Genomic DNA, 55,871 nt, shown 5'->3' on the forward strand with positions numbered 1-55,871 from the left:
GGGGGGGGGTTATTCGCCCCAAGCGAGACGGTATCGCTGGTGGAGGCTACCCCTCCGTCAGCCTAACGGCTGCCACCTCCCCCTCCGGGGGAGGAATTATCCCGCCCTCACCCCGGAAACGAAACCTCCAGCCGCTTATCCAAAACCTCGGCAATCACTGCCTGCCCCGGCTGCACCGGCCCCACTCCCGCAGGTGTGCCGGTGAAGATCAGATCCCCCGGTGCCAGCCTGACATAGGTCGAAAGCGTTGCGATGATCTCGCTCACGTTCCAGATCATGTCCGAAAGGTCACCGGTCTGGCGCACCGCGCCGTCCACGGAGAGGGTGATCGCGCCTGCGGCCGGCACCGCGCCACGGCGGATCGCGCTCACCGGTGCGGACTGGTCGAAGCCCTTGGCCATGTCCCACGGACGCCCGGCCTTCTTCGCCGCTGCCTGCAAGTCGCGCCGCGTGAAATCGATCCCCACCGCCCAGCCGAACACGGAATCCAGCGCATCGCCTACCGAAATGTCCGCCCCGCCCGCGCCCAGCGCGATCACCAGCTCGACCTCATGGTGCAGATCCTGCGTGCGCGGCGGAAAGGCGAGCACGCTGCCATTCTCGACCACCGCATCGGCGGGCTTGGAGAAGAAGAACGGCGCTTCCCGCTCGGGATTGCTTCCCATCTCGCGGGCATGATCGGCATAATTCTGTCCGACGCAGAAGATCCGCCGCACCGGAAAGCGTTCGTCCGAGCCTTCGATGGCGACACTCGGGATGGTCAGCGTGGGAATCTGCATGCGCGGGCCCTTATAGGTTCGCCCCGGAAATAGCCCGAGCCGCGCCGCTGGCAAGCGCCCACCCCTCCAAAGAAGAACAACACCCCAAAACGAAGAAGGCCGCCGGAACCCATCTGGGCTCCGGCGACCTCCGACATGGTCAGCGGCCGGATTGTTCCAGCCCGGGAGACCAGGCGGACCGCTTTGCTTCAGCTTCCTGCCGTTGTTTGGAGGAGGATACCTCCCGGCACGATTACGGATGGAGGGCTTCCACCCGCGCTTCCGCTCAGCGGTGCGTCTCCCGAACGAACTGAACCGACCCCATTGCTGAACCATGAGACATCGGATCACCTCCTTTCGCTAGTTGAAACGGCGCACCCTTCTGGGCGCGCCAACATACTGAATCAGCGCGAGTCGCAGCACAAGGCTTGTATTAATTTAGTTTGCCGTCAGAATCAGAACTTCGGGCCTGTCGCGCTCAGCGGCAATCTTCCGCCACGCGCAATATCTCGGGCCATGCCGGCACCACCAGATCCGCCGCGCCGCCCCCTTGCACCACGAAGCGCCCGCGGCTGAATCCGATCGAATCCACCAGCGGATCGCGCGGGGCCAGTTCCACTGCGGCATAGGATGGCGTGCCCCCGGTCGGCAGCGCATTCAGCGTCTTGCGATCGGTCGAGGTGCGCACGGTCAGCGCTCCCGGCGCGTCGCTCCGGCGAGAGAGATACAGCCGCCCGCGCGCCTTGTCGCAGCGCAGGGTAAGCTCCGCCTCCGCGCCGGCCTGTCCATATAAGGCGATGCTGCCGCGATCGTCCTGCCGGTAGGCCCAGGTCCCCGGCGTCAGCGGCCAGTCGCGCCAGTCCCCGCTCAGGCTGGGCGTCGGCGAAGGCGTCGGTGCGGGCGCGGGGGCCGGTGCGGGCGTGGGCGCAGGGGCTGGCGGCGCAGGCTGGGGCACCACAGCCGGTTCTGCACAGGAAGCGAGCGCAAGCAGCGCAATCGAAGCGGAAAACAGGCGGCGCATTCCCCGGCTTATGCGGGAAGTCGCCCGCCGCCTCAACCCGCCCGGGTCATTGCGGCCCCATCATTGCAGCCCGCCCCTCACTGCAGTGTAGTCGTCGTCCGGATCGCCTCGACCATGCCCGGCACCCAGGCCCCGCCGTCGCGCAGGCGGAAGGTGTTGGTATAGGCCCAGGCGCAGCTCTGCACCCCGATCGATGCATAGGCCGCGCTAATCGTGCCGTAATATTTGATCCGCTCGGATACCGGCACGCCGCTCACATCGTTCGCGCCATATTCGCCGACGAACACGCTGCGCCCGGTTCGCGTCATGAAATCGCGCACCTTCTGCAGATTGGCGTCGAGCTCGGCATAGTCCGCCGCGCTGCCGAAGGTGCGGCCCAGCGGCGGCGTGGGCGTCACCCAGGTCGCGCCCTGATGGGTGAAGTTGAACGGGTCATAGGTGTGGATCGTCGGCACCACATAGGGGTCGGCGGGGATCGCCAGCGTGGCGAGCGAATTCACCCCGCTCCAATTCTGCCCGCCCACGATCACCGGGCGCGTCGGATTGGTCGCGCGCACATAAGCGAGCGCGGGCGCGAGGATCCCGGCCAGATTGCTGTCGTTCAGCGCGCCGTTCGGCTCGTTCATCAGCTCGAACCACAGGCTCGCCACCGGATAGCCCGCAAATTCCGCCGCGATCTGCTTCCACAATTCGGCAAAGCGCGTCGCATGCGCGGCGGGCGCGGTCGCCATTTCCTCATAATGGTGGAGGTTGAGCATGACGTTGAGGCCCGCCGCCCGCGCCGCGTCCACCACGTGGCGCACCCGCGCCATCCACGCCGCGTCGATCGTATAGGGCGCCACCGCCAGCGCATGCGCCGACCAGCGCACCGGCAGCCGGATCGTGTCGAATCCCGCCGCCTTGATGATCGCAAAGTCGCCATCCACGATCGCGCGGCCCCAATCGCCTTCGTTCGGCGGCTCCAGATGGTTGCCCATGTTCACGCATTTGCCGACGGGGATCGAGATGCCGGTGGTCGGGCGAAACGCGGCGACGGGCGTATAGCTGGGCGTCGGGCTGGCCGTTGCGGAGGGCGAGGGCGAGGGAGACGGCGATGCCGAAGCAGATGGCGCGGGCGTCGGCGAAACCACCGATCCTCCCGCGCTCGCGCCACCGCTGCACGCCACCAGCGCCAGCACCAACAGACTCGAAAATCCCGGATTGCGCATCACGCCCCTCCCCCAAAGCCCGCGCGCCCGGTCCACGCCGCCGCGTCAGTCAACGCTGACTGTTAGCGGTAACCACGGCACAAGGAAAGCCGCGCATTCCTCCCCCGGAAGGGGGGGCCGCGCCCGCAGGGCGTGGTGGAGGGGTAGGGGCGGCGGCTGCTCCTGCCAGAGGAGACGCCCCCACCGTCATCCCCGCGAAAGCGGGGACCCAGGGCTATAAAGCGACACCCCAAGGAGAAATGCGATCACCGCCCAAACCGCGTCCGGCTCTGCTTCCCGAACCGCCCCTTGCGCGTCCCCGGCTTGCCTTCGTTGCTGCGCCCCATCACCGGCGCCTTGTGCTCGCTCGCCGGGAGCCCCAGCTCCTCCGCCTCCAGCGCGCGGATCTCGTCGCGCAGGCGTCCGGCTTCCTCAAACTCCAGGTTCGCCGCGGCATCGCGCATTTTCTTCTCGAGGCTCTCGATATAGGCCCTGAGATTATGCCCCACCATGTGCGGCCGATCCGCGTCGATCTCGACGGTCACCTGATCCTTCGACGCGACATGCGCGATGATGTCGCCGATATTCTTCTTCACCGTCGCCGGGGTGATGCCGTGGAGCGCGTTATACTCCTCCTGCTTCGCCCGGCGGCGGTCGGTCTCGGCAATCGCGCGCTCCATGCTGCCGGTCATCCGGTCGGCATAAAGGATCACCCGCCCCTCCACGTTGCGCGCCGCGCGCCCGATCGTCTGGATGAGCGAGGTCTCGCTCCGCAGAAACCCTTCCTTGTCCGCATCGAGGATCGCGACCAGCCCGCACTCCGGGATATCCAGCCCCTCGCGCAGCAGGTTGATGCCGATCAGCACGTCGTACACGCCCAAACGAAGATCGCGGATCAGCTCGATGCGCTCCAGCGTCTCGGTATCCGAATGCATGTAGCGGCATTTGATCCCCGCCTCGTGCATATATTCGGTCAGGTCCTCGGCCATCCGCTTGGTCAGCGTCGTCACCAGCGTGCGATATCCCATCGCCGTCGTCTTGTTGCACTCCTGGATCAGGTCCTGCACCTGTTCCTCCACCGGGCGGATCTCGACCGGCGGATCGATCAGCCCGGTCGGGCGGATCACCTGCTCGACGAACACGCCGCCGGTCTGCTCCATCTCCCAATCGCCCGGCGTGGCCGAGACATAGGTGGTCTGCGGCCGCATCGCGTCCCATTCGTTGAAGCGAAGCGGGCGGTTGTCGATCGCGGAGGGCAGGCGAAAGCCATATTCGGCCAGCGTGATCTTCCGCTTGTGGTCACCGCGCGACATGCCGTTGATCTGGCCGATCGTCTGGTGGCTCTCATCGACGAAGAGCAGCGCGTTTTCCGGCAGATACTCGAACAAGGTGGGCGGCGGCTCGCCCGGCAGGCGCCCGGTCAGGAAGCGCGAATAATTCTCGATCCCCGCGCAGCTTCCCGTCGCCGCGATCATCTCCAGATCGAAGTTCGTCCGCTGCTCCAGCCGCTGCGCCTCCAGCAACTTGCCCTCGGCATGCAGCTCCTTCAGCCGCTCGGCCAGCTCGTGGCGGATCGCCTCGCCCGCCTGTTTCAGCGTCGGCCCCGGCGTCACATAATGCGAATTGGCGAACACGCGCACATAGTCCAGGCTCGCCACCTTGCTGCCCGTCAGCGGATCGAACTCGACAATCTCTTCAATGTCATCGCCAAAGAAGCTGATCCGCCACGCACTGTCTTCATAATGCGACGGGAAGATCTCCAGCGTGTCGCCCCGCACGCGGAAATTGCCGCGCTGAAACGCCGCATCGTTGCGCTTGTACTGGAGCGCCACCAGCTTGCGGATGATCTCGCGCTGGTCGACCGTCTGGCCCTTTTTCAGGTCGAATATCATCGCCGAGTAGGTCTCGACCGATCCGATGCCGTACAGGCACGAGACCGACGCGACGATGATCACATCGTCCCGCTCCAGCAGCGCGCGCGTCGCCGAATGCCGCATCCGGTCGATCGCCTCGTTCACCGAGCTTTCCTTCTCGATGTAGGTGTCGGAGCGCGGCACATAGGCCTCGGGCTGGTAATAATCGTAGTACGAGACGAAATATTCGACGGCGTTGTCGGGGAAGAAGCTCTTCATCTCCCCGTAAAGCTGCGCCGCCAGGATCTTGTTGGGCGCCAGGATCAGCGCCGGCCGCTGCGTCGCCTCGATCACCTGCGCCATGGTAAAGGTCTTGCCCGATCCGGTGACCCCCAGCAGCACCTGATCGCGCTCCCCCGCATTCACCTGCGCGACCAGCTCCGCGATCGCCTGGGGCTGGTCCCCGGAAGGCGTATAATCGCTGACGATCTTGAAACGCCTGCCCCCCTCCAACTTGTCGGGCCGATTGGGGCGATGCGGGATGAAGGACTGCCCGGTTTCCGGCTCGTCGAGGCTGGTGCGGATCTGGATGGCCATGGGAGAACATATGGGGGACGATTCGAGGGTGCGCAATTGGCGGCCGTCCAGCCTGTGGGGCTATTGCGGTCGCCGTCACGGGCCTGCATAAATCCCTCGCCCGTTCGCCCCCGCGACGGGGCCGCATGTTGGTGGAGCGAGCGCGTGACGACCGCTTGTCCATCCTTCGCGCGGACTGCCCAATCCCCTCCCTCGGAAGGTCTCCCCCATGCGTCTGATCGCTTGCTGCTTCCTGGCTTCCCTCCTCGCTGGCACGGCGACAGCGCAACAGCGCCCGGTAGTTACCGACGCCGATTACACGCGCGCCACGCACCAGCTGGGTCCCTGGACCGCGCCGCTGGTCGATCATGTGGTGCGCAATGCGCATTGGATCGATGCGCGGCGCTTCTGGTATGTCGATACGGACCGGGGCGTGCCGACGATCATGCTGGGCGACGCGGACAAGGGCACGAAGGCGCCGGCCTTTGAGACGGCGGCGCTGCTGGGATCGCTGAATGCGGCCGGGCTGAAGGAACGCGACGCGACCAAGCTCTATTTCGACCGTTTCGAGCCGGATTTCGACAAGAACCGCGCAACCCTGGGTGTTCGCGGCGAGCGATATGACTGCGCATTGGCGGCGCCCTATGCCTGCACGGGAGCGCCCGCGCCGCAGCGCGGCAAGGCCCAGGGCGTGCTCTCCCCGGATGGCAAGCGCGCGGCCTTCCTGCGCGACTGGAACCTGTGGATCCGCGATGTGGACACGGGGGCGGAGCGGCAGCTGACGACCGATGGCGTAAAGGATTTCGGCTACGCGACGGACAATGCCGGCTGGAAGCGTTCGGACCAGGCGATCGTGATCTGGTCGCCTGACTCGAAGAAGCTGGCGACCTTCCAGCAGGACCAGCGCGCGGTGGCCGACTTCACGACCACGACCACCCAGGTTGGCCACTCACGCACCGAAACCTGGAAATACCCGTTCGTCGGCGACGAGGAGATCTTCAAGATCCACCGCGTGATCGTCGACGTGGACAATGCGCAGGTGGTCCGCCTGAAAATGGCCGTGGACCTGCATCGGTCGTCGCTGTGCGACGACATCGTCTGCGATGGCGATGCGCAGGACATGCAATGGTCGAAGGACGGCAAGACGCTCGCCTTCGTCTCGACCTCGCGCGATCACAAGATCGAGACGGTGCGCATCGCCGATGCCGCCACCGGGGCCGTGCGCGACGTCTTTACCGAGACCGTGCCGACCTATTTCGACAGCGGCTACAATGACGAAGGCATCAACTGGCGCTATCTGTCCGAGCGCGGCGAGATCCTCTGGTGGTCGCAGCGCAGCGATTGGGGCCATTATTATCTCTACAGCGCCGCGACCGGCAAACTCATCCGGCAGGTGACGCAGGGGCAGTGGAACGTCGATCACCCCGTCCATATCGACGAACGCAGCGGCAAGATGCTGATCGCCGCCGTCGGCCGCGAACGGGGGGTCGATCCCTATTATCGCAGCATCTACGCGGTGAACCTGAATGGCGGCACGCCCAGGCTGCTGACGCCCGAGAAGCAGGATCACATCGCGATCCCGTCCAGCGACGGTCGCTATTTCGTCAACATCTATTCGACGCCGCAGGAGCCGCAGACCGCGGTGCTGCGCCGTGCGGACGGATCGGTGGTCCAGCAGCTGGCGAAGGGCGACATCACCCGGCTGCGGGCGGCGGGCTGGCAGGCGCCGGAGAACATCGCGGTCAAGTGCAGCGACGGCAAGACGCTGTGCTACGGCCTGCTGTTCAAGCCGGCGGGGCTCGATCCGCAGCGCAAATACCCGGTCATCGACTATATCTATCCGGGGCCGTTCATGGGAACCATCCCCTCCCGGCAGTTCTCGGCGGCGATGGGGGACATGGGTGCATTGGCACAGCTGGGCTTCGCCGCCGTGGCGATCGACGGGATGGGAACGCCGCGCCGGTCGAAGGCCTTCCAGGACTATTATTACCGCAACATGGGCGAGCAGGCCGTTCCCGATCAGATGACCGGCATCCAGGATCTCGCCACGCGCACCCCGTGGATCGATCTCGATCGCGTCGGCATCTGGGGCCATTCGGGCGGCGGCAATGCGACCGCCGCGGCGATGTTCCGCTATCCCGATTTCTTCAAGGTCGGCATCGCCGAGAGCGGCAACCACGACAACCGCAACTATGAGGACGATTATTACGAACGATATCTGGGGCTGCTGGAGCGTAATGGCGACAAGACCAATTACGATGTGCAGGCCAATCAGGACCTCGCCGGAAACCTGAAGGGCAAGCTCCTCCTGGCGCACGGGATGCTCGACGACAATGTGCCGGTCTCATCGACGCTGCTGGTGGTCGATGCGCTGCAAAAGGCGAACAAGGATTTCGACCTGATCCTGTTTCCGCGCGCGCGCCACGGCTTTGGCGACATGAGCGCTTACATGATGCGCCGCCGCTGGGACTATTTCGTCGAACATCTGATGGGCGCGACGCCGCCGAAGGAGTTCGCCATCAAGATGCCCGGGGCGCGATAGGCAAGTCTGCGCAACCCGCATGTGGAGGCCCGGACCGCATCAGCCGTGCGGTCCAGGCGGCACCCCACGCCGCCCTTGCAATGTAGGATTTCGCCTGCTTACGTCACCCGGCAAGGGGTCCATCCAGCCCCTGCCGGCTCTTTCAGATCGTCGATCTCCCGCCGCCGTTCCGCCCGCGCAAAACTACGCGAGCACGCCGCATGGACTCACACCCGGATCAAACGCCCGTCAATCAACGGTGTCCGCATCGCGCGCCGCAGCGCAAACGCCGTTCTTGGTGTCACCTTAGTGTCACCTTCCGCGCCACAAACCAGCCGGGAGCGGCCCTCGCCGCTCCCGGCCGCATCACCTGATCAAAGTCCGTCGACGCTCTTCGACACCAGCACGTTCACCGCGACACGGCGGTTCAGCGCCTTGCCTTCCTCGGTGTCGTTCGGGGCCAGCGGGTCCGCCGTCGCCATGCCGGTCGGCGTCAGCATGCGATAGGGCTTCCAGCCGCATTTCTGCTGGAGGAAGTTGATCACCCGGGCCGCGCGCTTCTCGCTCAGCGCCTGGTTGATGTCCTCATTGCCGGTCGAATCGGTATAGCCGACCACCAGCAGCAGCGCATTGTCGGTCGCCTCGGCCGATTGCGCGGCCTGGCACAAAGCGGCCTTGTCCTCGGACGAGATGTCCGCCTTGCCGGTGTCGAAATGCACGTTGGTCGTGTTCTTGATATTGTATTTGTCGATATCGCCCAGCCGGCTGCGCAGCCCTTCGGTCGCGGCGGTCTGTTCGGCAAAGCCCTGCGCGGTGCCGCTCCGGATCATGCCGGCCACCTTCAGGTCGGTCTTCTTGAAGCTGATCTGGGTCGCGACCAGATCGCCGCCGCCATCGGGCGCTTGCAGCGTCTTGGCGGTGATCGGCAGGCCGTTGAGCAGCGAATCGGTCGCCAGCTTGCTGCGGCTGCCGAACAGGCCGCCGCCCGCCTTGATCCGGGTGGCGTCGGTCAGCGCGATGATCACGCTGCGGCCATCGGCGGTGTTCACCTTGATCCGGTCGCCGCTCCGCGCGACGATCGTGCCCTTCACCTCGGGGCCGCGCACGGTTGCGGCGGCTTCGGGCGCGGGCACGCCGGTCACCAGGATGTTATTGTCCTGCGGGGATTGGTCCTGCGCCAGCGCGCTGCCGGTGGACAAGGCCATCGCGGCAAACAGGGCACCGATCGCCGGACTTCGGGATATGACACGCATAGGAAACTCCGAAATAGCCCGCCCCGGCCGCGGCATGCCTGTTCGGAAAAACCTGTCTGGCAGATGAACATGATGGGTGAAGCGGTGCCTGGGCCGGGTGGCCGGAGCCCCCCGCGCGGCGAAGCGATGCGGCCGGGCGCGGCATGCGCTGCCGATCCGGGCGATTGCCTCCCCGCCGGTTATCGTCTGTAAGGCGTTGAACGATAGGGAGATGGAATGTGCAGAGGCTGGTGCTGATCGCGGGGTTGGGTGTTGCCCTGGCAGGCTGCAACAAGGGTCCGTCGACCGAGGAGAGCGCACGTGCCAGCGGCGAGATCCGGCTGGAGAATGTCTCCGCCGAAGAGGTGATGAAGCAGGCCGCCGCGGCGCAGGACAAGAACCGGATCCAGGCGGGCGAGTGGGAAAATACCGTCCAGATCGTCGCCGCCGAGATGCCCGGCGCCCCCGAGCCGCTGCGCAAGCAGATCGAGGCGGAAGCGAAGAAGCCGCCCGAGTCGCGCACGGAGTGCAAGAAGGCTGACGACAAGGCGATCGACTTCTCGCAGCTCGGCTCTGTGACCAAGGACTGCAGCTTTGCCAAATATGTGCTGGCGGATGGCAAGATCGACGCGAGCATGGAGTGCAAGTCGCCGTTCGGCCCGGTCCGCATGACGATCAACGGTACGCAGAGCGCGACCGCCTATGACGTCACGATGAGCCAGGTGCAGACGCCGCCGGGGCAGACCCAGCCTTCCAAGCTCACGATCCGCGCCACCGGCAAGCGGCTGGGCGAGTGCAAGGCGGCGGCGGGCTAGGCTCGCTTGGGCGCTAACCCGATCAGCGGGCGGAACCAGCCGATCCGCCCGCCGATCAGATAGACCGCGATGCACGCCGCCATCGTGCCGCTGAGCAGCAGCGCGAACTCGGTGAACGGGCCCAGGTTCAGCGGCAGCGTGTACCAGGCGATCAGCACGATCGCCGTGTGGTGGATGATGTAGAAGGGAAACACCGCCTCGGCGAGCGGCTTGCGCCACTTATGGTCGCGGTTCCACCAGGTCTCGGCGATGTGGAACAGCGTCAGGATCATGGTCCAGGCCATGGTCACGCGGCATGCCCGGTCGATCGCCATGATCGCGTGCGGCGGCACGGCGCTGCCCGGCCAGATCATCTCGGTCGCCACCACCGGCAGCCCCGCCAGCGCCGCGATTGCCAGCGCGGCCTTCCAGTTGCGGTGGATCGTCGGCCATAGCCCCGGCGCGCCGGCCAGCGCGAAGCCGAACAGGAACATCAGCAGAAATTGCGCATGCCCCGCCCAGTCGCTGAACAGTCCCTGGCGCTCGGGCACGACGAACAGCAGCGCCAGCCGCATCGCCGCCAGCACGCCGATCGGCACCCATAGCAGCCGCCTGCCCGTCGCCAGCCACGCCACTGCGCGGTCCATCGCGGCCAGGATTCGCGCGCCACCCAGCGCCAGCGCTCCCGCCAGCAACAGGCTATAGGCCGCCAGATAGGCGACGAACCACAGATGCTCCCAGCTCGGGAATTCGCGGCCATAGAATGTGCCGGTGCGCCAATAGTCCACGGTCCAGAAACGGAGATAGCCGTGCGGGTAGCCGGTCTCCATCACCCGCACCCACATCTCCAGCGGCACGATCACCGCCATGCCAAAGGCGAGCGGCACTAGCAGCCGCTCGGCGCGTGACCGGCCGAACGCCACCGGCCCGGCGCTCCGATCATATAATTTGCGCGAGGCATAGCCCGATACGGCGAAGAGCAGGGGCAGCCGCCACGGCGTCAACAGCGCCATCGGCGGCACGAGCACGGCGTAGCTCTGCGGCGTGTGGATCACCCAATCCCAGGGCGCGAAGACCATCGCGACGTGATAGACGATGAGCAGCCCGAACGCGGCGATCCGCAGCCAGTCCATCCCGTAATGGCGCTGGGCAGCCCGCAGCGAAGCGACGGAAGCGGAGTCATGCTGCACGCGGAACGGTTGCTCTCTTACAGGGCCCGGCATGGTCATACCGCCCCAGCCTTAGCAACGCGTAAACCGCCAGAACCTCCGGAAAGTTACGCATTGTACCGCCGCCGGACGGTCGCCCTGCGAAATCCCCAATAAATCAACAACAAGCCTGCGATCGGCCGATTGCTGCTTCGTCGCTAAACTATAGCGAAGGGCTCAGGATCTGAATATATACGCTTTATGTCCGTACGTCCCTGGCGTGATATTGTCCGCCGTCCCAGCCGCCAGATCATGATAGGCAACGTCCCCGTCGGGGGCGATGCGCCCGTGACCGTGCAGACGATGACCAACACGGCGACCTCTGACGCGGTGGCGACGATCGACCAGATCCGCCGCTGCGAGGATGCGGGCGTCGACATCATCCGCGTTTCCTGCCCCGATGTGGAATCAACGGTCGCGCTGAAGCAGATCGTCCGGGCCGCGCGGGTGCCGATCGTGGCGGACATCCATTTTCATTATAAGCGTGCGCTGGAAGCCGCTGATGCCGGCGCGGCCTGCCTGCGCATCAACCCCGGCAATATCGGCTCCGCAGAGCGGGTGAACGAAGTCGTCAATGCGGCAAAGGCCAATGGCTGCGCGATTCGCATCGGGGTAAATGCGGGCAGTCTCGAAAAGGATCTGCTCGAAAAATATGGCGAGCCCTGCCCGGAGGCGCTGGTCGAATCCGCGCTCGATCACATCAAGCTGCTGCAGGATCGCGACTTCCACGAATTCAAGGTCGCGGTAAAGGCCAGCGATCTGTTCCTCGCCGTCGCCGCCTATCAGCAGCTCGCCGATCAGGTCGATTGTCCGCTCCATCTGGGGATTACGGAGGCGGGCGGCTTCGTCGGCGGCACGGTCAAGTCGGCGATCGGGATCGGGTCGCTGCTCTGGTACGGCATCGGCGACACGATCCGCGTCAGCCTTTCGGCTGAGCCGGAGGAGGAAGTCCGCGTCGGCTTCGAAATCCTCAAATCTCTTGGGATTCGCAATCGCGGCGTTCGTGTGGTTTCCTGCCCCAGCTGCGCGCGGCAGGGATTCGACGTGATTCGCACCGTGCAGGCACTGGAGGAGAGGCTCCAGCATATCCGTACGCCGATGTCGCTGTCGGTGCTCGGATGCGTAGTCAACGGGCCCGGCGAGGCTCGCGAAACCGACATAGGCATAACAGGTGGGGGTGCTGGAAAGCACATGGTTTATCTGTCGGGTGTTACCGACCATCATATTCAGGATGAAGGAATGATTGATCACATCGTCAAACTGGTAGAGGCCAAGGCCGCACAGATCGAAGCTGCAGGCGGTATCGCCGTGGGGGCCGCAGCATGATCGCGCTCGCTCTCATGCTCGCCGTTCCGGAAGACGTGCCCGTCGTGACGGAAGCGGTCACCAGCGCGCTTTCGCAGCTCGGCACCGTCGCGCGCGGCCAGGCCGAAGCCGGCGCCACGCGCTATTATGTCTCGATCGGCTGCGGCAATGGCTGGAACTCCTATTCGCTGCAGTGGCAGCGTCCAACCGACAAAGGCCCTCGCCGCTGGGGTCCACCGTCGAAGGCGCCGAAGCCCGATGCACCGCTGCCCGACGCCGTCATGCTCGCCGCAGTGGGCGATGTTTGCGACAGTTTCGAAGTATCGCTCACCGGCGATCAGTATTTCGAGGTAGATTGGTCGCTCAAGGACGGCGTCGTCAGCAGCGATGTCGAGCCGGTGAAGGACCTGAACAATGCAAGCTGGGACTATGACGCCCAGCAGCATACGCTGGCGTTCTTCGGCGGCCCCGCGACGGCAATCCCGCGCAAGAACAGCCGCTAAGGCCCTTGCCGGCCCGCACATCCTGAAGGCACGGGCGTCCGCGAATGGTGGACGCCCGGGCTTCGGGAGCGCGCGTCCTTGAGCGGCGTTGAAATTCCGCCGCCATCCGGCCAAGGCCGTGCCATGACCACGCCGCGCTCGACTCCCCTCCCGATCGCCTTCGCGGCCGGCACGCTTGGCATCGCGCTCTTCTCCGCCATGGACGCGGTAATGAAGGGCATGACCATCGCGATGGGCGTGTACAATGCGATGCTGTGGCGCTTTGGCGCGATCTTCGTGATGACCGGCATCCTCTATTTCGCCCGCCGGCCGCAAATGCCCGGCCGCGACGCGATGCGCTTTCACCTGGTCCGCGGACTCGTCACCGTGGTGATGGCATTGCTCTTCTTCTGGGGGCTCGCCCGCGTGCCGATGGCCCAGGCCATCGCGCTTTGCTACATCGCGCCGCTTCTCGCTTTGGGGCTCGCGGCGCTGCTGCTCAAGGAGAAGATCGGCCGCGGCGTGATCGGCGCATCCTTGCTGGCGATGGCCGGCGTCGCCGTGATCCTGCTGGGCCAAGCACGTGCGCAGATGGGCGAGCAGGCGCTTCTTGGCACCATCGCGATCATCGGTTCGGCGGTCTGCTATTCATACAACATCATCCTGATGCGCCAGCAGGCTCTGGTCGCGGGGCCTGCCGAGATCAGCTTCTTCCAGAGCCTGATCGTCGGCGGCGTGCTCTTGCTCGCCTCTCCCTGGCTCGGCGCGCTGCCGCCGGCGGGCCAGATCGCCCCGATCCTGCTCGCCGCAACGCTAGCCACCGCTTCGCTCTTCCTGCTTTCCTGGGCCTATGCCCGCGCCGAGGCGAACTATCTCGCGCCCACCGAATATACCTCGTTCGTCTGGGCGGCATTGTTCGGCTGGCTGGTGTTCGGCGAGCACGTCTCGCCCTATACGGTTGCAGGCGCCGCGCTGATCGTCGCGGCCTGCGTGCTTGCGGCTCGCCGCAAACCCGATTTCGTCGCCCATGATACCGAGGCCGCATTGCCATGATCACTATCCGCACCGCCACGCCGGCGGACGTTCCGCAGATTCTGTTCTTCGTCCACGAACTGGCCGAGTTCGAACGCGAAGCCGACAAGGTCGTCGCGACCGAGGAACTCCTCCACGCCGCAATGTTCGGCGGCAGCCGTCCAGACGCCGAAGCGATCATTGCGGAGATCGACGGCAAGCCGGTCGGCATGGCGCTGTTCTTCCACAATTTCTCGACCTGGACTGGCTGGCGCGGGCTCTATCTTGAGGATCTCTACGTCACGCCAGACGCACGCGGCCACGGCGTCGGCACCGCGTTGCTCAAGCATCTCGCGGGCATCGCGGTGGATCGCGGATGCACCCGCTTCGAATGGGCAGTGCTCGACTGGAACGTCAACGCGCAGAAATTCTATCAGTCGATGGGCGCGGTCCCGATGGACGATTGGACGGTCAACCGCGTCAGCGGCGACGCGCTCGCCCGGCTCGCCGGACGCGGCTGATGGCGTTTGATCGCGGCCTGGTCGATTGGACGATCGAGGCGTGCGAACCGATGGGCGGCGTCTCGATGCGCCACATGATGGGCTGCGCGATGCTCTATCTCGATGGCATGGTCTTCGGACTGGTCGATGAGAACGACATCTGGTTCAAGGCGGACGCGACGAGCAATGCCATGTGGGATGAAGCTGGCTGCGAACGCTTCACCTTCACCATGCGCGACGGCAGCACTGAGAGCCTGAACTATCGCCGCGGCCCGGCCGACGTCTATGACGATGCGGATGCGATGCGCGAATGGGCCGCAGTCGCCCTCGCCGCCAGCCAGCGCGCGCCGAAGAAGAAGAAGCCCAAGGCGAAGAAGCGCCAGCCGGCCCGATAAAGAACGCGCTAGCTTCCCAGCACGTTGATCGTGAACGCGATCACGCCCAGGTTGAACACGAAAGCCGCCAGGCAATGCAGCGTCACCGGCTTGCGCAGCCGGCCCTGCGTCACCTCCACATCGCTGGTCTGGAAGGTCATGCCGAGACAAAAGGCGAAATAGAGGAAGTCCCAGTAATCGGGCTCTTTCGTCTCCGGAAAGGTCAACCCGCCAGCATCCTTGCCCCGCCCGGCGGTATAGAAGAGATGCGCGTAGTGCAGGGCATATATCGTGTTGCTGAAGGTCCAGCTCAGCACCAGCGTGGCGATGACCAGCGGCATCGACCACCATTTTCCCGACTGCCCCTCCATCAATATGCTCGCCACCGCCGCCAGCACCACCAGCGACACCGCCAGCGTGATTAGCAGCAGCAACAGCCGATTGGCATCGTTGCGCCTGGCCGCCTTACGCATCGCCTCGGATTCGTCGCGGAGCATCGGCAGGCAGGACAGCAGGAAGACCATGGCTCCCGCGTCGAACCCGATCATCGCGCCGTAGCGCAGCCCGAGCAGCGGGACGGCGAGCGCCGCCACCGCGGCCGTAATCGCGATGAAAAGCAGGAAACGCGCCGGGGCGATCCGGTTGCCGATGCCCCGCGCCGCAGTCATTTCGCCGCCGATTCGCGCGCCACCAGATCGGGCCGCCATGCGCCGACCAGTGCCGCGATCAGCAAGGCGCCCCAGGCATAAGTGTGACCCTTCATCATTGCCGGCGCGTGCGGATCGTTGAGGAGGAAATAAAGCGAGGCCAGCCCGCCTGCGAGCAGCAGCCCCGACGCAACCTTGCCCGCAAGCGAGCCGCGCCACAGCAACGCCGCGAGCATGATTTCGCCTAGCCCAAGCAGCGCGAATTTGGGCCGCACCGTCCAGAACAACGAGTCATATATCGCCTGCGTGCCCGGCAGATTGGCCAGCAGCTTGAACAGGACAAGCCCTTCGATCTCGTCAAAGGCCCCGGCTGCCAGGAACACGCTCATCGCCGCCAGCGCGAGCACCAGCCCCGAGCACCGCAGCGCGAACGCGCCCAGCGCCAGGAACCCGGTATAGGCCGGAATGAACGCCAGCATGTCGAGCCACAGCGCCTCGCGCTGCGCCGCGATCAGCGTGCTGGTGCATGGCTCGCTGCCGAACAACGCGGTCACCTGGCCCGCGGTGCGCACCAATTCCAGCGCAATGATCGGCCCCGCCCCGTCGCTGGGACCGCAGGCGACGAGGCCCGGCACGCGCCCGAACATCGACGAGACGGCCAAAGTGGCCAGCCCCGCCAGCGCCGTCGCGCGCCAGGCGGCCGCCGCGTTCAGGCGGCAGCCTTTTCCCGCTTGGCGGCATCGATCGCCTCAATGACGATGCGCCGCGCTTCCTCGGCATCGCCCCACTCGCCGATCCGCACCCACTTTTCGGACTCGAGGTCCTTATAGTGCTTGAAGAAATGCTCGATCTGCTGGAGCACGATCGAAGGCAGATCCTGCCGCTCCCCTACATCCGAATAATAAGGGAAAGTCGTGTCGATCGGCACGCAGACCAGCTTCTCGTCGCCGCCAGCTTCGTCTTCCAGCTTGAGCACACCGATCGGACGCGCGCGCACGACGCAGCCCGGGATAAAGGGCGAGCGCGAGATCACCAGCGCGTCGAGCGGATCGCCGTCGGGCGACAGGGTATGGGGCACGAAGCCGTAATTGGCCGGATAGCGCATCGGCGTATGCAGGATACGATCGACAAACAACGCGCCGCTCGCCTTGTCGAACTCATACTTCACCGGCTCACCACCGGTCGGCACTTCGATGACGACGTTCAGGCTGTTCGGAACGTCGTCACCGGCCGGAATCAAATCAATACGCATGTCTTACCCTGTTGCGGATGCGCCATCCCGCCTCATTTAGGCTGGAGCAGCTTGTCGAGACCGGCCTCTCCTACGCCGATCTTTTCGAAGTGCGGATAGCGCAGCCCCTGATGATAGTCGATGGCGACTTCGCGGTAATGATCACCGCTCTTCAGCAGCAGCCGGATCGGGTCCATGCTGTCCTTCGCGGCCACCACTGCGGCCTTCAGCCGGTCGTTCGTGAAGCCCCGGCCGTTCACCGCCACGATCTCGTCGCTCAGTGACATTCCCGCCTTGAACGCCGGCCCGTCCCACATCACCTGCGTGATCCCCGACGCGCCCAGCGAAAGCCCCAGCGAATACATCAGGTCGAGCCCGGACTTGGGCGTCGTCTTGTTGGGCTTGTCGGTATAGACGAGCTTATAGCCGTTGCGCTCGAAGCCCTGGAGCGGCGCATGGTCTGCGGGCTTGCCCACCTGCTGATCGAACAGGCTGCGCCAATCATAGGGAACGATGCTGTTCAGCGTCTTGACGATGTCATCGATGGTAAAGGGCAGGACGCCATAATCGCCGTCGCGCATGCCATAGAAAGCGCGGTCATAATCGTCGATCGACTTCGTGCCGCCGCTCTTCTCGCGCAGGATCGAATCCACGTTCATCCAGGTGATCAGCCCGTCGACATAATAGTCTTCGGAGCGCTGATAGCTCAGCCAGCCCTTGGGCGCGCGGGCGGTGATGATCGGATCGTTGGTCGTATCGAGCATCGACCGCCATTTGCGCCCCGGGCGGGTATCCTGGAGCGCGGCGTAGCTCGCCAGCACTTCCAGCGTGTCCTCCTTGGTCATCAGCCCCGCGCGGGCACCCAGCACATAGCCGATGAACTGATCATGCCCCTCATAGGCCCACAGCATCGCGTTGCGCATCGGCTCGCGGAAATCCGCAGTGATCTGGTCGGCGCCGCGCCGGTACTTGCCCACCCAGCTATGGGCATATTCGTGCGCCAACAGGTTGCGCGACGTATTGCCTTCGTCCCACTTGGCGAAATAGCCGAGCCCGGTGCCGTTTTCCGAACTGCGATGATGCTCGACGCCGATGCCACCCATTTCCGCGGTGATCGCGAACAGGAATTCGTAGCGGTCATAATGCTCCGCCCCGAACAATTTGATTGCCTGGGTCACCAGATTGCGGTGCTTTTCGATCTGATCGGGCTTGGCGTCGAGTTCCTCGGGAGAATCGGCAAAGACGTTCAGGTCCACGCGCTCGCCCAGATTGAATTCGCGATAATAGCGCCCGGCGAATACCGGCGAATCGACCAGAACCTCATAGTCGACCTTGTCATAATTATAGGTCGATCCGTTGACCTTCGCGGGGATCGCCGAAGCCGCGCTCCAGCCTTCGGGATAGGTCGCGCTCGCCACCACCGGGATTCGCCGCGTATAATATCCCGCCGGGTACAGGCTCAGCGAATACCATTGCAGGTTCATCATCGACGGCGTCATCACGATGCGTCCCTGATCGCGCTTGGTCGCCGAAAGGAACTGGAACTCCACGTCCAGCGCCTTCGCGCCCTTGGGCGCGTTCACATGGAATGCGAAGACATCGACGGGATCACGTTTCCATTCCAGCAGCTCGCCATTCGCCCGGATCTGCAGGCCGGCCAGCTTCTCGATCTCTCCGCGGGGGCCATGCTTGCCGGGAATCCATTTCGGATAGAGCAGCACCATGGGTCCGCTCTTCACGACGGGAATGCTCTGCTTCATCCGGAAGATGCCCTGCTGCACGTTGGTCGCGTCGACATGCAGCGTCATCGTGCCCGGATAGGCCACGTCGCGCGCCTTCGGGATGGTGTCGTTGAACGGCACGGTCTTCGGGGCGCTGTTTCCGGCGGGGCTTTGCGCCAGAGCCGGGGTGGTGGTGGCGAGCAAAGCAGCGATGGAAAGCGCACGGAGCATGGTGATCAGCCTCGTAAATCGGGGAATGGCAGGCACATAAGCCCGGTGCTTGGCGGAGGTAAAGCACCGAAACGCGCTTAATCCTTCACCGCTCGCTAACCATTGCGGCCTAGATATTTCGGCCATGTATCACGACCCCGCTTTGGCAGAGGCTGCAGCCCGTGCCGATCCGCGCCCGAAATCGGCGGTAAGCGCTGGCGTCGGCTTTGCGGGGCTGGCGGGGATGACCGCGTGGATCGTCTTCGCGAACCTCCATCATCTCGACGGGCCCTATTCCGCATTGGTGAATGTCGCGGCCTGCACCGTGCCGATGGTCCTGTGGTCGGTCTTCGTCGACAAGGTCCATCGCAACCCTACGACCGGAATAGATTGGGCCAATGTTCGCCCCTGGCGCGACACGCTCGACATTTCGATCACCAAGCTTACCGGTCTCTGGCTCACCTGGGGCGGGATCGCCGCCATCTATGCGATCTTCCGCGTCTGGTCCGATACGCGCTTCGCCAATTTCCCGTTCGCCATGTGGTGTTTCGAGATGGTCGCGCCGGCGCTGTTTGCGCTCTCCATCCCCTATGTCCTCTGGCTTGACCGTCGCATGGCGGAGCCGCGCGACGGTGCATGGCACATGGGCGCATTGCTGATGGGCTTGGAAGGGGCAGACAAGCAGGCCGTCTATAACCATCTGCGCAGCTGGGCGGTGAAGGGTTTCTTCCTCGCCTTCATGCTTTCGATCGTGCCGCCCGGGTTCGGCGATTTCGTCGCGTGGAACACCGCTGGCCTGTTCCAGAACCCGGTCGCGCTGGCGAATTACTGCATCACCTTCATGTTCGTGATCGACGTGGCGTTCGCAACGGCGGGCTACATTCTCACCTTCCGCCCGCTCGATTCGCACATTCGCACCGCCAATCCCTATGCTGCGGGCTGGACCGCCGCCTTGATATGCTATCCGCCCTTCCTCCTCATGGGAGACGGCGGCCCGCTGGACTATCACCAAGGCACCGCCGACTGGACCTACTGGTTCGCGAACCATCCATGGGTGCTCGGCTCGATCGGCGCGGCGCTGGTCGCGCTCACCGCCATCTATGCCTGGGCGACAATCGCCTTCGGCATCCGCTTCTCGAACCTCACGCATCGCGGCATCCTGACCCACGGACCCTATGCCTTCAGCCGTCACCCGGCCTATCTGTCGAAGAACCTGTTCTGGTGGCTATCGACGCTGCCGTTCCTAGCTACGTCGAGCTGGACCGATGCGATCCGCAACACGGTGGTGATGGCATGCGTCAGCGGCGTCTATTACTGGCGCGCGCGCACCGAGGAGCGGCATCTGGGCGCCGACCCCGCTTATCAGGAATATGATGACTGGATGGCGCGCAACGGTGCGATCCCGCGCTTCTTCCAGCGCGTGTTCAAGACCACGCGCTGACCGTCATCCCGGCGGAAGCCGGGATCTCGCGCAACAAGTGCGGCGCCTCAGGCCTGAGACCCCGGCTTTCGCCGGGGGGACGCTTCGGGTCAGAATTTCGCCTCTTCATACACGCGCGAGATATCCCCCGCCCATTCGCCGTTGAACTGGTCGAGCAGTACCTGCGCGGGCACCTTGCCGGTCCGCACGACCTCGCGCAGCGGATCGAGGAAGCCGCTCTCATTGTCGCCCGACGAATTGAGCCGCGCCCGAGCGTTCAGCCCCGCCGCCGAAATGTCGAGCACTTCGCTGGCAATGTCCCTGAGCTTGCCGCCGCCCGGCAGCGGTGCGTCGAGCGCCAAGCGGGGCACCGCATCACGCAGCGCCTGCCGCTCGCTCATGTCCCAATCCTTGACCAGATCCCACGCCGCATCGAGGGCACCCTGATCGTATAGCAGGCCGACCCAGAGCGCCGGCAGCGCGCAGATGCGGCCCCAACGGCCACCGTCTGCACCGCGCATCTCCAGGAAGGTCTTGAGCCGCACTTCGGGAAACGCGGTGGAAAGATGATCGGCCCAATCATCCATTGTCGGCTTCTCGCCGGGGAGGACCGAGAGATTTCCTTTCAGGAAGTCGCGGAAGCTCAGGCCCGCGGCATCGATATACTTCCCGTCGCGGTAAACGAAGTACATCGGCACATCGAGCGCGTAATCGGCGTAGCGCTCATAGCCGAAGCCGTCTTCGAAGACGAAGGGCAGCATGCCGGTGCGCGCCGGATCGGTGTCCGACCAGATATGGCTACGATACGAAAGATAGCCGTTGGGCTTGCCCTCAAGGAACGGCGAATTGGCGAAAAGAGCAGTGGCCAGCGGCTGTAGCGCGAGGCCCACGCGAAACTTTTTCGCCATGTCCGCCTCGCTCGAATAATCGAGATTCACCTGGATCGTGCAGGTGCGCAGCATCATGTCGAGGCCCAGCGATCCCACGCGCGGCATGTGCCGCAGCATGATCTCGTAGCGTCCCTTGGGCATGATCGGCAGCTCGGCCCGCGTCTTGTCATGCCACATGCCAAGGCCGAGAAAGCCGATCCCGAGCTTGTCACCCACGGCCTTCACCTGCTCCAGATGCCGTCCGGTCTCGGCGCAGGTCTGGTGCAGATTGTCGAGCGGCGCGCCCGACAATTCGAACTGCCCCGCCGGCTCCAGGCTGATCGCCCCGTCCGGCCCGGAAAGCGCGATGATGTTCTCGCCTTCATAGACCGGTTTCCAGCCGAACTCGGTGAGTCCGATCAGCAGCGCATGGATGCCGCCCGGCTCTTCATAGCTGGGCGCGCGGTGATCCGGCGTCTTCCAATAGACGAACTTCTCGTGCTCGGTGCCGATCCGCCAGCGCTCCGCCGGCTTCTCCCCGCGTGCAAAATAGCCGATCAGCTGGTCACGGGTCTCGATGACCGGTGCGTTGCTGCTTGAAACGGTCTTCGTGCTCATTTGCGCCCCTTAGCTCTGCGCAACATGGGACGCCAGCGCAGAACTACCAGTCCCCTGCCGCCGCCATCCACAGCGAAATAGCCGCCGAGGCCGCCGTTTCGGCGCGCAGGATACGTGGGCCGAGCGATATGCCCACCGCCGCCGGATGCGCCCGGATCGCCTCGCGCTCCTTCGGATCGAAGCCGCCCTCGGGGCCGATCAGGATCGCGGCGGGACCTGGTCGCGCGCGCATCGCCTCCGCCGCAGGGGCGCCGCCGGTCTCGTCAGCGAAGAAGATCGTCCGCCCCGCATCCCAGTCACGCAGCAATGCGGGCAGCTTCACCGGCTCAGCGATCGACGGAAGCGCGGTCCGCCCGCATTGTTCCGCCGCCTCGATCATGTTCGCCCGCAGCCGATCGAGGTTCAGCCGGTCAACGACCGTCCGGTGGGTGATGACGGGGAGCAGGCGATCGGTGCCCAGCTCGCACGCTTTCTCCACCAGCCAGTCCACCGGCCCCTTCTTGATCGGCGCAAATGCGAGCCACAGATCGGGCACCGCCTCGCGCGAGCGCAGCATCCGGGTCACGTCCAGCGTCACGTCGCGCTTGCCCACGCTCGCCGCCACGCCCAGCCATTCGCCCGTAATGTCGTCGAACAGTTTCACCGGATCGCCCGGCTTCATCCGCATGACGCTCGCCAGATAATGCGCCTGTGGCCCATCGATCCTGCGCGGCCCGGGCGCGAGTTCGCCCTCGACAAACAGCCGGGGAGTGGATTGCGGCGGCCAGGCGGGCGTAGCGGGCATGCAACGGCTCTAGCCGCCGCATGGCCACGAACCAAGCCTGCCCGTCAGCGCGATGGGGTGAAGGCGGGAAGCTCGCTCTTCGGGATCTTGCCGTCGCCATTCTTGTCGAGCAGCGCGAAGCGCGCCTCAGCGGCCCGAACGAACTCGCGAATGTCCACGCCACGATTGAAATTGCGATCGGCCACCGTGATCGGTTGCGGATAATCGAGATAGCTGAAGCGCGCCGCGCCCTTCTTGGGCTCCTCGCGCTTTCTAGTGCTCACCTGCTTGGGCCCGCCCTCGCCGCCCCGCGGTCCGACCATACTATCGCCGACGCGATAGCCCTGCCGCTCACGCGGCGGGCGCATCCTGATCTCGGGCACGACCTCGGTCTCATACCGCTCCACGTCCTGCGGATCGATCTCGCCATCCTTGCGCACGTCCAGCGTCGCGAAGAAGCGCTCGGCGTCGGCAATCATTTCCTCCATGCTCAGCACGCCGTCATGATTGGCGTCGGCGCCATCGAACCACTGGTCGTGCGGCGCGGGTCCACGAAACGGTTCGCCCATCGGGCTGATGAACAGCGGACCGCGCGGGGCCTCCTGTGCCACGGCCTGTCCCGCCGCCACGCCAAGGATCATCGTCCCCAGGATCAACCCACGCATGTCCTACTCCACTAAAGCCAGCTCGAACGAACGGCCCCGCCGCTCAGCTGATACGGTGCCAGTGCTGCGTCCGGCACACCAGCCCCAACATCGCGCAGCCGGATACGCGGATCAGCACGTTGCTCAGCTGCGTGACCGATCCCGATGCATTGGTGTTGATGTCGGGAATGAATATCTTGCCGCGCCAGGTCGCCTCGCCGGTGACCTTCAGGTCGTGCAGGATCGTGCTGCCGATCAGTTCCTTGCCACTGCCCTTGCGCGCATCCGCGCGCTGGCGGTCGGCGGCCCAGATGACCTTGCCGCAGATCGCGTTACCACAGGGCTGCAGGCGCATATGCACATTGTTGTTGGTGTTGCGCCATTCGCCCACGATCCCCTGCGCCTGGGCAGGCGCAGGTGCAGGTGCAGGTGCAGGCGCAGGTGCTGCGGCGCCGAGCAGGAGCGGTGCGGCGAACAGGCTGATCAAGCGAATCGTCATAACATCCATTCCAGGCATGACTCGCCAGATCGTGAGCCATCACGCCGTTTCAAGGGCGCAATCATGGCGGGATGTGGCTGAACCGCAGCTTGCCGACATCGGGCGCGGCGCGATAGGGCTGCATATATGCACGAAACCGCCGTCCCCGATACCGAGCATCGCGGCCTTATGGGCCTGCTGCCCGAAGCCGCACGGCCTTATGCGCTGCTGGCCCGTTTCGATCGGCCGATCGGCTGGTGGCTCCTCTTCTGGCCCGGCGCATGGGCGATCGCGCTTTCGGGCAACGCGGTCCTGCGCTGGGATCTGCTGCTCTGGTTCCTGCTCGGCAGCATCGCGATGCGCGGCGCGGGCTGCGTCTATAACGACGTGGTCGATCGCGATCTCGATGCACAGGTCGCCCGCACCCGCAGCCGCCCGCTTCCCAGCGGCGCAGTCAGCGTCCGGCACGCCTGGATCTGGCTGGTGTCACTATGTCTGGTCGGACTGGTCGTATTGCTTCAGCTTAATCTGCGCGCCGCCGCCATCGCCGTGGCGAGCCTAGCATTGGTCGCGGCCTATCCCTTCATGAAGCGGATCACCTGGTGGCCGCAGGCATGGCTCGGCATGGTCTTCTCCTGGGCCGCGCTCGTCGCATGGGCCCAGGCTCCCGACATGCCATGGATGCCCGGCCTGCTCCTGTACGCTGGCAGCATCTTCTGGGTGATCGGCTACGATACGATCTATGCGCTTCAGGATATCGAGGATGATGCGCTGGTCGGCGTCCGATCGTCGGCGCGCGCGCTCGGTAAATGGGTGCGGCCCGGCGTCGCACTATTTTATGCGCTCACGCTCGCTTTCTGGGGCGCAGCGCTGTGGCAGCTCCGCCCCGATCCGCTCGCGCTCGCCACCCTGCTCCCGGTCGCGTTCCACCTTGTCTGGCAGACCGCCACGCTCGCGCCCGCCGATGGCGCGAACGCGCTCGCCCGCTTCCGCAGCAATCGCAATGCCGGCTTCCTGATGTTCGCCGCCTGTTTCGTCGTCGGCCAGACGCTTTGACCTTGCCAGACTTTGACGTTGGCGGTCCGGCTCCCTAGATCGCGCCGATGCTGACCACCGAACAAGCCTGCGAACGCGCCGCCGATATCGTCGCGCGCGCGCGCAAGGCAGGCGCCGACGCCGCCGACGCAGTCTTTGCCGCCGATCGCGCTCTCTCGGTCTCGGTCCGCATGGGGTCGCTCGAGGATGTCGAGCGCGCCGAGAGCGAGGAACTGGGCCTGCGCGTCTTCGCCGGGCGCCGCTCGGCCAGCGTTTCCACCTCCGATCTCAGCGATTCCGCGCTCGACGCGCTGGTCGAGCGCGCGCTGGCGATGGCCAAGGAAGCGCCCGAAGACCAATGGGCCGGTCTTGCGCCGCAGGATCGCCTGCTCCACGGCCAGCCCCCGCTCCTCGATCTTGACGACGGCGCGAATGATTCGCCCGAAACGCTCAGGGCGCGCGCGCTCGCGGCAGAGGATGCCGCCCGCGCCGTTCCCGGCGTCACCAACAGCGAAGGCGGCAGCGCCAGCCTGTCGCGCGCGGTGATGGCCATCGCGACCAGTCATGGCTTTGCCGCCGGATATGCCCAGACCAGCCACGGGCTGTCGGCCAGCGTGCTCGCGGGCTCGGGCGGCGGCATGGAGCGCGATTACGCGCATCACAGCGCCCGTCACGCCGCCTTGCTCGAAGCGCCCGAGGCGATCGGCCGCCTGGCCGGGGAGCGCGCCGTCGCCCGGCTCAACCCGCAAAAAATCTCCAGCGGCGCGACGCCGGTGGTGTTCGATCGCCGCGTCTCCTCCAGCATCATCGGCCATCTGCTTGGCGCGATCGCCGGTGCTTCGGTCACGCGCAAGACCAGCTTCCTGCTTGATGCACTCGGCACCCAGGTGTTCGCCAGAAACGTTACCATCTGCGACGATCCGCATCGCCCGCGCGGCCTGCGCTCGCGCCCCTTTGACGGCGAAGGGCTGCCCGTTCAGGCGATGAAGATCGTCGATTCCGGCATGCTGGAAACCTGGCTGCTCGACAGCGCCTCCGCGCGGCAGCTCGGCCTTGAGCCGACAGGCCATGCATCGCGCGGGATCGGCGGCGCGCCCGGCGTCGCCCCCGGCAATCTCTATATGCAGGCGGGCAGCATCCCGCCCGAAACACTGATCGGCGAGATCGATTATGGCGTGCTCGTCACCGAGCTGATCGGCCAGGGGGTCAACGGCATTACCGGCGATTACAGCCGGGGCGCGGCTGGATTTTTGATCGAGAAGGGCGAGATCACCCGGCCCGTCTCCGAGATCACCATCGCGGGCAATCTGAAGGACATGTTCCGCGCGCTCACGCCTGCGAACGATCTCGAGTTTCGCTACGGGATCAACGCGCCGACGCTCCGCATCGACGGCATGACCATCGCCGGTGACTGATCTCGCGCGCCAGATAGCGGCCATCGCCGCAGAGGCCGGCCAGCTGGCGATCGATCGCTGGGAAACGGAATTCAGGCGCTGGGAAAAGACCGCCGGCAGCCCAGTCTGCGAAGTCGATCTTGAGATTGATGCCATGCTCCGCCAGCGGCTCACCGCTCTGCTCCCCGATGCCGGCTGGCTCTCCGAAGAGACAGTCGACGATGCCGCCCGCCTCCAGGGCCGCCGCCTCTGGGTGGTCGATCCGATCGACGGCACCCGCGATTATCTGCGCCACCGCCCCGGCTGGGCCGTCTCGGTCGCGCTGATTCAGGACGGCCAGCCGCTGGTCGGCGTGCTCGACGCGCCCGCACGGGGAGAGAGATGGATCGCCGAGGCGGGCAAAGGCGCATGGCGCAATGGCGTCCGCCTCCAATGCGGCGCGCGTACCCGGCTGGCCGGTGCCCGCGTGCCCGCCGATCAATTGCCGCAAGTGGATGCAGACCTCGAAATGGTCGCCAAGCCCAATTCGATCGCGCTGCGCATCGCGATGGTCGCGGCCGATGAAGCCGATCTGCTGGCGTCGATCCGCTGGGGCAACGAATGGGATATCGCCGCCGCCGTGCTGATCGCGACCGAGGCTGGCGCAACCGCCAGCGATGCGCTGGGCCGCCCGCTCGATTTCAACACCCCAGACGCCGAAGCCTTTGGCGTCCTCGTGACGGTACCCGGTATCCACGCCGCCGCAGTTGAGCGTCTCGCGGAGCGCGCTTGCGCTCTGGTACGGCGCTAGATTTTCGGCTCAGTCCAGGGCGGGAGCTTCAACGTCGCCCGCATCTCGTTGATGTCCGACACCAGTCGCGTGCGATAGCTCGTCGCCTCGGGCGCGGGTTCGTCCCCCTCCGGCACCGGGTATTCCCAGATATCGTCGAGCGCCCAGCCCTTACCGGCGCGCCTGAACGCCAGCCGCAGGTCTGGGCCCTCGCCGCCGGTGAACCACAGGGTCGCCGCGCCGTCCGCGCCGGCGATCTTCACCTCCACCTTCATATGGGCGAAATCGATCCCCTCGAAATCTTGGCACTGGCACCACACGCCATAATCATTTGCGCAATAGCCATAGGAGGAGTCCGGCTCCTTCTTGTCGAGCAGCCGTGCAGTCTCGGCGCACTGCTTCTCGACCGCCGCGAAGCGCGCGGTTGCGCGGGGATCCCTGATGCTGGGAGAAGCCGCTTTGGTCTGATAGTCCGAATATAGATTGCGAACGATGCTGCGGATCGCCGCTTCGTCGCTCTGCGCCCGGGCGGGCGTGATGGCCAGCGCCAGCAGTACGACCAGCGCCGCCAGCAAGCGCTTCACTCGCCGTCACCCTGATATTTTATCTGCAGATAGCGCCCGCGCGTCGCCAGCAAATCCAGATCGCCCTGCGCCAGTTGCGCGCTCATCTCGGCAATCTCGTCGTCGATCACCTGCAAGCCCTGCGCCAGTTGCTGATCGGGTGTCAGCCCGTTGCGCTCGACCCGGCGCAGCGGCTCGGGCACGCGGGCATAGCCCTTCACCAGCTCGGGCAATTGCTCGCCGACCAGCTTGCGCACTTCCATCGCCGCCGGGCTCTGCTCGTCGAGCAGCGCCAGTTGCGGCGCAAGTATCTCCAGCTTTACCCCGATCGAATCGACCAGCCCCAGAACCGGTGCGGGCAGCGCCTTGCGCTGGGTGTCGAGCCAGGCCTCGGTCGTCCTTGGCAGCGCCTTGAGCGGCACCTGCGCCAGCTGCTCCACCTCGGGCGCGCCACCGGCGGGCAGCACCGCGAACAACAGCGTAGCTGCGATCAACAGCAACGCTACTAGGAACGCACCCATGATTCCGAGCGGCGCCACCGCGAGCGCAAACACGATCGCGCCCACCAGGATCGCGCCATCGGCAATCGCGATGCGCGCGACGCGGCGCACCACCTCGCTCTCGCGCCGCCGCCGCATCCGCTGCTCGGCGGGCGTGGCGGGGCGCTGCGCGCGGGTTCGCTCGATCAGTTCGCTCGCACGTGCACTCAGGCGATCGACGTCGGTCATCGGGGCTTACATCGCCTCCAGCTTGAAGGTTTCGGTCGCGCCGCCCAGCTGGTTCTGTGCCGCGCCCTCGGCCCGCGCGATATAGCCCTTGGACTTCTCGACTTCGTTCGAAAGCGTGGTGACGGTCGTCTTCATGCTGTCGAGCGCCTTGATCTTGAAGGTATCGATCGCATCCATCGTGTCATAGATGTTCTGGAACGCGCGCTGGAGCGTCTCGACCGGAATGGTGGACGACGCGGCCTGTTCGTGGATCGCGGCCGATTGGCTTTTGAGCAATTGTCCGGTCGAATCGATCAGCCCGGCAGTCGTGGTGTTCAGCGCAGTCACCTGATCGAGCACCAGCTTCTGGTTGGTCAGCGCCTGCGCCACCGTCACCGCCGTGCGCAGCGCCGCGACCGTCGTGGTGGACGCGCGGTCCACGCCCTTCACCAGTTCGACATTGTTCTTCTTGACCAGATCGAGCGCCAGATAGCCCTGCACCGTCACCGCCATCTGCGTCAGCAGATCCTGGGTGCGCTGGCGGACGTAGAAGAGCGCGGTTTCCTTGATCGCCTTGGCCTTGGCTGGGTCGGTCATCTCCAGCTCGGCGGCCTTGGCCTCGAGCTTCTCGTCCATGGCTTTGGACAGGTAGATCATCTGCTCCAGCCGGCCCATCGCGGCCCACAGATTCTCGCGCTCCGTCCCGATCGCGGCATTGTCCATCAGCAGCTCGTCCTTGCCGTTGGACAGCGCCTTGAGGATGCCGTTGATGTGGCTCTGCGACGATTGATATTTGCGGAAATATTGCGTCAGCCCGCCGCCCCCTCCGAAGAGCTTGGCGAAGAAACCATCCTTGCCGCTAATCAGCTTGCCGTTCTTGCTCGGATCGAGCCCCTCGACGGTCTTGCGCAGCGCCAGCAGGTCAGCGCCCACGCCGGTATCGTTGCTGATCGCGCGCACGGGGCGATCGAGGAAGCGGTTCGATTGCCCCGCCGCGTCGCGGATTTCCTTCTGGCCCATCGCCGCGATCGCATCGACGCGCTTGCCGAATTCGGGCGAGTTGACGTCCTGCGCCACCAGATCGTCGATGAAGCTGTCCACTCGCGCATCCAACTCGGTCTTCTTGGCGTCTTCGACCGGCACCAGGCCAGCGGCCTTTGCGGGCGCAATCACCTGCACCGGCTCGGGCGGAGTGAGCACCAGATCCTGTTCGGCAGTGATCGTCTCGGTCGCCATCGCGTCATTCTCCAAAGCTGTCCGCCTTCAATAGGCACTATGCCCCGGCGTTCCAACTGTATTGCACATATAGTACACTGTGCCTGCATAGCCAAGTGCGCGGCTACCCTGTTTACGGTCTTTGCTCGGGACGGGTCTGGTGCCAAGCTGCGCCGGGCTGCTGAAAGGGGAGGTTCGCATGCGTTATGACAGGTTTCTCATCGGATTGGCGCTGACCGCCGCATGTCCCGCCTTCGCGCAGGACGCCGCGCTCACCGCGAAGGAGCGGGCCGTCCAGGCCGCAACCGCGCGTCCCGCCACCTGGGCTGCCCGCGCGCAGGAATTCCGCAAATGGCTTGCGAACGCCACCGACGATCAGGGCAAGCCGCTCTCCGCCGCCGCCCGAAAGGGGCATATCAGCGATCAGGTCCATACGCTCGACAAGGAACTCGCCCGCGCCGCCAGCATCGCCCCCGCCGCCACCGCGCAGGCGATCCTCGGCGACAAGTGCCTCGCCAAATGGCTTGGGGTGGATTGCCAGGTGCCGCTGTCGGGCACGCTGCGGGATGCGGACGGCACGCGCATCCTCTGGCAGCTCCAGTCCGGCGCTTCGGAGGAAGACGGGCTCGGCATGGGCGCGATGCTGTGGGACGCGAGCGGCACGGGCGAGCCTCGCCTGATCGGCTGGACCTTCGAGGGCGTCTATATGGAGGCCCCGCGCTACAACCCCGAGCTTCAGTTGCTCTGGGTCAGCGGCCGGATGATGGGCACGGGCGACGGCAACGCCGACATTCTCTACCAGCGCCGCGACGGCAAATGGATCGAGATCGAGCTGGAAAGCTGGCGGGCCGATCTGGAGAAGCGCCTGCCCAAGGGGCTCGGCGCATGGAAAGGCGTGGATTACGACCTGACCAGCCTCTCCGCCGCAACCGAGCTGTGGAAGGACAGCGACGCAAATTGCTGCGCCACCGGGGGTCGCGCCACGATGGATTTCGAAATCGAAGGGTCGAGCCTCAAGCTCAAGACGATCTCCGCCCAGATCGGCGGTCCGGACACCGCATGGAAGGAATATTGATGCGCCCCGTCTTGCTGTTGGCAGCGCTCTGCCTCCCCTTCGCCGCTCACGCCCAGAAGCTCGACGCCCCCCAATGCGCGATCGACAAGGCGCGTTACGCGCTCAAGGGCGCGCCCGAATATACCGCCGGCTTCACCCGGCTCGCGCATGGCCGGGCGACCTCGGATCTGCTGTTCTGGATCAAGACCCCGAAACGCACCTTCTGGTTCGGCTTCGAATCGCCAAATGGCTATGGCGGCACGTGGCTCGCGCCCTCGGTGAGCGCAGAGCTGCTCGACGCGGAAGACGTGCGCGAGGGTGGCGAGCCGCCTCAGGCGATCCGGGATTGGGAAGCCTCCGTCGAGGAGGCTGGAGAACCCGATCCGCTCCAGAACATCACCTTCGATGCGTTCCGCCCCGATCTCGCCGCCTATGAAAGTCCGCCCCAGTCAAGTGATCCCGCCCCGGCGCGCATCTTCCTGCGCGGCATCGGTCAGGCTCTCTGGTATAGCTGGCGCTGGGCAGCCGCAGGCGATCCGAAGGCCGAGCAGGAATCGATCCCGACCGCAATGTGGGAACCCAGCGGCTGCGCGTGAGACCCCTGGGCGGGGGTTACATCGGATTGTTGAGGATGATCTCGCGATCGAGCTTGACCGCCGAAAAGCCTCCCGCCCAGTCCGGATCCTTCGCCAGGCCGTGCAGCTCGCTATTGATCTCGCGCGCCTGTTCGGTCTGGTCCGATGCGATCAGGTTGTTCTGCAGCGTGAACAAGGTGGCGACGGTGCGTCCCCGCGCCTGATTGAGGCACGCGGCAACCTCGGCCTCCGCCGCCGGCCGGTTGATGGCGACCGCGCTCTCGACGAACCATCGCTTCGCTTCTTCGGTCAGGTCCAGAAATTCGTGTGATTTGGCCAGGTCGCAATTGCGGGTGAAATAGACCTGCGCAGCGATCCGCTTCACCCAATTGGTGCATCCGGGGACCTGATACATGCGCCGCCCGCGCAGCATCACTTCCATCTTCTTCGCCGTAGATGACGCCGCCAGCGAATCGCGGCGCAGCTGCTCGGCAGAGCTACCCGCGCAATCGGTGGCCCGTGCGCGGAATACGCGCAGCGAAATCGGCTGCGTCGTGGGCGTGATGCGCAGCATCAGCGGCACATCGTCATCGGCGTAGCGCACGATCAGGAGATGCGATCGCGGCGCCGCTTGGCGCGTCCCGGTAAATTGCGTCCGCTCGGCATTGGGGGTCAGCGGAACCTCGGCCCCGTCATCGAAGAAAACGCCGCTGGGCGCATCGCTGCCGGTCCATGTCACGGTCACGGGGATGGTCGCCCCGGCATCGGGACTAGCGACCGGCGCAGCCGCCAGCGGGAGCGTCATTGCCAATAGGGAGCAGGCGCCAAGGATGCTTGGTTTCACGTCATTTCCCCTTGAGCGCGCCATTCGGCGCCTTCAGGCTGATCCCGAGTTGCGCGGCGATAAAGGCGGCGAACCAGCCGATCACCGATATCAGCAGCTTGTCAGCCGCAGGCTTGAACACCGCCGGCGTCGGATAGACGGTGGATTTGGAGCTCAGCGCCGCGCTGATCGTCTCGCTGTCTTGGCCGGGCATCGGGATGGCGGCGGTGAACCCGCGGTCGATCTGAAACATCACCACGCTGCTAAAGACGATTCCGGCGATGGCGATCGCCACGAGCAATGTCAGCGCCCGCTTGCTGGTGTAGAGCGTGCCGAGATAGGTCAGCCCGGTCGAGACGACGGCAAATAGCCCGCCATAGATCACGGCTAGAGCGGTACCTAGTTCAAGAAACCAGACGAATATGTTCCAGCTTGTCCGCAACACCGGCACATCGGCGTCTGGATTCTCGAAAACCATTCCCCGCATCGCCAGTATTGACAGGATCACGAGGACGATCACCACGACGCAAAGCGAAACTATCGCGACGGCGGAAGCGATTATCTTTCGGTTGTCATCGGGCGATCCTCCACCGGGCGGAGGATTAGGCGCATTAACCGCGGGATCGGCGTCAGGTGATTGCGCATTAGGCATGATAACTCCCCCGAATTAGGGAGAGTATACCGCACGCTTATTCAGCGTACAAACACAGTAACTGCCAAACTGGTCGCTTTTTCGGCGCACCGATTTCCCGGATCCTAGCCCTCGCGCCCGGCCTTTAGCGTGCGCCCCCACCAGGCGAGATCGTCAAACAATGCGGCCAGCGCCTTGTCGTCATAGGAATCAGCGTTGAACCGGTCGCCGTCGCGCTTGGCGCTCGGGCGAATGAGGTGGACCGAGGAATTGATCGGGGCCATCTCCAGCGCGATCGTCGTCAGCCGCAATTGCTCGATCGAGCGCGCCGCGCCCACGCTGCCATATCCCACGAAGCCAACGGGTTTGCGTCCCCATTCGGCGAAAACCGTGTCGAGCGCGTTCTTCAGTACCGCGCTGCCCGAATGATTATATTCGGGGCAGATCAGGACATAGCCGTCCGCGCTCGCGATCTTCTGCGCCCAGCGAATCTGGAGCGGGTCCTGATAATTGCCCGCTGCCGGCGGCTTGGGGTGGGGGAAGAACGGCAAATTCCACTCGGCGGGATCGACCAGTTCGAGGTTCAGGTCACCGCGCGCCGCGCCGCGCTCCATCACCCAGCGCCCCACGGGCGCGGCCATGCGCCCCTCGCGGACGCTGCCAAGTATAACGAGCATATTGAGCTGATTAGCCATCGTCGCATCCTATTGTTGCGCGGTCTTTCCGCAACGCACAAATTACGCTAAGGGCGCGGCGCGCGCCGTATCTCAGCGGCATCCAGGAATTTATATGAACCTACGTAACGTGGCGATTATCGCCCACGTCGACCACGGAAAGACGACGCTCGTCGATCAATTGTTCCGTCAGTCCGGCACCTTCCGTGACAATCAGCGCGTCGAAGAACGCGCAATGGATTCGAACGATCTCGAAAAAGAACGCGGCATCACCATCCTCGCCAAGGCCACTTCGGTTGAATGGGAAGGCACCCGCATCAACATCGTCGACACCCCCGGCCACGCCGATTTCGGCGGCGAGGTGGAACGCATCCTCTCGATGGTCGATGGCGTCATCCTGCTGGTCGATTCGTCGGAAGGCGCGATGCCGCAGACCAAGTTCGTGACCGGCAAGGCGCTGAAGCTCGGCCTTCGCCCGATCGTCGTGGTCAACAAGATCGACCGTCCCGACGAGCGCATCCAGGAAGTGCTCGACGAAGTGTTCGACCTGTTCGTGTCGCTTGAAGCCACCGACGAGCAGCTCGATTTCCCGGTTCTCTACGCATCGGGCCGCAATGGCTATGCCAATGAGACCCCGGACGCCCGCGAAGGCACGCTGGCGCCGCTGTTCAACAAGATCGTCGAGCACGTCCCCGCGCCGAACCTCGATCAGGACGCGGCGTTCAGCTTCCTCGTAACTTTGCTCGATCGCGACAACTTCCTCGGCCGTATCCTCACCGGGCGCGTCCAGTCGGGCGTGGTCAAGGTCAACCAGCCGATCCACGCGCTCGATATGGACGGCAAGGTCGTGGAGACCGGCCGCGCCTCGAAGCTGATGAGCTTCCGCGGTCTCGAGCGCGTTCCCGTCGAGGAAGCGCGCGCCGGTGACATCATCTCGCTCGCAGGCCTCGCCGTCGCCACCGTGTCGAACACGATCGCCGACACGTCGGTCACCGAAGCGATCCAGGCGCAGCCTATCGATCCGCCGACGCTGTCGATGCGCTTCGCCGTCAACGATTCGCCGATGGCGGGCCGTGAGGGTACCAAGGTCACCAGCCGCATGATCCGCGACCGCCTTGAGCGCGAAGCCGAATCGAACGTGGCGATCAAGGTCACCGAGAGCGAGGACAAGGATTCGTTCGAAGTCGCGGGTCGCGGCGAGCTTCAGCTCGGCGTGCTGATCGAAACGATGCGCCGCGAGGGCTTCGAACTCGGCATCAGCCGTCCGCGCGTGCTGTTCCGCGAGGACGAGAACGGCAACAAGACCGAGCCGTACGAAACCGTCGTGATCGACGTGGACGACGAATTCTCGGGCACGGTTGTCGACAAGATGGCGCAGCGCAAAGCCGAGCTGACCGATATGCGCCCTTCGGGCGGCGGCAAGACCCGCATCACCTTCTCGGCACCGTCGCGCGGGCTGATCGGCTATCACGGCGAGTTCCTGTCGGACACCCGCGGCACCGGCATCATGAACCGCCTGTTCGAGAAATACGGTCCCCACAAGGGCAAGATCGAAGGTCGCAAGAATGGCGTGCTGATCTCGAACGGCAATGGCGAGGCGCAGGCCTACGCGCTTGGCCCGCTCGAAGAACGCGGCATCCTGTTCGTCGGGCATGGCGAGGCGCTCTACGAGGGCATGATCATCGGCGAGAACGCCAAGACGGAAGACCTTGAAGTCAATCCGATGAAGGCGAAGCAGCTGACCAACTTCCGCGCATCGGGCGGCAAGGACGACGCCGTTCGCCTGACTCCGCCGAAGAAGATGACGCTCGAACAGGCCATCGCCTATGTCGACGACGACGAGATGGTCGAAGTGACGCCCACCAAGATCCGTCTGCGCAAGCGCCACCTCGATCCGCATGAGCGCAAAAAGGCCAGCCGCGCCAAGGTCGCCGCATAGGTCTTCCTGCAGCCATTATTTGGTGTTCAGCTCCGCCCGGTCCCTGGATCGGGCGGAGTTTTTCATGCTGCTGACGATGTTTGCCCTGATTGCCGCGCAGGATGTGCCGGGCACGCTCATGCAGCCCAGGCAGGAAAGTGACGGCAAGCAAAGCTGGTCGATCCTCGCCGATCCCTGCGCCGGCAGGCCTGCGGATGAAATCACTGTCTGCGGGCAGAGCGCACGGGCCGAACCGCGCCTGCCCCTGCCGGGCGAGCGCGGTCCGCCCGACCGGGCCTTGCCCAGCAACCCCGATATCAGCGGAACGGGGGCGCTCGCCGCGACTAGCGCTCCGTGCGCCACGCTGTCCAAAGGGTGCACCACCGGCGTGGACATATTCGGCGGCGCGACCTTCCTGGTCCGAGCGCTTGGCAAGGTGATCGACAAGGATAGCTGCTGCGAGGAACCGGGCGAGGCCACCAATATCGGCCTGCTGGTCCGCGACACCGTATCGGCGGCGAAGAAGATCGGGCGCAAGAAGCCGGACAAGTCCCGGCGCGTGCCCATTCCCCTCGACGATCCCGCCCCGGGCGACGGGGCCGCGCCGGTCAGCGGGCCCTGATCAACGGCCAGCGGCGGGCGGGTGCTTCCCGCGGCCTGCGCTCACTGTCCGGCCATCTCCATCAGCACCTTCCACTCCTCCTCGCGCACCGGGGTGACCGACAGGCGTGACTGGCGCAGCACCTCGATCGCCGCGAGCCGCTTCTCCGCCTTGATCGCCGCGAGCGGCACCGGCTTCCTGAGCTTCTCGACCGGCCTGACCGCGACGCTCGCCCATTTGCCGTCCTCGCCGTCCGGCTGCCAGGCGCGGGTGATCTCCATCACCCCCACTGCGGCCTTTTCGGTGTTCGAATGGTAGAAGATCGCCCGGTCGCCGGGTTGCATCTCCTTCAGGAAGTTGCGCGCGGTATAGTTTCGCACGCCGTTCCATTCAGTCGCGCCGTCGCGGATCAGGTCGTCCCAGCTATAGGCATCGGGTTCGGAGCGGAGGAGCCAGTATCGCATGCCGCGCGTTTACCCTTGTGGATGCCGGATGAACACTCAGTTCCGCACGGGTTCAGGCGCGGCTGCCTAGAAACGCACCTTCAGCCTTCGACTCGCGCTGATGAGAGACCGGGTCAGGGCAATATTGAATGAGGAGGAAATCATGGCCAATCTTATCACGAAGGCGGTGCTCGGCGTCACGCTCGGCGCCAGCGTGCTCGTCGCAGTCGCCCCCACCGCGGAGGCGCAGCGCTATCGCCGTCATCATCGCGACGACGGTGCAGCCGTGGTCGCGGGCATCGCCGGCATCGCCATCGGCGCTGCGCTCGCCAGCGACAGCCGCTACGATTACGACCGCCGTTATTATCGCGAGCGCGGCTATTACCCGACCGACGGCTATTATTACCGCGAGAATTACCGCCGGTATCGCGGCTACAGCCACTGCACCGTCCGCCGCCAGTATGACCCGTATCTGGGCCGCAGCGTGCGCGTGCGCTACTGCCGCTAAGGCACAGGCCCCCGGGGCTTGAGCGAAGGGCGCGGAGCTTCTGCTTCGCGCCCTTCGTGCTTTTCGCGCCGCCGCGCTAGAATGCGCCCGTGAACGATTCGCAGGCGCAGCGGCTCGACCCGGCCGACCCCTATCTCCGCGAGGCGCAGACCTTTCCGGTCCTCGCGCCCGAGATGGCGGCGCGCGTCGCCGCATTCGGCGAAGCGGAGCGCTTCGGCAAGGGATCCCTGCTGTTCCGCCGCGGCGAGCGCAACGTGGATTTCTTCCTCTGCCTCACCGGCGCGGTCGAGATTGTCGACAGCGATGCCGACGGACGCGAGCATGTCGTCCATGTCCATGCCGCCGGCCAGTTCACCGGCGAACTCGATCTGTTCAACGATCGCGCGATCCTGGTCACCGGCCGCGCGCGCGAGGAAAGCAGCGTGGTGCGCGTGCCCCGGCCCGCTTTCCGCCGGATGATCGCCGCCGAGCCGGATATCGGTGAGATCGTGATGCGCGCCTTCATCCTGCGCCGGGTCGGCATGCTGCTGCACGGGCAGGCCGGCGTGGCGCTGATCGGACCGGCGCACGGCGCAGACACGGTGCGGATCGAGACCTTCCTGTCGCGAAACGGCCTGCCCCATCGCAAGATCGATACGGAAATTGACGCGGATGCCGAGGGCTTTCTGGACTGTTTCGGGCTGACCGGAGCGGATCTGCCGGTGGTGGTCGCCGAGGGACAGGCGCTGCGAAACCCGAGCAACGCGCAGGTCGCCGATGCGCTGGGCCTGACGGCGGCACTCGATCCCGGCCATGTCCACGATCTCGCCGTGGTGGGCGGCGGGCCTGCGGGACTCGCGGCGGCGGTCTATGGCGCGTCGGAGGGGCTCGACACGATCGTGATCGAAGCCATCGCGCCGGGCGGCCAGGCAGGCACCAGTTCAAAGATCGAGAATTATCTCGGCTTCCCCACCGGCATTTCGGGCCAGGCGCTGGCCGGGCGGGCGCAGGTTCAGGCCCAGAAATTCGGCGCCCGCCTGCTGATATCGCGCTCCGCCGCGCATCTCGATTGCGATGGCACGCCCTATCGCATCCAGCTCGACGACGGCTCCGCGGTCCAGGCGCGCGCGGTGGTGGTCGCCACCGGCGCGCGATATCGCAAGCTGGATCTGCCGCGTTATGCGGAACTCGAAGGCAATGGCATCTATTATGCCGCCACCGCGATGGAGGCCGGGCTCTGCGCGGCGCAGGAAGCCGTGGTGATCGGCGGCGGCAATTCGGCCGGTCAGGCCGCGATCTTCCTCGCGCGCACCGCGGGCCATGTCCACATCCTGGTGCGCGGCGATGGGCTGGCCGCCACCATGTCGAGCTATTTGATCGAGCGGATCGAGGCTTCCGATCGCATCACCCTGCACCCCCATTGCGAAGTGACCGCGCTGGAAGGCGAAGGCCATTTGCGCGGCGTGAGCTGGACCCATCGCAAGACCGGCGCGATCGAGCGGCGCGAGATTGGCGGGCTTTTCGTCATGATCGGCGCACAGCCCAACACGGATTGGCTGGGCGATTGCCTCGAACTCGACGAACGCGGATTCGTCCTCACCGGCTGGGGCAATTCGCCTTATGCCGCATCCCGGCGCGGCATCTTCGCGGTCGGCGATGTCCGCTCGGGATCGGTCAAGCGCGTCGCCTCGGGCGTGGGCGAAGGATCGGTCGTGGTGGCGGCGATCCATGGTTACCTTGAACCCGGCGCGGAATAGCGGCAAAGGGCGCAGCCATGAGCGACACTCCTCCCGACCGGCTCTCGGTCAATCAGAACAGCCCCTATTTCGACCAGCCGACGCTGGAGCGCGGGATCGGCATCCGGTTCAAGGGCAATGAGCGCCGCGACGTCGAGGAATATTGCATCTCCGAAGGCTGGATCAAGGTCGCGCTCGGCAACAAGGTCGATCGCCGCGGCCAGCCGCTTACGATAACGCTCAAGGGCCCGGTCGAGGCATGGTTCGAGCGCCCTGCAGAGGGTGACGCGGAGTCCGAGTAAGCGGCTTGCCCGCCTGACGAAACCGGCTAGGCTCTCTCCCGGCATGTAGCGGGGGAATTCGGATATGAGCGGCCTGCAACTCAATCGGCGTCAGGCACTCGCATGGTCCGCTGGAGGTCTCGTCGCGGCCGGGCTTCCCGGAATGGCTTTCGCGGCCGGACAGGCGGCAGCCGATCCTGCGATCGACGATATGGTCGCGCGCTTCATGGCCGCGTTCGAAACCCCGGGCATCGCGGTGGCGCTGCTCCGGCCTGGCAAGCCCACCTATATCAAGGGCTATGGCGTGCTGACGATGGGCAAGCCGGCCCGCGTGGACGAACATAGCCGTTTCGGCATCGCTTCGAATTCCAAGAGCTTCACCGCCGCCGCACTCGCTTTGCTGGTCGATGAGGGCAAGATCGGCTGGGACGAGCCGGTCACCAGATATATCCCCGAATTTAGGATGCACGATCCGCGCACCACTGCCCTGATGACGGTGCGCGACCTGCTCGTCCACAATAGCGGCCTTGCTTTGGGCGCGGGCGATCTGATGCAGTTCCCGGCGACCGAGCGCCCGCCCGAAGACGCGCTAAAGGCGCTCCCCTTCCTCGCCGCGGAGCGCGGTTTCCGCACCGGCTATGCCTATGACAACATCCTCTACGTGGTCGCCGGGATTCTGATCGAGCGGATCGCGGGCAAGAGCTGGGCGCAATTCGTTGGCGAGCGCCTGCTGAAGCCGCTGGGCATGGCGGACGCCGTGCCCGCCCTGCGCTTCCTGAGCGGCGGCAACGTCGCCGGGCGGCATGCGCGTCTGGGGCCGCCGGTACGGGGCATGGGGCCGATGGAGGTCATCCCGCCCGATGAAGGCCCGATGACCGATGCTGCGGGCGGCATCAACGCCAGCGTCAGCGACATCGTGAAGTGGCTGGAGGTGCAGATCGCGGGCGGCAAGCTGGCCGACGGACGTGCGCTTTGGAGCGCCGCGCAACATGCCGAGCTGTGGAAGCCGCAGACGATCGTGGCTTCGTCGGACGGCCCCAGCAACCTCTGGCCCGCACGCGCCGTCACCCAGACCTATGCGCTGGGCTGGTTCGTGCAGGATTATCGGGGGGAGCGGTTGATCCACCATTCGGGCGGGCTCTCCGGGCAGGTGACGCAAACCGCGATCCTGCCCGGCCGGAAGGCCGCAGTGGCCGTCTTCTCGAACACCGAGGACGGCGTTTCGGCGGGGATCCGCAACGCATTGCTCGATCTGTGCGTAGGGGCGCCCGCTTTCGATTGGGTCGCCGCGCTGCAGGCGCGGGTCAAGGCGGGCAACGAAGCCGCGCTCAAGGAATTGGGCGGAGGGCTGGAAACCCCGCCGCCGGGTGGCCCCAGCCTCCCGCTCGACGCCTATGCCGGGCGTTACCGCGATCCCTGGTATGGCGACATTGCCGTCAGCCGACGCGGAAAGGGGCTGCACATCGATTTCCTGCCCACCCCGGCATTCAAGGGCATGCTGGAGCCCTGGGGCGCGGACAGCTTCCGGACGCGCTTCCCCAAGGGCGCGGGTGAGGATGCGGTCGTGAAGTTCGCGATCGATGGCGGCAAGGTCACCGGCGTTTCGATGAAGGCGCTCTCTCCGCTCGCCGACTTCAGCTACGATTTCCATCATCTGGCGTTTGTGCCCGTCCGCTAATCTTCCCCGTCCGGCACGCGCGCCGCCCGGCGCGGGAAGCCGCCGAAACACCGCCCCCGCAGCGCGTTCGTCGTGTCGGATTTGTTTACACTTCGCCGCTATGGCTGATCCGTCATGATCCGCCTGTTCAAGCATTATGTCCCCAATGCGGTGCTGCTGCTCTGCGCGCTGGACGTTCTCCTGCTGCTCGCCGCAGGCGAGATTGGCTGGACGATTCGCGTCCATCAGCTGGGCATGGCCACTTCGCCGATCGTCACGCGCTGGCCCGAACTGCTGAGCTACGCCTTCTTCCTCGAAATCTCGATGATCTCGGTCGGCGTCTATGGCACCGAATCGCTCCAGTCGCTGCGCTACGCCACTGCGCGCCTGATCGTCGCGATCTCGCTCGGCGTGATCGGGCTCAGCACGCTCTATTTCCTGATTCCCCAGATCGGCTTCTGGCGCTCGAACCTGCTCTACGCGATGGGCATCTCGATCGCGCTGCTGATCTTCCTGCGCATGCTGCTCGGCAAGGCGCTTGGCAGCCAGGCGTTCAAGCGCCGCATCGTCGTGCTCGGCGCGGGTGCGCGCGCCCAGCGGCTAAAGGATCTGTCGAAGACGCCCGGCGCCGGCTTTGTCGTCGTCGGCTATATTTCAATGAGCGAAGCGGCCCGCGTCATCCCCGAGGCGATTTCGCGCGACGCCATCTATAATCTCGCCGATCACGTCGTCCTGCTCAACGCCAGCGAAGTCGTCCTTGCGCTTGAGGAGCGCCGCAACGCGCTTCCGCTCAAGGATCTGCTGCGGATCAAGACCACCGGCGTCCATGTCAACGAGATCTCGACTTTCCTCGAGCGCGAGACTGGGCGCGTCGATCTGGCCAGCGTCAATCCAAGCTGGCTGATCTTCTCCGATGGCTTTTCGTCGGGGCGGATGCTCTCGAGCGCGTTCAAGCGCGTGTTCGACATTACCGCCAGCCTGATCCTGCTAGCCCTGATGCTGCCGGTCATCCTGCTCACCGCCATCGCGGTGAAGCTCGAAAGCCGCGGCCCCGCATTCTATCGCCAGCGCCGCGTTGGGCTGTTCGGCCAGGGTTTCGACGTCATCAAGCTGCGCTCGATGCGCCAGGACGCCGAAGTTGGCGGCAACGCCGTATGGGCAGAAAAGAACGATCCGCGCATCACCCGCGTGGGCCGGATCATCCGCAAGCTGCGCATCGACGAGCTGCCGCAATGCTGGAGCGTGCTGAAGGGAGAGATGAGCTTTGTCGGCCCGCGTCCCGAACGCCCCCAGTTCGTCGAGGATCTCGAAACCCAGCTTCCTTATTATGCCGAGCGGCACATGGTGAAGCCGGGGATCACCGGCTGGGCGCAGATCAACTATCCCTATGGCGCATCGATCGAGGACAGCCGCCAGAAGCTGGAATATGATCTTTATTACGCCAAGAACTACTCGCCCTTCCTCGATCTGCTGATCCTGCTCCAGACCGCGCGCGTGGTCCTGTTCCCGGATGGCGCGCGATGATCGGAACCGAGCTTATCGTCTGGACGCATGCTTTGACGGCATTGCTGTTCGGCGGCCTTGTCGTCGTCGCATGGCGCACGCCCGAACCACGCCTGCCGCGCCGCGCGCTCGTCATCGCACTGGCGTTCACGGCCTTGTGGGCGCTCGCGGTGGCGGGGATCGGCGGCGACGAGATGGTAACGCGCGTGGCGGAGACGCTGCGCAATCTGGCCTGGCTCGGATTCATGATCGCGGTCCATCGCCGTAGCGGCAATGTCAGCCCTCCTCTCGTGATCGGCACCGTCTATGGTGTGGTGGCGCTGGTCGCCCTCGCGGCGCTCGCGGTCCATGTCATCGGCGCGGCTGGCGGCCCCGAAGTGGCGAGCAGCGTCGAAGCCGGCGGATTGCTGCTGCGTATGCTCGTCGCGGTCGCTGCGCTGGTGCTGGTCCAGGCGCTCTATTCCTCTGTCCTCCCCTCGGCCGGCGGCGGTCTAAAATGGATCGTCTTCGCGCTTGCCGGGATCTGGGCGGCCGATCTCCTCATCTTCAGCACGGCTTATGTGACCGCAGCATGGGCGAATTGGGAAATCGCGCTTCGCGGTTTCGCGATGCTGATCGCCGCGCTCGCCATCGGCACCGGGCTCCAGCGCAAGGGGCAGTGGAACGTCCAGGTTTCGCGCGCCGTCGCCTATCAGTCGCTGTCGCTGGTCGCGATCGGCGCCTATTTCGCGCTGCTCGCGCTCGCCACCTGGGGCATCGCGGCGGTGGGCGGCGAGAATGCGCGCTTGCTCCAGACCGCCTTCGTCTTCGGCTCGACGGCGGCGATCCTCACGCTTGTCGCCAATTCCTGGCTGCGCGCCTGGATCAAGGTGAAGCTGGCCAAGCACCTCTTCCGCCATCGCTATGATTATCGCAGCGAATGGATGCGCTTTACCGAGACGCTGGGGGCGCCCGGCGATACCGCGCTCGACGAACGCATCGTCAAGGCGATTGCCGATCTCACCGATTCGCCGGGCGGCGTGCTGCTGGTCCCCGATGCGGGCGGACTTGGGGTTGGCGCGAGCTGGAACTGGGATCGCGCCACGCTGCCGCTCACCAGCGACACTGCGCTCGCGCTCCATCTGGAGAGCACCGGGCGCATTCTCGATCTCGATGCGATCCGCACCGATGATGGCAGCGGGCCCGATGCCGTCGCGGTGCCGCAATGGATGCTCGACGTGCCCGAGGCCTGGGTGCTCGTGCCGCTGCCGCATCTGGGCAGCCTCGCGGGGGCGATCCTGCTGGCGCGTCCGCCGGTCAGCCGTCCGCTCGATTGGGAGGATTTCGATCTGCTCAAGGTCGCGGGGCGTCAGGTCGCCTCGTATCTGGCCGAGGCCCGCGCGCAGGAATTACTCGCCGAATCCCAGCGTTTCGACGAGTTTAACCGCCGTTTCGCCTTCATCCTCCACGACATTAAGAATCTCGTCAGCCAACTAACCCTCACCGCCCGCAACGCCGAGCGCCATGCTGACAAGCCTGAGTTCCGCGCCGACATGGTCGCGACGCTAAAGGATTCGGCTGAGCGGATGAACGCGCTGCTTGCCCGATTATCACAAAATCATCGCGGTCGCGCCGAGACGCCCCATGCGTGCGAGATCATGCCGCTGGTCGAGCGCGTCGCCGCCGCGCGCCAGCAGCAACACCCCGTGATCACGTCGGGTACACACGCGGCAATCGCCCAAGCGGATCCGGCGGGTCTTGAGCAGTTGCTCGGACACCTTGTCCAGAACGCGATCGAAGCCAGTCCGTCCCATGAGACGGTCACGCTCGCGGTTGGCGCGGATGGGATGCAGGTGACCGTGGATGTCATTGACGCAGGTGCAGGCATGTCGCCCGCTTTCATACGCGACAAACTGTTCAAACCCTTCGTCTCCTCGAAGCCAGGCGGCTTCGGCATCGGCGCGTTCGAGGCGCTGCAACTCGCACAACAGATGGAGGCGCGTATCGAAGTCACTTCGCGCGAAGGCAGCGGCAGCCGATTCCGCGTGATCCTGAAGGCCGCGCACGCCGCCGATCTGGCGCAGGAGCGCGCCGCATGACCGACAAGCGCGCCTTGCCCAAATTGCTTATCGTGGAGGACGATGCCGGTCTTCAACGCCAGTTGCGCTGGGCCTATGACGGCTATGAGATCTTCACCGCCTCGACCCGCGAGGAAGCGATCGCGCTTCTCCGCGCCGAGGAGCCTCCCGTCGTCACGCTGGACCTGGGCCTGCCGCCCGATCCCGACGGCACCGCCGAAGGGTTCGCCACGCTTGACGCAATCCTGAAGCTCCGCCCCGACACCAAAGTCATCGTTGCCTCTGGGCACGGCGCGCGCGAATCAATGCTGCGCGCGATCGAAATGGGCGCATGGGATTTTTACCAGAAGCCGATCGATATCGATGCGCTCGGCCTGATCGTCGCGCGCGCCTTCCACGTCCACGCGCTGGAGGCCGAAAATCGCCGGCTTGCCGAGCGGGCCCAGGCCGACGCTGTGCTCGGCGGGATGATCACCAGCGCACCAGAAATGCTCAAGGTGACCCGCACGATCGAGCGTGTTGCGGGTGCCGACGTTTCGGTAATGCTGCTCGGCGCGAGCGGCACTGGCAAGGAACTGCTGGCCCGCGGCCTCCATGACACCAGCCGCCGCAAGGGCGCCTTCGTCGCGATCAACTGCGCGGCGATTCCGGAAACCCTGCTCGAATCCGAGCTCTTCGGCCACGAAAAGGGCGCGTTCACCGGCGCTGTGAAGACCACCGAAGGCAAGATCGAGATGGCACAGGGCGGCACCCTGTTCCTCGACGAGATCGGCGATGTGCCGCTCCCGCTCCAGGTCAAGCTGCTGCGCTTCCTGCAAGAGCGCGTGATCGAGCGTATCGGCGGGCGCAAGGCGATCCCGGTCGATGTCCGCGTCGTCTGCGCAACGCACCAGGATATCGACGCGATGGTTGCCGACGGGCGCTTCCGCGAAGACCTTTACTATCGCCTCGCCGAGATCGTCGTGCGCATCCCCTCTCTCGCCGAGCGTCCGGGTGACGCCGGGCTCGTCGCACGCCATTTCCTCCACAAATATGCCGATGCGATGAAGACCGGGGTACGCAGCTTCGCACCCGACGCGCTCGCCGCGATCGATGCATGGAGCTGGCCGGGCAACATCCGCGAGTTGGAAAACCGCGTGAAGCGCGCGGTGATCATGGCGGATGGCAAGCTCGTCACTGCCGCCGATCTCGATCTCGAGGCGCAAGGCGAGACCGGACCGGTCAATCTCAAGGCCGCGCGCGAAATGGCCGATCGCAAGGCTATCCGCCATGCGCTCGCCCGCGCCGAGGGCAATATCTCGGGCACCGCGCGCCTGCTCGGGATCAGCCGCCCGACCCTCTATGACCTGATGAAGGCCTATGACCTCCAGCCGTAAGCGCGCGCGCCGCGCCTTCCCTATCCGCCGGCTGCTGGTGATCGCGCTCGGCATCGGGGTCTTTGCGGTGATCGCCTGGCTGTTCCTGCGCCCGCAGGGGCTCGACCGCGCTGGGGCGGACGAAGCCATCGCCCGCAGCGTCGAGCTGCTCAAGGCCAGCAACGCCAATGGCGCCCGCGAACAGGCGCTGGCCGGGGTGCGTGGCAATCCGGACAATCCGCTCGGCCATATAGCACTTGCGCAGGCAATGCTTGCGCTCGAGGACGGCGTCGGTGCCGAAGCCGAAATCCAGCGCGCCGTAGATGCGGGGTATGATCCGAAACTTGTGCCGCATTTGCGGGCGCATGCTCTCCTCCTTCAAGGCGAGGAAGAAAAGGCGCTCGCCGAAGCCGACAAAGCCGATCCCCGCTTCCGCGCCTATGGCCTGCGCGTCCGCGGCCGCGCCTTCACAGCTCTCGGCAATTATGCGGCAGCGATGGAAGCGCTGGACGAGGCGGCGCGGATTGCCCCGGACGACGCCGACGTGTGGACCGACATCGGCCGCTTCCGATTCACCGCCGGCGACCTGCTCGGCGCAGCCGAAGCATCCGAAAAGGCCGTCAAGCTCGCGCCGGGCAATACCCAGGCGCTGATCCTGCGCGGGGAACTGGTTCGTAGCCAGTACGGGCTCGTCGCAGCGCTTCCCTGGTTCGAACGCGCGCTTGAACGCGACAATTACAACCACGCCGCGCTGATCGAATATGCCGCGACGCTCGGCGATGTCGGCCGCACCATCGACGCGCTCGCCGCCACGCGCCGCGCGCTCGAATCCCGCGCCGGCAGCCCGCAGGCGCTTTACCTTCAGGCAGTCATCGCTGCGCGCGCGGGCAAATTCGATCTCGCCCGCACGATCCTGGAAAAGACCGGCGGCGCGATCGACAGCCTGCCCGGCATGTTGCTGCTGGGAGGTACGCTCGATGTTCATGCGGGCCGTTACGAGCAGGCCCAGGCGAAGCTTCGCGAACTCGTCTCCCGCCAGCCGATGAATATCGCCGCGCGCAAACTGCTCGCGCTGGCATTGCTGCGCACCGACAGCGCCCGCAACGCGATCGACGCGCTGCGCCCCGTCGTCGCCCGCACCGATGCCGACAGCTATGCGCTCACTCTGGTCGCGCGCGGTTTCGAGCGGATCGGCGACCGCGCCGAGGCCGCCCGGCTACTTGACCGCGCAGCATATCCAGCCACGGGCGATTCGACTTCGTTCAGCGCCGATGATTCGCTGCCCGTCCTAGCCGCCGACGCCGCGCAGCGCCCCGGCGATCCCGCCGCGATGCTGCCGCTCGTCCGCGCCCTGCTGAGCGACGGCAACAAGGCAGGCGCACTGGCCAAGGCGCAGCAGATCGCCGCCCGGAACCCGGGTGCCCCGGCTGCGCACATCCTGTTGGGCGATATGCTGATGCTCACCGGCCGCCCCGCCGATGCAGCCGCCGCCTATAGCCGTGCCGGCGACCTTCGCTTCGACGAACCCGCGATGCTGCGCATGATCGAGGCGTTCGACGCAGCTGGACGCCGCGCGGATGCCGCGAACACGCTCGCGCTGTTCCTCGCGCAGAATCCCGCAAACGTCGCAGCGCTGCGCCTCTCCGCGCATTGGCAGCTCCTGGGGGGAGAATATGACGCCGCGATCGACAGCCTTGAGGATCTTCGCGCCCGCGTCGGCGACGGTGACGCCGCGCTCAATGCAGAGCTTGCTGCCGCCTATACCGGCGCGGGCGAATTCGTCACCGCGCTCGATTTCGGCGAAGCCGCCTATGGCCTGGCTCCATCCAACCCCGCCGTGGCAGACGCCTATGGCTGGGCGATGTTCCGCAGCGGCGACACCGATGGCGCGATCGAATTGCTGCAAAAGGCCGTGACATTGTCACCGCGCCACGCCGGGCTACGCTGGCACCTGGCCCAGGCCTATGCGGCTGCGAACCGGAAGGCGGAGGCAAAGGCCAACGCCCAGGCCGCGCTCGCCGAACCGAGCTTCGCGGACCGGACCGCGGCGCAGGCGCTGCTGACGAAGCTCAACTAGGTCCTGGGCAGCCGCCCGGCTCCTCTGTTGCGCGCGCCACCTCCCCCTGGGGCGGAGGATCATGTAAGCGGCGCCCATGACCGATCCTCTAGTCCGCATCGCTGACGCTCTCGAACGGCTCTCTCCGCCTCCCGCGCCGCCTGCCGACCTCCACGCGCATCCGGCCTATATCTGGCGCGGCGACGCGCTCACTCCAGCCCGCGCCTTCGCGCCATTGCCGCTCGACGTGCTGCGCGGGGTCGACAACCAACGCGACGCTCTGCTCGCCAATCTCCAGCGCCTGGCCGCAGGCCATGCCGCGCAGGACGTGTTGCTGTGGGGCGCGCGCGGCACGGGCAAATCGGCGCTCGTGAAGAGCGCCGTGGCGCGCGTGCAGGATGAAGGCGGCGCGATCGCGCTGATCGAGGCTGCGACGCATCATCTCGAAACCCTGCCTGCCCTGTTCGCGGCGATCGCCGTTTCGGGCCGCGCCTTCGCGATTTTCCTGGACGATCTGGGCTTCGACGCGGCAGGCGACGCCCGCGCGCTGCGCTCGCTCCTCGAAGGCGGCGCAGAGGCGCGCCCGGCCAATGCCCGGCTGATCGTCACGTCGAACCGGCGCCACCTGATCCCGCGCGACATTGCAGAGCAATCCAGCGCGATCAATCCGCGCGACAGCGTGGACGACAATCTCGCGCTGGCCGATCGCTTCGGGCTGAGCCTTGGCTTCCACGTGATGGATCAGGACACCTATGTCGACATCGTCCGAGGCTATGCCGACGCCCATGGCCTGACCTTAGATCCCGCCGAAGCAGTAGGCTGGGCGACGCGGCGCGGCAGCCGCTCGGGCCGGGTGGCATGGCAATATGTGGTCGATCTGGCCGGGCGATCGGGCAAATCGCTGTGATTACGTGTGATCTGGATCAAGTCCCGCGCAACGGCGCTTGACACAAACCGTACACATATTGCTCTCTTCGCGGATGGGCCGCATTGGAGAACTCGATCTGCCGGATCGGCTCGCGTCGGTAGTCCCGCGCTGGGTGACGTCGGTCGCTGTCGGACTGGCCGCCACAGGAAGCGCGGGCATCGTCCGATTTCTCCTCGATACCGTAGTGCCGGGCGCAGCGGTGTTCGCGCTGATCTTTCCCGCCGCGATGATCGCTACCTTGTTTGCGCGCTGGCTGGCCGGCGCGACCGCCGGCACATTATCAATCCTCTACGGCTGGTATTATCTGTTCCCGATCCGGAATTCGTGGCGCTTCGAAACTCCCGCGCAGGCGGTGACCATGGCATCGGTGGTCGTATCGTGCGTCCTGACGGTGGCGCTTGCAGAGATGTTTCGCCGCGCGGTGCGCCGCGCCGCCGACGAACGGGACCGCGAAGTCGCCGAGCGCGACCTGTTCCTTGAGGAATTCGACCACCGGGTGAAGAATAATTTCACGCTGGTCGCCAGCCTCCTCGATATGCAGCGAAGGCGGGCGGGAGAGGGCGAGACCGCCGAGGCGCTGGGCGCGGCATTGTCCCGCGTCGAGAGCATCGCCCGCGCGCATCGTCATCTCTATCGCGGCGGCAGCGCCGCGCCCGGCAGCGTCGATATCGCCGCCTATCTCCAGGAACTATGCTCGGCGCTGGCGGACGCGCTGTTCCTGCGCGATGCGATCACGCTCGATTGCCATTCGGACCATGCCACGATCCCGCGCGACCGCGCCGTTTCGATCGGCCTCGTCGTCAACGAGCTGGTCACCAACGCGGCGAAACACGCCTTTCCGGGCCGGGACGAGGGGCATATCAGCGTCCGCTTCGAAAAGGCCGAAAGCGGCTGGCGGCTGACGGTCAGCGACAATGGCGCCGGCATGTCTACCGCGGCAAAGCGCAAGCGTGCCGATGGCGGACTGGGGCAGCGGCTGATCGACGCTTTTGCGCGTCAGGCGCAGGGTACCGTCTCGGTAGGCAGCACGCCTTCTGGCACCACTGTCACGGTCGATTTCGAAAGCTAGGGCCCGGACCTCAGCCGAGCGCTTCGACCATCTCGGCCAGCTCGAGCCAGCGCATCTCCGCCGCGTCCTTTTCCTCCTGCAGCTTCGCAATCCCCTCGCTCAGCGCCGCGAACTTTTTCGGGTCGCGCGTGTAGAGCGCAGGGTCGGCGAGCGCCGCTTCGTCGCGGGCGATCGTCTTTTCGATCTCCTCGATCCGTGCGGGCAGCAAATCATAGTCGCGCTGGTCCTTGTAGCTGAGCTTGGTCGCCTTGGGCTTGGGTGCTTCCGCGACCGGCTTGGGAGCGGCGGGCTTTTTCGGCTCCGCCCGCAGCTTCCTTTTGGCTTCCCAATCGGCATAGCCACCCGGCACCACATCAACGTTTCCCGACCCGTCCAGCCCCAGAGTCACCGTCACCGTGCGATCGAGAAAGTCGCGGTCGTGGCTGACGATCAGCACCGTGCCTTCGTAATCGGCGATCACTTCCTGGAGCAGGTCCAGTGTCTCGAGATCGAGATCATTGGTCGGCTCATCAAGCACCAGCAGATTCGAGGGCCGAGCAAATTCGCGCGCGAGCAGCAGCCGCGAACGTTCGCCGCCCGAAAGCGTGCCGATCTTGGCGTCCGCGAGCGAAGGCTCGAAGAGGAACTCCTTGAGATAGCCGTGGATGTGCTTCTTGACGCCCAGCACCTCGATCCACTCGCCGCCCTGGGTCAGCACGTCGCGCACGCTCTTTGCCGGATCCATCAGCTTACGCTGCTGATCGATGATCACGCCGTCGAGCGTCTTGGCGAGCCGCACACTCCCTTCGTCGGGCGCGAGTTCGCCGGTGAGGATGCGCAGCAAGGTAGTCTTGCCTGCGCCGTTCGCGCCGACGATGCCGATCCGGTCGCCCTTGGTGACGCGGAGCGACAGGTCCTTGATGATCGTGCGGTCGCCAAAGCGCTTGGTCACGTGCTTGGCGTCGATCACCACCTTGGTCTGCGCATCGTCGCTGCCGATCTGGATCTTCGCAGCGCCCGCTGGCCCCATCATCGCGGCCCGCTCGGCACGCATTTCCTTGAGCTTGGAGAGGCGGCCCATGTTGCGGCGCCGCCGGCCAGTGACGCCGCGGAGCAGCCAATGCTCCTCGATCTTGAGCTTCGCATCGAGCCGCTGGGCGTTGCGCTCCTCCTCGGCATAGACCTGCTCGATCCAGGCGTCGAACCCGCCAAAGCCGATCTCCGCACGGCGGATCGCACCGCGATCCAGCCACAGGGTCTGGCGGGTCAGGCGAGTGAGGAAGGTGCGGTCGTGGCTGATCGCGACGAATGCGCCGGTATAGCGGCCAAGCCAGGATTCGAGCCAGTCGATCGCGGCGATGTCGAGATGGTTGGTCGGCTCGTCCATCAGCAGCACGTCCGGGTTCATCGCCAGCGCGCGAGCGATCGCTGCGCGGCGGCGCTCGCCGCCCGAAGCCGTCGCCGCCTCGCGGCTCAGGTCTACGCCCAATTGCCCGGCAATCGCCTCGACCTCGTAGCGCTGCGGAGCATTCTCGCCACCCGACGCGAAATCGAGCAAGGTGGCGAAGCCTTCGACCCGCGGATCCTGCTCCAGAATCACGACGTTCGTGCCCGGCACTATCACGCGGCGCCCTTCGTCCGCGTCGATCTGACCGGCGATCAGCCTGAGCAAGGTCGACTTGCCCGCGCCGTTGCGCCCGATCAGCGCGAGCCGGTCCCGCGCGCCGATATAGAGATCGAGCCCGCGGAACAGCCAGCCATGCCCCTGGACGAGTCCGAGGCCTTCATATGCGAGTACGGGTGCAGCCATGAAGCGGGCACCTAGTGGCGGCGCTCCGATCCCGCAACCTGACACCCGCCTGTCATGCCCGTTCAGGGGCTATTAAATGGGCGACCCGCATGGCAGACGCATGAAGATGCTGGCGAAACCGCTTTTGTGCGCGTGCCTGGCGGCGATGGCGCCTGCAGCCGTCGCCACGCATCTGCCGCACGTCGCCACATCGCAGGACGGGCAGGGAAGGCCCGGCGTTTCGGTCCGCGAGATCGAGCGGCGGGTGATTCCCCGCATGCCGGGCGCGCAATATCTGGGATTCGATTACGATCCGTCGACGAACATTTACACGCTCAAATTCCTGCGCAATGGATCGGTGATCTGGGTGGACGTCGATGGCCGCACCGGCAACATCGTGCGAAGCTCGGGCAATTGAGCGCGCTGAGGGGATAGAAGATGCGACTATTGATCGTCGAGGACGAGCCTAATCTCGGCCAGCAGCTCAAGAACGCGCTTGAGGGCGCGGGCTATGCCGTTGACCTCGCCACCGATGGCGAAGAGGGCCTCTATCTCGGCTCCAACGAGCAATATGACGCGATCATCCTCGATCTGGGGCTGCCGGAGATTGACGGGCTGACCGTGCTCGATCGCTGGCGCAAGGAAGGCAAGTCTACGCCGGTGCTGGTGCTGACCGCGCGCGACAGCTGGTCGGACAAGGTGGCAGGGCTCGATGCAGGCGCCGACGATTATGTCGCCAAGCCGTTCCAGACCGAAGAGCTGATTGCACGGCTGCGTGCGCTGATCCGCCGCTCCTCGGGCAACGCATCGGCCGAGCTGACCGCCGGCGACATCCGACTCGACACCCGCTCGGGCAAGGTCACCAAGGCGGGCGAGCCGGTGAAGCTCACCGCGCAGGAATATAAACTGCTCAGCTATCTGCTCCACCACAAGGGCAAGGTGGTCAGCCGCACCGAGCTGATCGACCATATCTACGATCAGGATTTCGATCGCGATTCGAACACGATCGAAGTGTTCGTGACGCGCATCCGCAAAAAGCTGGGCGCCGAAATCATCACCACGATCCGGGGCTTGGGCTACAGCCTGGACGAGCCTAGCTAAATCACGTGCACGCCGGCCATCAGGAAGAGGCGAACGATTCCCTGACGGCCGAGCCGCGTCCGCGCACCTATGTGCGCGCGACCGGATCGGTAAATCGGCGCATGCTGCTTATCGCGATGGCGTGGATCATGCTGCTGCTCGTCGGCGGCGGCTATGCGCTCGATCGCGTTCTGGTCACTACCGTCACCCGCAATTTCGACGACCAGCTCGATTACCTCCTCAAGGCGATGATCTTCTCCGCCGAGATCGATTCCAACGGCGACGTGATGAACAATCGCGAGCTCGCCGATCAGCGCTTCCTCGAATATAATTCAGGCGCGTACTGGCAGATCAGCGGCAAGGGGCATCAGCCCTATATCTCGCGGTCGCTATGGGACCAGAACCTGCGCGTCGACGAGCGGCACCAGGACAATGAAGTCCATGTCTATGACAGCCGCGAGATACCCGGCCAGCAGCTCCGCATCGCGGAACGCGACGTCAAGCTGCCCGGCTCCGAGGTCCGCTGGCGCTTTCAGGTGGCGCAGAGCCGCGAGACGCTGAACGCCCAGATCGCAACGCTGCGCACCACGCTGATCCGCAGCTTCGTGCTTCTCGGACTGGGGCTGATGATCATGGTTGGCCTCCAGACCTGGTACGGCCTGCTGCCGCTGCGCCGCGTCCGCACCGAGATCGCAAGGCTGCGCGCGGGCGAATCGGCGCGGATCGAGAAGCCGATGCCCGCGGAAGTCGCGCCGATGGTCGAGGAACTCAACGCGCTGGTCGAGCATAATGACCGCCAGGCCGAGGAAGCGCGGCGCCACGCGGGCAATCTGGCGCATGCGCTCAAGACCCCGCTCAGCGTCATCATGAACGCCGCCGCCGCCGGCCAGGCCGACCTCGCCCCGGCCGTGATCCGCGAGGCGCGCACGATGCGCCGCCAGATCGACCACCATCTCGCCCGCGCCCGTGCCGTGGGCCGCCGGGGCTCGGCGCACAGCCGCGCTGCGGTGTGGCCCGCTGTCCAGGCGGTCGAGCGCGCCGTCGCCCGCCTCTATCCCAATGTCCGCTTCGACATTGACGGCGTCCAGAACCTCACCGCGCATATTGAGCGGCAGGACCTTGAGGAGATGCTGGGCAACCTGGTCGAGAATGCCGCGAAATATGGCGGGGGCAGCGTCTTCATCACGGTCAAGGCGGAAGCGGGGTTCGCCGAGATCATGGTCGAAGACGACGGCGCCGGCATCCCCGAGGCGGACCGCATCCGCATCTTCGATCGCGGCGTGCGGCTCGACAGCGGCAAGCCCGGAACCGGCCTCGGCCTGGCCATCGTCCGCGACGTGGTCGAGATCTATGACGGCACGATCACGCTGGAAGAAAGCGACGACCTGGGAGGGCTGCTCGTCCGGCTGAGGCTGCCCGCCGCGAGCTGAGCGGTCAGAGCCCCCGCATCGCCTCCGCCGCCAGCGTCAGGCTCTTCTTGCGGGCACCGTGATCGAAGACCGCGCTGGCGATCATCAGCTCGTCGGCACCCGTCCGCGCGATGAAAGCGGCGATCTGCGCGCGGACCGTGTCCGGCCCGCCGATCGCGCTGGCCGAGAGCACCTGATCGAGCATCGCCATGCCCTGCGGCCCCAGGCTCTCGCGATAGCCGGGCAGCGGCGGGGGCAATTGGATGCCGCGCCCGGTGGTGCGGATCGCGACGAACGCCTGTTGCTGCGACGATGCGAGCAGTTCGGCCTCTTCATCGGTGTCGGCGGCGAAGACGTTATAGCCCAGCATCAGGTGCGGCCTGTCGAGCGCGGCGGAAGGCCGGAATGCGCGGCGATAGACATCCGCCGCCTCCATCATCATCGCGGGCGCGAAATGCGAGGCGAAGGCATAAGGCAGGCCGAGCATCGCGGCGAGCTGCGCGCCGAAGGTGCTGGAGCCGAGGATCCACAATTTGACGTCCGCCCCCGCGCCGGGCGTCGCGCGGATGCCGGTCTTGCCATCGTCGGCGAAGAAGCTCTGCAATTCGAGCACGTCCTGCGGGAAGGCATTGGCATCGGTTTCCAGATTGCGCCGGATCGCCTGCGCGACGCGCTGGTCCGATCCGGGCGCGCGACCCAGGCCCAGATCGATGCGTCCGGGAAACAGCGCATCGAGCGTACCGAACTGCTCGGCAATCTGGAGCGGCGCATGATTGGGCAGCATGATCCCGCCCGCGCCGATGCGGATCGTGGAGGTCGCCGCGCCGACATGGCCGATCACCACGGCGGTGGCGGCGCTGGCGATGCCCTCCATCCCGTGATGCTCGGCGACCCAATAGCGGGTATAGCCGAGCTGCTCGGCGTGCCGCGCCAGATCGGCGGCGTTGGCGAAAGCCTGGGAAGCGTTCCCGCCCTGGATGATGGGAACGAGATCGAGCAGCGAATATGCGGTCATGGACCGGGAGATGGGGAGCGCTGCCTGCGCTTGCTAGGCCAAGCGTGCGCCGTTGCGCGTCCAAAGGTGACACTAAGGTGACACCAAGAACGCGCTTCGCGGCGGCGAACCTTCCCAATTTTCGCGGTGACGAAGCACCAGCGGCTGACGATATCAAAGAGCGACCGGCAATGCCGACCGGCTGAGCCAAGCAGGTGAAATCCTACATTGCAAGCGGTGATGTTGGGCGGGCCATCGGGATGGGAATCGATACACCGTCATCCCGGACGTGTTCCGGGATCCACCGATCTGCGCGCGGCGGACAAGAGGATCCGGCCGCAGACCGGGCGGCCTGGTGGACCCCGAGACGAGCCCGGGGTGACGAAGATTGGAGTCATGCCGCACGAGCGACGCACCCGCCCCCGCAACGTCCTCGCTTGCAAGCCCCGGATAGCGCCCCTAACGCGCGGCCATGAAAGCCGCTCTATCGCATATCGAGAATTGGGTCTTCGATCTCGACAACACGCTGTATCCGGCGAGCGGGGATCTCTGGACGCAGATCGATGCGCTGATCGGGCAATATGTGCAAACGCTGCTGGGGGTGGGGCCCGAGGAAGCGTATCGCATCCAGAAATCCTATTTCCACAGCCATGGCACGACGCTGAACGGGCTGATGGCCGATCATGGCGTGGATCCGCACCACTATCTGGATGCCGTGCATCAGGTCGATCTGAGCGGGATCGAGGCCAATCTGATGCTGGCCGAGGCGCTGGTCCGCCTGCCCGGACGCAAGCTGATCTTCACCAACGCGAATGCGCCCTATGCGATGCAGGTGCTCGACCGGCTGGGGCTGAGCGACACGTTCGAGGGCGTGCACGATATCCACGCGACCCAATATCGCCCCAAGCCCGATCCGCTGGCCTATGACGGGCTGTGCCAGGCCTATGGCATCGATCCGGCACGCAGCCTGTTCGTCGAGGACATGGCGCGCAATCTGAAGCCCGCCAAGGCGATCGGCATGGCGACCGTGTGGATCGACAATGGATCGGAGCAGACCGACGATTCCGATCGCAGCTTCATCGACTATACCATCAGCGACCTCGGAGCGTGGCTCCACGAGATATTGGAGGACCAAGCGTGACTCTCGAAACCGCCATCGACGCAGCATGGGAAGCCCGCGCCGAGCTCAATACCGGCACGCAGGGCGAGGTCCGCGACGCGGTGAATGAGGCGCTGGCGCTGCTCGATGCGGGCAAGGCGCGTGTCGCCGAGCCGGCGGGCGAGGGCTGGCAGGTCAATCAGTGGCTGAAAAAGGCGGTGCTGCTGAGCTTCCGGCTGAACGACAATGCCGTGATGACCGGCGGGTTCGACAAGGTTCCGCTGAAGACCGCCGGATGGGACGATGCCCGTTTCCGGCAGGCAGGCTTCCGCCAGGTGCCGGGCAGCGTGGTGCGCCACGGCGCGCACATCGGCCGGAACGTGGTGCTGATGCCGAGCTTCGTGAACATCGGCGCGTTCGTCGATGAAGGCACGATGGTCGATACCTGGACGACGGTGGGAAGCTGCGCGCAGATCGGCAAGAACGTCCATCTTTCAGGCGGCGTCGGGATCGGCGGCGTGCTCGAGCCGCTGCAGGCCGATCCGGTGATCATCGGCGACGGTGCAT

General features: G+C 65.5%; 53 protein-coding genes (1 of these 53 running past the window's edge). 30 read left to right on the top strand and 23 right to left on the bottom strand.

Annotation, left to right across the window (positions count from 1 at the left end; genetic code table 11):
- Window positions 1–107: 107 nt before the first annotated feature.
- From SSO01S_RS10655 to uvrB, 4 genes are all read right to left on the bottom strand, one after another.
- On the bottom strand, window positions 108–779 hold the full coding sequence (locus SSO01S_RS10655) for a fumarylacetoacetate hydrolase family protein (protein WP_066798680.1): 672 nt from the start codon (window positions 777–779) through the stop codon (window positions 108–110).
- Between the two features lie 457 nt (window positions 780–1,236).
- Complete coding sequence (locus tag SSO01S_RS10660) at window positions 1,237–1,779, bottom strand: hypothetical protein (protein WP_066798681.1); 543 nt, start codon at window positions 1,777–1,779, stop codon at window positions 1,237–1,239.
- A 77-nt stretch (window positions 1,780–1,856) separates the two neighbouring features.
- Complete coding sequence (locus tag SSO01S_RS10665) at window positions 1,857–2,987, bottom strand: glycoside hydrolase family 5 protein (protein ID WP_245646736.1); 1,131 nt, start codon at window positions 2,985–2,987, stop codon at window positions 1,857–1,859.
- Window positions 2,988–3,232: 245 nt separating this feature from the next.
- Window positions 3,233–5,416 carry an excinuclease ABC subunit UvrB gene (gene uvrB, locus SSO01S_RS10670; RefSeq protein WP_066798682.1) on the bottom strand — a complete coding sequence of 728 codons (2,184 nt, stop codon included), beginning with the start codon at window positions 5,414–5,416 and terminating at the stop codon, window positions 3,233–3,235.
- Window positions 5,417–5,624: 208 nt separating this feature from the next.
- On the opposite strand from uvrB, the gene SSO01S_RS10675 reads away from it, so the two are divergent.
- A complete protein-coding gene (locus SSO01S_RS10675) occupies window positions 5,625–7,937 on the top strand; it encodes a S9 family peptidase (RefSeq protein WP_066798683.1) in 2,313 nt (770 codons plus the stop codon).
- A 353-nt stretch (window positions 7,938–8,290) separates the two neighbouring features.
- Here the strand turns inward: SSO01S_RS10675 and SSO01S_RS10680 are convergent, their stop codons facing one another.
- Window positions 8,291–9,169: an OmpA family protein gene (locus SSO01S_RS10680; protein WP_066798684.1), complete on the bottom strand. Its 879-nt coding sequence runs from the start codon at window positions 9,167–9,169 to the stop codon at window positions 8,291–8,293.
- A gap of 218 nt (window positions 9,170–9,387) precedes the next feature.
- On the opposite strand from SSO01S_RS10680, the gene SSO01S_RS10685 reads away from it, so the two are divergent.
- A complete protein-coding gene (locus tag SSO01S_RS10685) occupies window positions 9,388–9,963 on the top strand; it encodes a DUF3617 domain-containing protein (RefSeq protein WP_157073745.1) in 576 nt (191 codons plus the stop codon).
- Here the strand turns inward: SSO01S_RS10685 and SSO01S_RS10690 are convergent.
- Window positions 9,960–11,075 (bottom strand): acyltransferase family protein, encoded by a 1,116-nt coding sequence (locus SSO01S_RS10690; RefSeq protein WP_066798686.1) that lies wholly within the window; start codon window positions 11,073–11,075, stop codon window positions 9,960–9,962. The genes SSO01S_RS10685 and SSO01S_RS10690 overlap by 4 nt on opposite strands.
- Window positions 11,076–11,351: 276 nt before the next feature.
- Between SSO01S_RS10690 and ispG the strand changes: the two genes are divergently transcribed.
- The 5 genes from ispG (at window position 11,352) to SSO01S_RS10715 (ending at window position 14,843) form a co-directional block, all read left to right on the top strand.
- Complete coding sequence (ispG, locus tag SSO01S_RS10695; protein ID WP_066798687.1) at window positions 11,352–12,476, top strand: flavodoxin-dependent (E)-4-hydroxy-3-methylbut-2-enyl-diphosphate synthase; 1,125 nt, start codon at window positions 11,352–11,354, stop codon at window positions 12,474–12,476.
- On the top strand, window positions 12,473–12,958 hold the full coding sequence (locus SSO01S_RS10700; RefSeq protein ID WP_066798688.1) for a hypothetical protein: 486 nt from the start codon (window positions 12,473–12,475) through the stop codon (window positions 12,956–12,958). Before ispG ends, SSO01S_RS10700 begins: the two co-directional genes overlap by 4 nt.
- Before the next feature lie 123 nt (window positions 12,959–13,081).
- Window positions 13,082–13,990, top strand: a complete 909-nt coding sequence (locus tag SSO01S_RS10705) for a DMT family transporter (RefSeq protein WP_066798689.1) — start codon at window positions 13,082–13,084, stop codon at window positions 13,988–13,990.
- Entirely contained in the window at window positions 13,987–14,469 is a 483-nt protein-coding gene (locus SSO01S_RS10710; protein WP_066798690.1) for a GNAT family N-acetyltransferase, read from the top strand. The genes SSO01S_RS10705 and SSO01S_RS10710 overlap by 4 nt, the downstream gene beginning before the upstream one ends.
- Window positions 14,469–14,843 carry a TfoX/Sxy family protein gene (locus SSO01S_RS10715; RefSeq protein WP_066798691.1) on the top strand — a complete coding sequence of 125 codons (375 nt, stop codon included), beginning with the start codon at window positions 14,469–14,471 and terminating at the stop codon, window positions 14,841–14,843. The genes SSO01S_RS10710 and SSO01S_RS10715 overlap by 1 nt, the downstream gene beginning before the upstream one ends.
- A gap of 8 nt (window positions 14,844–14,851) precedes the next feature.
- Here the strand turns inward: SSO01S_RS10715 and SSO01S_RS10720 are convergent, their stop codons facing one another.
- From SSO01S_RS10720 to SSO01S_RS10735, 4 genes are all read right to left on the bottom strand, one after another.
- Window positions 14,852–15,490 (bottom strand): DUF1345 domain-containing protein, encoded by a 639-nt coding sequence (locus tag SSO01S_RS10720; RefSeq protein WP_174520782.1) that lies wholly within the window; start codon window positions 15,488–15,490, stop codon window positions 14,852–14,854.
- A complete protein-coding gene (locus tag SSO01S_RS10725; RefSeq protein ID WP_218000365.1) occupies window positions 15,487–16,104 on the bottom strand; it encodes a hypothetical protein in 618 nt (205 codons plus the stop codon). Before SSO01S_RS10725 ends, SSO01S_RS10720 begins: the two co-directional genes overlap by 4 nt.
- 74 nt (window positions 16,105–16,178) lie before the next feature.
- A complete protein-coding gene (gene ppa, locus SSO01S_RS10730) occupies window positions 16,179–16,721 on the bottom strand; it encodes an inorganic diphosphatase (protein ID WP_066798693.1) in 543 nt (180 codons plus the stop codon).
- 32 nt (window positions 16,722–16,753) lie between these two features.
- Window positions 16,754–18,652, bottom strand: a complete 1,899-nt coding sequence (locus SSO01S_RS10735; protein WP_066798694.1) for a M61 family metallopeptidase — start codon at window positions 18,650–18,652, stop codon at window positions 16,754–16,756.
- Window positions 18,653–18,776: 124 nt separating this feature from the next.
- Between SSO01S_RS10735 and SSO01S_RS10740 the strand changes: the two genes are divergently transcribed.
- Complete coding sequence (locus SSO01S_RS10740; protein ID WP_174520783.1) at window positions 18,777–20,072, top strand: methyltransferase family protein; 1,296 nt, start codon at window positions 18,777–18,779, stop codon at window positions 20,070–20,072.
- Window positions 20,073–20,161: 89 nt separating this feature from the next.
- On the opposite strand, the gene SSO01S_RS10745 is transcribed toward SSO01S_RS10740, so the two are convergent.
- From SSO01S_RS10745 to SSO01S_RS10760, 4 genes are read right to left on the bottom strand one after another with little or no spacing between them, the layout of a single operon-like run.
- Window positions 20,162–21,538 carry a glutamate--cysteine ligase gene (locus SSO01S_RS10745; RefSeq protein WP_066798695.1) on the bottom strand — a complete coding sequence of 459 codons (1,377 nt, stop codon included), beginning with the start codon at window positions 21,536–21,538 and terminating at the stop codon, window positions 20,162–20,164.
- Between the two features lie 43 nt (window positions 21,539–21,581).
- Window positions 21,582–22,322, bottom strand: coding sequence for a 16S rRNA (uracil(1498)-N(3))-methyltransferase (locus SSO01S_RS10750; protein ID WP_066798696.1), 741 nt, complete (start codon window positions 22,320–22,322; stop codon window positions 21,582–21,584).
- A gap of 44 nt (window positions 22,323–22,366) precedes the next feature.
- Entirely contained in the window at window positions 22,367–22,966 is a 600-nt protein-coding gene (locus SSO01S_RS10755; RefSeq protein WP_066798697.1) for an EF-hand domain-containing protein, read from the bottom strand.
- Between the two features lie 43 nt (window positions 22,967–23,009).
- Complete coding sequence (locus SSO01S_RS10760; protein ID WP_066798698.1) at window positions 23,010–23,444, bottom strand: DUF2147 domain-containing protein; 435 nt, start codon at window positions 23,442–23,444, stop codon at window positions 23,010–23,012.
- 126 nt (window positions 23,445–23,570) lie between these two features.
- Between SSO01S_RS10760 and ubiA the strand changes: the two genes are divergently transcribed.
- From ubiA to SSO01S_RS10775, 3 genes are read left to right on the top strand one after another with little or no spacing between them, the layout of a single operon-like run.
- Window positions 23,571–24,479, top strand: coding sequence for a 4-hydroxybenzoate octaprenyltransferase (gene ubiA / locus SSO01S_RS10765; protein WP_066798699.1), 909 nt, complete (start codon window positions 23,571–23,573; stop codon window positions 24,477–24,479).
- Window positions 24,480–24,526: 47 nt separating this feature from the next.
- Window positions 24,527–25,873 carry a TldD/PmbA family protein gene (locus SSO01S_RS10770; protein ID WP_066798700.1) on the top strand — a complete coding sequence of 449 codons (1,347 nt, stop codon included), beginning with the start codon at window positions 24,527–24,529 and terminating at the stop codon, window positions 25,871–25,873.
- Window positions 25,866–26,642: a 3'(2'),5'-bisphosphate nucleotidase CysQ gene (locus SSO01S_RS10775; RefSeq protein WP_066798701.1), complete on the top strand. Its 777-nt coding sequence runs from the start codon at window positions 25,866–25,868 to the stop codon at window positions 26,640–26,642. The genes SSO01S_RS10770 and SSO01S_RS10775 overlap by 8 nt, the downstream gene beginning before the upstream one ends.
- Here SSO01S_RS10775 and SSO01S_RS10780 read toward each other — a convergent pair.
- Genes SSO01S_RS10780 through SSO01S_RS10790 form a run of 3 tightly spaced genes read right to left on the bottom strand, consistent with a single transcriptional unit; the run spans window position 26,639 to window position 29,127 of the window.
- The gene (locus SSO01S_RS10780) at window positions 26,639–27,205 is read right to left on the bottom strand and encodes a hypothetical protein (protein WP_066798702.1); all 567 of its coding nucleotides are present in this window, start codon (window positions 27,203–27,205) and stop codon (window positions 26,639–26,641) included. The two genes, SSO01S_RS10775 and SSO01S_RS10780, sit on opposite strands and share 4 nt — an antisense overlap.
- Window positions 27,202–27,912, bottom strand: coding sequence for a hypothetical protein (locus SSO01S_RS10785; protein ID WP_066798703.1), 711 nt, complete (start codon window positions 27,910–27,912; stop codon window positions 27,202–27,204). The genes SSO01S_RS10780 and SSO01S_RS10785 overlap by 4 nt, the downstream gene beginning before the upstream one ends.
- 6 nt (window positions 27,913–27,918) lie before the next feature.
- Window positions 27,919–29,127 carry a toxic anion resistance protein gene (locus tag SSO01S_RS10790; protein ID WP_066798704.1) on the bottom strand — a complete coding sequence of 403 codons (1,209 nt, stop codon included), beginning with the start codon at window positions 29,125–29,127 and terminating at the stop codon, window positions 27,919–27,921.
- A 178-nt stretch (window positions 29,128–29,305) separates the two neighbouring features.
- On the opposite strand from SSO01S_RS10790, the gene SSO01S_RS10795 reads away from it, so the two are divergent.
- Together SSO01S_RS10795 and SSO01S_RS10800 are read left to right on the top strand one after the other, a co-directional pair.
- On the top strand, window positions 29,306–30,181 hold the full coding sequence (locus SSO01S_RS10795) for a hypothetical protein (RefSeq protein ID WP_066798705.1): 876 nt from the start codon (window positions 29,306–29,308) through the stop codon (window positions 30,179–30,181).
- Window positions 30,181–30,756 (top strand): hypothetical protein, encoded by a 576-nt coding sequence (locus SSO01S_RS10800; protein WP_066798706.1) that lies wholly within the window; start codon window positions 30,181–30,183, stop codon window positions 30,754–30,756. Before SSO01S_RS10795 ends, SSO01S_RS10800 begins: the two co-directional genes overlap by 1 nt.
- A 16-nt stretch (window positions 30,757–30,772) precedes the next feature.
- Here the strand turns inward: SSO01S_RS10800 and SSO01S_RS10805 are convergent, their stop codons facing one another.
- The 3 genes from SSO01S_RS10805 to SSO01S_RS10815 form a co-directional block, all read right to left on the bottom strand.
- Complete coding sequence (locus SSO01S_RS10805; protein WP_066798707.1) at window positions 30,773–31,540, bottom strand: hypothetical protein; 768 nt, start codon at window positions 31,538–31,540, stop codon at window positions 30,773–30,775.
- A 40-nt stretch (window positions 31,541–31,580) separates the two neighbouring features.
- Window positions 31,581–32,081 (bottom strand): hypothetical protein, encoded by a 501-nt coding sequence (locus tag SSO01S_RS10810; RefSeq protein ID WP_066798708.1) that lies wholly within the window; start codon window positions 32,079–32,081, stop codon window positions 31,581–31,583.
- Between the two features lie 233 nt (window positions 32,082–32,314).
- Complete coding sequence (locus SSO01S_RS10815) at window positions 32,315–32,884, bottom strand: NADPH-dependent FMN reductase (protein WP_066798709.1); 570 nt, start codon at window positions 32,882–32,884, stop codon at window positions 32,315–32,317.
- A 94-nt stretch (window positions 32,885–32,978) separates the two neighbouring features.
- On the opposite strand from SSO01S_RS10815, the gene typA reads away from it, so the two are divergent.
- Together typA and SSO01S_RS10825 are read left to right on the top strand one after the other, a co-directional pair.
- Window positions 32,979–34,802: a translational GTPase TypA gene (gene typA, locus SSO01S_RS10820; RefSeq protein WP_066798710.1), complete on the top strand. Its 1,824-nt coding sequence runs from the start codon at window positions 32,979–32,981 to the stop codon at window positions 34,800–34,802.
- Window positions 34,803–34,866: 64 nt separating this feature from the next.
- The gene (locus SSO01S_RS10825; protein ID WP_157073747.1) at window positions 34,867–35,403 is read left to right on the top strand and encodes a hypothetical protein; all 537 of its coding nucleotides are present in this window, start codon (window positions 34,867–34,869) and stop codon (window positions 35,401–35,403) included.
- Window positions 35,404–35,444: 41 nt separating this feature from the next.
- On the opposite strand, the gene SSO01S_RS10830 is transcribed toward SSO01S_RS10825, so the two are convergent.
- A complete protein-coding gene (locus tag SSO01S_RS10830) occupies window positions 35,445–35,846 on the bottom strand; it encodes an EVE domain-containing protein (protein ID WP_066798712.1) in 402 nt (133 codons plus the stop codon).
- Between the two features lie 142 nt (window positions 35,847–35,988).
- Here SSO01S_RS10830 and SSO01S_RS10835 point away from each other — a divergent pair, with 142 nt between their 5' ends.
- The 10 genes from SSO01S_RS10835 to SSO01S_RS10880 all read left to right on the top strand — a co-directional run bounded on the left by SSO01S_RS10835 (window position 35,989) and on the right by SSO01S_RS10880 (window position 48,954).
- Window positions 35,989–36,333 (top strand): hypothetical protein, encoded by a 345-nt coding sequence (locus tag SSO01S_RS10835; protein WP_066798845.1) that lies wholly within the window; start codon window positions 35,989–35,991, stop codon window positions 36,331–36,333.
- A gap of 89 nt (window positions 36,334–36,422) precedes the next feature.
- On the top strand, window positions 36,423–38,069 hold the full coding sequence (locus SSO01S_RS10840) for an FAD-dependent oxidoreductase (protein ID WP_066798713.1): 1,647 nt from the start codon (window positions 36,423–36,425) through the stop codon (window positions 38,067–38,069).
- A gap of 17 nt (window positions 38,070–38,086) precedes the next feature.
- Complete coding sequence (locus SSO01S_RS10845) at window positions 38,087–38,350, top strand: DUF3297 family protein (protein WP_066798714.1); 264 nt, start codon at window positions 38,087–38,089, stop codon at window positions 38,348–38,350.
- A gap of 64 nt (window positions 38,351–38,414) precedes the next feature.
- Complete coding sequence (locus tag SSO01S_RS10850) at window positions 38,415–40,007, top strand: serine hydrolase (protein ID WP_083942981.1); 1,593 nt, start codon at window positions 38,415–38,417, stop codon at window positions 40,005–40,007.
- Between the two features lie 114 nt (window positions 40,008–40,121).
- Complete coding sequence (locus SSO01S_RS10855) at window positions 40,122–41,510, top strand: TIGR03013 family XrtA/PEP-CTERM system glycosyltransferase (protein ID WP_066798716.1); 1,389 nt, start codon at window positions 40,122–40,124, stop codon at window positions 41,508–41,510.
- Window positions 41,507–43,567 (top strand): XrtA/PEP-CTERM system histidine kinase PrsK, encoded by a 2,061-nt coding sequence (prsK, locus tag SSO01S_RS10860; protein WP_066798717.1) that lies wholly within the window; start codon window positions 41,507–41,509, stop codon window positions 43,565–43,567. The genes SSO01S_RS10855 and prsK overlap by 4 nt, the downstream gene beginning before the upstream one ends.
- Window positions 43,564–44,922 carry a PEP-CTERM-box response regulator transcription factor gene (gene prsR / locus SSO01S_RS10865; protein WP_066798718.1) on the top strand — a complete coding sequence of 453 codons (1,359 nt, stop codon included), beginning with the start codon at window positions 43,564–43,566 and terminating at the stop codon, window positions 44,920–44,922. The genes prsK and prsR overlap by 4 nt, the downstream gene beginning before the upstream one ends.
- Window positions 44,906–46,978, top strand: coding sequence for a tetratricopeptide repeat protein (locus tag SSO01S_RS10870; RefSeq protein WP_245646737.1), 2,073 nt, complete (start codon window positions 44,906–44,908; stop codon window positions 46,976–46,978). The genes prsR and SSO01S_RS10870 overlap by 17 nt, the downstream gene beginning before the upstream one ends.
- A gap of 76 nt (window positions 46,979–47,054) precedes the next feature.
- Window positions 47,055–47,864: an ATP-binding protein gene (locus SSO01S_RS10875; protein ID WP_066798719.1), complete on the top strand. Its 810-nt coding sequence runs from the start codon at window positions 47,055–47,057 to the stop codon at window positions 47,862–47,864.
- 73 nt (window positions 47,865–47,937) lie between these two features.
- Window positions 47,938–48,954 (top strand): sensor histidine kinase, encoded by a 1,017-nt coding sequence (locus SSO01S_RS10880; protein WP_066798720.1) that lies wholly within the window; start codon window positions 47,938–47,940, stop codon window positions 48,952–48,954.
- 10 nt (window positions 48,955–48,964) lie between these two features.
- Here the strand turns inward: SSO01S_RS10880 and SSO01S_RS10885 are convergent, their stop codons facing one another.
- Window positions 48,965–50,743, bottom strand: coding sequence for an ABC-F family ATP-binding cassette domain-containing protein (locus SSO01S_RS10885; protein WP_066798721.1), 1,779 nt, complete (start codon window positions 50,741–50,743; stop codon window positions 48,965–48,967).
- Window positions 50,744–50,843: 100 nt separating this feature from the next.
- Here SSO01S_RS10885 and SSO01S_RS10890 point away from each other — a divergent pair, with 100 nt between their 5' ends.
- From SSO01S_RS10890 to SSO01S_RS10900, 3 genes are all read left to right on the top strand, one after another.
- Entirely contained in the window at window positions 50,844–51,140 is a 297-nt protein-coding gene (locus SSO01S_RS10890; protein ID WP_369404249.1) for a hypothetical protein, read from the top strand.
- A 20-nt stretch (window positions 51,141–51,160) separates the two neighbouring features.
- The gene (locus tag SSO01S_RS10895) at window positions 51,161–51,823 is read left to right on the top strand and encodes a response regulator transcription factor (RefSeq protein WP_066798723.1); all 663 of its coding nucleotides are present in this window, start codon (window positions 51,161–51,163) and stop codon (window positions 51,821–51,823) included.
- Window positions 51,824–51,924: 101 nt separating this feature from the next.
- Window positions 51,925–53,232: a sensor histidine kinase gene (locus tag SSO01S_RS10900; protein WP_066798847.1), complete on the top strand. Its 1,308-nt coding sequence runs from the start codon at window positions 51,925–51,927 to the stop codon at window positions 53,230–53,232.
- A gap of 4 nt (window positions 53,233–53,236) precedes the next feature.
- Here SSO01S_RS10900 and SSO01S_RS10905 read toward each other — a convergent pair whose 3' ends face one another.
- Window positions 53,237–54,226: an LLM class flavin-dependent oxidoreductase gene (locus tag SSO01S_RS10905; RefSeq protein ID WP_066798724.1), complete on the bottom strand. Its 990-nt coding sequence runs from the start codon at window positions 54,224–54,226 to the stop codon at window positions 53,237–53,239.
- Between the two features lie 451 nt (window positions 54,227–54,677).
- On the opposite strand from SSO01S_RS10905, the gene SSO01S_RS10910 reads away from it, so the two are divergent.
- Both SSO01S_RS10910 and dapD read left to right on the top strand, forming a co-directional pair.
- On the top strand, window positions 54,678–55,346 hold the full coding sequence (locus SSO01S_RS10910) for a pyrimidine 5'-nucleotidase (RefSeq protein ID WP_066798725.1): 669 nt from the start codon (window positions 54,678–54,680) through the stop codon (window positions 55,344–55,346).
- On the top strand, window positions 55,343–55,871 hold the 5' portion of the coding sequence (gene dapD, locus SSO01S_RS10915; RefSeq protein WP_066798726.1) for a 2,3,4,5-tetrahydropyridine-2,6-dicarboxylate N-succinyltransferase. 272 nt of this gene lie beyond the right edge of the window; only the first 529 of its 801 coding nucleotides appear in the window; it begins with the start codon at window positions 55,343–55,345; its stop codon lies off the right edge, out of view. Before SSO01S_RS10910 ends, dapD begins: the two co-directional genes overlap by 4 nt.

The organism is Sphingomonas soli NBRC 100801, assembly GCF_001591025.1.
Classification (GTDB): Bacteria; Pseudomonadota; Alphaproteobacteria; order Sphingomonadales; family Sphingomonadaceae; genus Sphingomonas; species Sphingomonas soli.

Excerpts from the sequence above, each read along its gene's own strand:
- SSO01S_RS10900 (WP_066798847.1), top strand. The coding sequence starts at position 51,925 with ATGCTGCTTATCGCGATGGCGTGGATCATGCTGCTGCTCGTCGGCGGC.
- SSO01S_RS10715 (WP_066798691.1), top strand. The coding sequence starts at position 14,469 with ATGGCGTTTGATCGCGGCCTGGTCGATTGGACGATCGAGGCGTGCGAA.
- SSO01S_RS10740 (WP_174520783.1), top strand. The coding sequence starts at position 18,777 with ATGTATCACGACCCCGCTTTGGCAGAGGCTGCAGCCCGTGCCGATCCG.
- SSO01S_RS10655 (WP_066798680.1), bottom strand. The coding sequence starts at position 779 with ATGCAGATTCCCACGCTGACCATCCCGAGTGTCGCCATCGAAGGCTCG.
- SSO01S_RS10680 (WP_066798684.1), bottom strand. The coding sequence starts at position 9,169 with ATGCGTGTCATATCCCGAAGTCCGGCGATCGGTGCCCTGTTTGCCGCG.
- SSO01S_RS10815 (WP_066798709.1), bottom strand. The coding sequence starts at position 32,884 with ATGGCTAATCAGCTCAATATGCTCGTTATACTTGGCAGCGTCCGCGAG.
- SSO01S_RS10660 (WP_066798681.1), bottom strand. The coding sequence starts at position 1,779 with ATGCGCCGCCTGTTTTCCGCTTCGATTGCGCTGCTTGCGCTCGCTTCC.
- SSO01S_RS10675 (WP_066798683.1), top strand. The coding sequence starts at position 5,625 with ATGCGTCTGATCGCTTGCTGCTTCCTGGCTTCCCTCCTCGCTGGCACG.
- prsK (WP_066798717.1), top strand. The coding sequence starts at position 41,507 with ATGATCGGAACCGAGCTTATCGTCTGGACGCATGCTTTGACGGCATTG.
- SSO01S_RS10890 (WP_369404249.1), top strand. The coding sequence starts at position 50,844 with ATGAAGATGCTGGCGAAACCGCTTTTGTGCGCGTGCCTGGCGGCGATG.
- SSO01S_RS10710 (WP_066798690.1), top strand. The coding sequence starts at position 13,987 with ATGATCACTATCCGCACCGCCACGCCGGCGGACGTTCCGCAGATTCTG.
- SSO01S_RS10690 (WP_066798686.1), bottom strand. The coding sequence starts at position 11,075 with ATGGACTGGCTGCGGATCGCCGCGTTCGGGCTGCTCATCGTCTATCAC.
- SSO01S_RS10850 (WP_083942981.1), top strand. The coding sequence starts at position 38,415 with ATGAGCGGCCTGCAACTCAATCGGCGTCAGGCACTCGCATGGTCCGCT.
- SSO01S_RS10910 (WP_066798725.1), top strand. The coding sequence starts at position 54,678 with ATGAAAGCCGCTCTATCGCATATCGAGAATTGGGTCTTCGATCTCGAC.
- SSO01S_RS10800 (WP_066798706.1), top strand. The coding sequence starts at position 30,181 with ATGCGCCCCGTCTTGCTGTTGGCAGCGCTCTGCCTCCCCTTCGCCGCT.
- SSO01S_RS10750 (WP_066798696.1), bottom strand. The coding sequence starts at position 22,322 with ATGCCCGCTACGCCCGCCTGGCCGCCGCAATCCACTCCCCGGCTGTTT.
- prsR (WP_066798718.1), top strand. The coding sequence starts at position 43,564 with ATGACCGACAAGCGCGCCTTGCCCAAATTGCTTATCGTGGAGGACGAT.
- SSO01S_RS10825 (WP_157073747.1), top strand. The coding sequence starts at position 34,867 with ATGCTGCTGACGATGTTTGCCCTGATTGCCGCGCAGGATGTGCCGGGC.
- SSO01S_RS10830 (WP_066798712.1), bottom strand. The coding sequence starts at position 35,846 with ATGCGATACTGGCTCCTCCGCTCCGAACCCGATGCCTATAGCTGGGAC.
- SSO01S_RS10700 (WP_066798688.1), top strand. The coding sequence starts at position 12,473 with ATGATCGCGCTCGCTCTCATGCTCGCCGTTCCGGAAGACGTGCCCGTC.
- SSO01S_RS10885 (WP_066798721.1), bottom strand. The coding sequence starts at position 50,743 with ATGGCTGCACCCGTACTCGCATATGAAGGCCTCGGACTCGTCCAGGGG.
- SSO01S_RS10735 (WP_066798694.1), bottom strand. The coding sequence starts at position 18,652 with ATGCTCCGTGCGCTTTCCATCGCTGCTTTGCTCGCCACCACCACCCCG.
- SSO01S_RS10870 (WP_245646737.1), top strand. The coding sequence starts at position 44,906 with ATGACCTCCAGCCGTAAGCGCGCGCGCCGCGCCTTCCCTATCCGCCGG.
- SSO01S_RS10755 (WP_066798697.1), bottom strand. The coding sequence starts at position 22,966 with ATGCGTGGGTTGATCCTGGGGACGATGATCCTTGGCGTGGCGGCGGGA.
- SSO01S_RS10845 (WP_066798714.1), top strand. The coding sequence starts at position 38,087 with ATGAGCGACACTCCTCCCGACCGGCTCTCGGTCAATCAGAACAGCCCC.
- SSO01S_RS10805 (WP_066798707.1), bottom strand. The coding sequence starts at position 31,540 with ATGACGCTCCCGCTGGCGGCTGCGCCGGTCGCTAGTCCCGATGCCGGG.
- SSO01S_RS10770 (WP_066798700.1), top strand. The coding sequence starts at position 24,527 with ATGCTGACCACCGAACAAGCCTGCGAACGCGCCGCCGATATCGTCGCG.
- SSO01S_RS10875 (WP_066798719.1), top strand. The coding sequence starts at position 47,055 with ATGACCGATCCTCTAGTCCGCATCGCTGACGCTCTCGAACGGCTCTCT.
- ispG (WP_066798687.1), top strand. The coding sequence starts at position 11,352 with ATGTCCGTACGTCCCTGGCGTGATATTGTCCGCCGTCCCAGCCGCCAG.
- ubiA (WP_066798699.1), top strand. The coding sequence starts at position 23,571 with ATGCACGAAACCGCCGTCCCCGATACCGAGCATCGCGGCCTTATGGGC.
- SSO01S_RS10895 (WP_066798723.1), top strand. The coding sequence starts at position 51,161 with ATGCGACTATTGATCGTCGAGGACGAGCCTAATCTCGGCCAGCAGCTC.
- SSO01S_RS10720 (WP_174520782.1), bottom strand. The coding sequence starts at position 15,490 with ATGACTGCGGCGCGGGGCATCGGCAACCGGATCGCCCCGGCGCGTTTC.
- SSO01S_RS10665 (WP_245646736.1), bottom strand. The coding sequence starts at position 2,987 with ATGCGCAATCCGGGATTTTCGAGTCTGTTGGTGCTGGCGCTGGTGGCG.
- SSO01S_RS10745 (WP_066798695.1), bottom strand. The coding sequence starts at position 21,538 with ATGAGCACGAAGACCGTTTCAAGCAGCAACGCACCGGTCATCGAGACC.
- ppa (WP_066798693.1), bottom strand. The coding sequence starts at position 16,721 with ATGCGTATTGATTTGATTCCGGCCGGTGACGACGTTCCGAACAGCCTG.
- uvrB (WP_066798682.1), bottom strand. The coding sequence starts at position 5,416 with ATGGCCATCCAGATCCGCACCAGCCTCGACGAGCCGGAAACCGGGCAG.
- SSO01S_RS10785 (WP_066798703.1), bottom strand. The coding sequence starts at position 27,912 with ATGACCGACGTCGATCGCCTGAGTGCACGTGCGAGCGAACTGATCGAG.
- SSO01S_RS10855 (WP_066798716.1), top strand. The coding sequence starts at position 40,122 with ATGATCCGCCTGTTCAAGCATTATGTCCCCAATGCGGTGCTGCTGCTC.
- SSO01S_RS10905 (WP_066798724.1), bottom strand. The coding sequence starts at position 54,226 with ATGACCGCATATTCGCTGCTCGATCTCGTTCCCATCATCCAGGGCGGG.
- SSO01S_RS10705 (WP_066798689.1), top strand. The coding sequence starts at position 13,082 with ATGACCACGCCGCGCTCGACTCCCCTCCCGATCGCCTTCGCGGCCGGC.
- SSO01S_RS10880 (WP_066798720.1), top strand. The coding sequence starts at position 47,938 with ATGGGCCGCATTGGAGAACTCGATCTGCCGGATCGGCTCGCGTCGGTA.
- SSO01S_RS10760 (WP_066798698.1), bottom strand. The coding sequence starts at position 23,444 with ATGACGATTCGCTTGATCAGCCTGTTCGCCGCACCGCTCCTGCTCGGC.
- SSO01S_RS10795 (WP_066798705.1), top strand. The coding sequence starts at position 29,306 with ATGCGTTATGACAGGTTTCTCATCGGATTGGCGCTGACCGCCGCATGT.
- typA (WP_066798710.1), top strand. The coding sequence starts at position 32,979 with ATGAACCTACGTAACGTGGCGATTATCGCCCACGTCGACCACGGAAAG.
- SSO01S_RS10790 (WP_066798704.1), bottom strand. The coding sequence starts at position 29,127 with ATGGCGACCGAGACGATCACTGCCGAACAGGATCTGGTGCTCACTCCG.
- SSO01S_RS10835 (WP_066798845.1), top strand. The coding sequence starts at position 35,989 with ATGGCCAATCTTATCACGAAGGCGGTGCTCGGCGTCACGCTCGGCGCC.